A 56,133-nucleotide genomic window follows, 5' to 3' on the forward strand; every position below is an offset into this window, starting at 1 on the left:
GCCCTGAAGTCCCCGGCGAGGAATTCGTCCAGCTCCGCGGCGGGGACGCCGATGCGGGTGAGCCGGTAGAGGTTGACGAGCTTCTTGGCGGCGCGCGGAGTGGGTACGAGGGGCGCGAGCGAGGTCATGAACTCGATCTCGGCCGGACGGAGTTGAAGGATGTCAGGGCGCAGGTCCCGTACGTCGGGCACAGCGACGGAGGGCCGTCGCCCCGACTCGCCTTCGGCGTCCGCCCCGGGCGCTGCGAAACCGATCTCCGCCGTCCCCGCGTGGGCGGTCACGTCGGCCCCCTCCTGCGCGGGCGATTCAGCCGGCCCCAACAGTGACCGGAGATAACGGGAGGTCGCACCGTGTGTGGGCCGGGACACCAGGAACGGAATCTGGAAGATCTTGTCGAGATAGTCGAGGGGAGACCCGGCGGCGTCCTCGCCCGCCTGCCCTGCCGTCCCGAACAGTTCGCGGTAGTGCGCCCGCAATGCCGACAGCAGCCAGCGGGCGTCCACGGCGACGACCACGATGAACAACTCCAGGGCCAGCATCAGGTGTACGGCGGCGAGCACCTCGACCACCCGCTCGGGCGGGCAGCGGTCGAGATCGTCGATGTAGAGGATGATGCGCTGCAACGGCGGTGTCGCGGAGGCCGGTTCCCGCACCCGCTCCCGGAACTGCTGGTGCGCGTCGGCGAGATCGGCTTCCATCCGCTCCAGATCACGGCGGACCTGGCTGAGAAGACTGCGGTACGGCAGATACGCGGTGTCGCCGTCGGCGGATCGCTTCTTGAGGAACGCGGAGAGCCGTACCGCCGCGTCCACCTGGGCCAGTTGGTCGGTCAGGGCGGCAACCCGCTCGCCGGCCTCCCGCAGGTCCTGGTCGAGCCGGTCCGCGGCACCCTGGGCGACACCCTGCAGTCGCTTGTGCAGTGCCGCCGCCCGCTGCCACCAGGGCTGTACCACCGCACCCACCGCCAGAGCCAGGGGCAGCAGCGCGAGGAGCCGGTCACCGGCCCACAGCCACAGCGCCAGGGAGCCACCGAGCACGACGGCCCAGGCCACCAGAACCGCCTTGCTGCGCCACAGCGATCTCCACGAGGTGACCGCCTCGGTCGCCAGGAGCCGGAGCGTCCGCAGCGGAGAACCGAGGCCCCGCGTCCGGCCCACCGGCGCGTCCTGCTCCGCCGCGTCCTTGGCGGCCTGGAGCCGGTCGGCCTCGGCCTGCGCGAGTTCGAGCTGCGCGTGCAGGTCCTTGCTGCGTGCGGCGACGTCCGGTGACTCCTCCGGTTCGGGAGTCCGGGCGAGCTCATGGAGCAGATGGTCGACCAGACCGGTCCACAGATGCTCCTCGGCGTAGTGCCAGGCGTTGAACCGCACCTGGTGCACGTTCACAGCGAACGCCGACCTCAACTCGGGCTGCCGCCGGGCGCGTTCGGTGAGGCCGTTGACCCGGGCGTACATCTGGTCCATCGTGCTGGACTTGCCGACGCCCCACTCGCCGAGCAGGGCGATGGCGAGCGGCGGTTCAGTGCCGAGCGCCACGCACAGGGTCGCGAGCATGTCGACGTCACTCTCGTTGCCGAGCAGATCCACGACGCTGGAACGGTCACTGCCGAGAGCGGCGAGGGGGCGGGTGGTGTCGGCGGTACGGGACCAGTTCCTGGCGGGCGGACGAGCGCCCGGGGAGGACGCCGTCGTGCCGCGTTGCCGGCCGAGGTGGTACTCGTCGTGGAGGGTCCACAGCTGTCTCAGTCGTTCGGCGTCTTCAGCGAATCCGGTGTCCTGGAGAACCGACAGGGGGAGGATGAGCCCGCCGTTTCCCTCGGACCTTCTCGCCACCACGAGGGCGCACACACCTGCGCCAACAGGATCCACCACCGCGGCGCCGCTGATACCGACCGGAAGGTCATCGCCCGCGATCCGCCCGTTCAGGCCTTCCGTGCCCTGGTAGGCGAACGTGCCGCTCCACGGATCGCCAGGCTGCGTGCCTGGCCCCGCCGTGAAGCCGTACACCCAGAGGCGATCGCCGAGTTCCAGCTGGCGGTCGGAAAGCCGGACACATGGATGATCCACGAATGTCGTCAAGCGGATGAGGCACAGGTCGACACCACTGTCCCTCCAACGGCCAGATACCCATTCCACCTCTGCCCGGAAGACTCCGCCGGCGAAATGGACCTCAACGAACTCGTACGGCCCCGTCTTGTTCGTTACGACATGCAAGGCTGTCAGGACCAGTCCGGGAGCCACGAAGAATCCGCTCCCACTGCCTTGGGGCGTATGGATTTCGACCACCGCAGCCCGGACCAACCCATCGAGATCCAGCTCACTCTCCGCCAAGAAGTCCCCCAAGAGCCAAACAAAAGAGCCGTACGCACCCTGCCAGGTGCATACGGCTCCGGAAAACCCGTCGGCTCAGGCAGCCTTCGCCTTGGTGGCGTACATGTCCACGTACTCCTGCCCGGAAAGCCGCATGACCTCGGCCATCACGGAATCCGTCACCGCCCGCAGCACATACCGATCCCGGTCCATCCCGTCGTAACGCGAGAACTCCATCGCCTCGCCGAAACGGACCGTGACCCGCCCGGGGCGTGGCATCCCCGCACCCCCCGGCTGCAACTTGTCCGTGCCGATCATCGCGAACGGCACCACCGGCGCGCCGGTCATCATCGTGAGCCGTGCGATGCCGGTGCGGCCGCGGTAGAGGCGGCCGTCGGGGGAGCGCGTGCCCTCGGGGTAGATCCCGAAGACCTTGCCCTCCTCCAGCACGCGGCGCCCGGTCATCAGCGCCGCCACCCCGCCGTTCGCGCCGTCCCGGTCCACCGGGATCATGCCGACGCCGGTGAAGAACCAGGCCATCAGACGGCCCTTGAGGCCCTTGCCGGTGACGTACTCGTCCTTGCCGATGAAGAGGACCTGACGGTCGCAGACCAGCGGCAGGATCATCGAGTCGATGAAGGTGAGGTGGTTGCCGGCCAGGATGACCGGCCCCTCCGCCGGGATGTGCTCCACGCCCTCCACCTGTGGGCGGAACATCAGGCGCATGATCGGTCCGAGCACTGCCTTGATGAGCGCGAAGCGGGACAACGGGCCCTCCGGTGTCAAGGGTTTTGGTATGAGTCTGTGCAGGTGAGGACGATACTCCCGGTCTCCGGGGTCGTGCACATCGGGGACGCCGGGTTCACCGAGGTCTTACGCACTGTTGACGCGTGTTTACCTGCAGTGGCGCCGCGTCGTCCGCCCGTAACCGCGCCGGAACCATGTGAGGGATGTCGCACGTCCTCAGACCGCACGCCCTCAGACATTCGTTCCCATACGACATTCCGAGTCATCCGCGTGTTCCGACCGAGGTCTCCCTCGCGTCATGTACACGCACCTACGATCGGCCCGCATCGAAGAGCTCACGTCAGGGGAGGCGTTCATGGGAACGCAGGAGAACGAGCAGACAGGCACCACCGGGCGGCGGGCGCTCCTCGGCGCGGCGGTGCTGGGCGCGGGCGGAGCCGTCCTCGGCCTGTCGGGCACGGCGAGAGCCGCGGGGTCGGCCTCGTACGGCAGCGGCGGCCTCAAGAGCCTGCCCAAGCCGACGATCATCGGTCACCGCGGTGCCAGCGGTTACCGGCCGGAGCACACCTTCGGCTCCTACAACCTCGCCCTCGACCTGGGCGCCGACATCGTCGAGGCCGGCGACCTCGTCCCCACCAAGGACGGCCATCTGGTCTGCCGGCACGAGCCGGAGATCGGCGGTACGACGAACGTCGCCGACCACCCCGAGTTCGCCGACCGCAAGACCACCAAGGTCCTCGACGGCGTCTCCACCACCGGCTGGTTCACCGAGGACTTCACCCTGGCGGAGCTGAAGACGCTCCGCGCCGTCGAGCGCATCCCGGCCAACCGCCCGCACAACACCATCTACAACGGCCGCTGGGAGATCCCCACCTTCGAGGAAGTCCTCAAGTGGCAGGACGAGCAGACCCGCAAGCGCGGCAGGCAGGTCTGGATCTACCCCGAGACCAAGCACCCCACCTACTTCCGCAAGCTGGGCCTCGGCCTTGAGGAGCGGGTCGCCAAGCTGCTGCACAAGCACGGCAAGGACAAGCGGAACTCGCCGGTCATCCTGCAGTCCTTCGAGCCCAGCAGCATCCAGCGCCTGAACACCCTGGTCGACAACCCGCTGGTGGTGCTGCTGTCCGCCGCCAACACCCGCCCCTGGGACTTCGTCGAGGCGGGCGACACCCGCACCGTCGCCGACCTGATCACCCCGAAGGGCCTGAGGGAGATCGCCGGCTACGCGCAGGGCCTCGGCCCGACCCTCGACCTGATCATCACGAAGAAGGCGGACGGCAGCCTCGACCAGGAGACCACCCTCGTCTCCGACGCCCACAAGGTCGGTCTGATCCTGCACCCGTACACCATGCGCAACGAGAACCCCTTCCTGCCGCTGGAGTACCGCAAGGGCACCGACGCCGACGCGTACGGCGACCCCTTCGGCGCCTTCAAGAGGTACTTCGCCACCGGCATCGACGGTGTCTTCACCGACAACGCCGACACCGGTGTCCTCGCCCGCGAGGACTTCGTCAACGGCTGAGTGGGAAGCCCCGGTTGGGGTGAGAGTCGGCCGCCCGGGCAACCCGCCGCCCGGGCGGCCGCGTCGTGCCGCATATGACGTACGACCTCGTGGCCACCCTGCGACCGCTGCTCACCGCCGAAGCCTCCGCGGAGGCACATGCCTCCGGTGCCGAGCCCGGCGACCTGGAACAGGCGGTCTGGCTCCGCCTCCTGGAGCGCCTGGACACGGACGGCCCGCCCCTCGACCCGCCGGGCTGGCTGCGCCGGGCCGTCCGCTCCGAGGCCCGCCGCACCCGCCGTACCCACCGCCTCGAACGGCCGTACGGCATCGAGCCGGTCGACGACGCCGACCGCGGCCCCGAGCACCTCGCCCTCGCGGCCGCCCGCCGCCGGGCCCTGCGGGACGCGGTGCGCCGGCTGCCCGGCCGCTGCCCCCGGCTGATGGAGGCCCTGCTCTCCCCGAAAGACCTGACATACCGGGAAATCGCGGGGGAGTTGGGTATCTCACAGGGAAGTCTCGGCCCGGAACGTTCCAGATGCCTGGGATGTCTCCGTCGTTTGCTCGCACCGGAGGTTGCGGCCCGCGAAGTGCGGGGATAGGAGTGAGGGACGAAATGGCGATCAGGTGAGCGGGAGGCGTGCGCACATGGGCATGAGCGTGACCATCTCGGTGGCGACCGAGCAGGATGCGGAGCAGATCTTCAGGCTGCAGTACCTGTGCTTCCAGAGCGAGGCGGCGCTGTACGGCAACTACCGCATCGACCCGCTCGTCCAGAGTCTGGACTCGGTCCGTCAGGAGGTGGCCGCGGACTGCGTCTTCGTGGCACGGCTCGGCGAAGAAGTGGTCGGCTCGGTGCGCGGCCGGGTCACCGAGGACGGCTCGGCCGCCATCGGCAAGCTCTGCGTGCACCCCCGTCTGCAGGGCCACGGCATCGGCGCGCGCCTGCTGCGGGCGGCCGAGTCGGCGCTGGCGGAGGAGCGCGGCGCCAAGCGCTTCCGGCTGCACACCGGCCACCGCAGCGAGGGCAACCTGCGGCTGTACCGCCGGGTGGGCTACGAGACGGTCGGCACCTCCGAGGGCGCGGACGGCGTCCCGATGATCGTGCTGGAGAAGCCGGCCGAGGCGTACGTCGCTACCGCGTGACCGTGCGGTTCTTCCGCAGCCAGTACAGCGCGGACAGCGGCAGCAGTACGGGGATGAACACGTACCCCATGCCGTAGTCCGACCAGACCGTCGCGTCCGGGAAGGCCGACTTGTCGACCAGGGTCCAGGTGCCGACGATCAGCACACCCGCGAGTTCGGCGGCGCAGCAGACCTGTGCCGCCCTGCGGGCCCTCTCGCCGCCGCGGACCAGCGAGTACGTGATGAAGCCGTAGACGACACCGGCGACGGCCGACAGCGAGTAGGCGAGCGGCGCGCGGTCGAACTCGGTCGCGATCTGGTACACGGAGCGCGACACCGCGCCGACGACCATCACGCCGTAGAACCAGACGAGCAGCATGCCCGGCCCGCTGATGAGCCGCTTCGGCTTCTCTTCCACGTTCTCTTCCGCGTTCTTTTCCACGGTGGTCAACTCACCCTCCCCAGATGTCGTAGAGCCGCACTTCGAGGACGGCCAGCACCACACCGCCGGCGGCCACCGTCACCGAGCCCCACCGGGTCCGCTCCGCGAGCGACATGAAGCCCGCCGCCGGAACGCACGCGAAGGCGCCGATCAGATACGCCACGAAGATCGTCGTCCCCTGCTCCGGCTTCTCGCCCCGGGCCAGCTGCACGATCCCGATCACCAGCTGCACCACGGCCAGCAACGACACCACGGCCATCCCGATGAAGTGCCAGTCCTTCGTCGGCTGGTCCCGGTAGGCGGCCCAGCCGCACCAGGCGGCGAGCAGCAGCGCGGCGACACCGGTCGCCAGCGTCAGGGCAGTGAGCATGCGGTGACCTTATTACGGCCGAAATGGGCCGACGCCGTCGACCCCGTCGTACACCGTAGGGTCTGGACCATGACGATCCACGCACAAGCCCTTCTGTTCGACAACGACGGCACCCTCGTCTCCTCCCTCGCATCCGTCGACCGGTGCTGGACCCGGTGGGCGGGGGAGTACGGGATCACCGCCGAGCAGTTCGGGCGGGTCGCGCTGCACGGGCGGCCGGCCGCCGAGATAGCCGCCGACCTGCTGCCCGCCGAGGTCGTCGCCGAGGCCGTCGCGCGGATCGAGCTGCTGGAGGTGGAGGACGTGCCCAACGGGGGCGTGCACCTGCTGCCCGGCACCAAGGACTTCCTCGACTCCCTGCCCGCCGAGCGCTGGGCCGTCGTCACCTCCGCCACCCGACGCCTCGCCGAGGCCCGGCTCGACGCCGTCGGCATCCTGGCCAAGACGATGATCACCGCCGACGACATCACCCGCGGCAAGCCCGACCCCGAGCCCTACCTCCTCGCCGCCCGCCTGCTGGGCGTCGACCCGGCCCACTGCGTCGTCTTCGAGGACGCCCCCGCCGGGCTCGCGGCCGGCCGTGCCGCCGGGATGACCACCGTGGCGTTGACCACAACCCACCAGGCCCACGAGCTCGACGCCGACCTGGTGGTGAAGGACCTGTCGGCCCTGTCCGCACTGGTCACCGCCCAGGGAGTGGAGATCTCCGTCCGCGGCTGAGACCCGTCCGCCGCTGTCCACCATGCGGACAGCGGCGCTTTGTCAGGACCGTACGTCTGTTTTACTGATCGCATGACTACGACGAGCAGCCGCAGCTTTGCGACCGAGGCGACCCTGACGCCCGGTGCTCGTTGTATGTGTCGAATGTGCGCCTTCTAGAGGGCCCCCGCACCACCTCCTGAGCCTCGCGCCCCGAAGCGAGCCCTTGTGGCATGTCCGTACGCGCAATGCCGTACGTGAAGCGTTGCCCGCGCACGACACGACTTCCCTCCCGTACCAGGGCACACCCACGCCCTCGTACTCGACAGTGACGGAAACCCCTGTGATCACCACCACGGGCCTGACCAAGGTCTACCGCTCGCGCGGCCGTGAGGTCACCGCCCTCGACGGCGTCGACCTGCACGTCCGCGAAGGCGAGGTGTACGGCGTCATCGGCCAGTCCGGCGCCGGCAAGTCCTCGCTCATCCGCTGCGTCAATCTGCTGGAGCGCCCGACGTCCGGGACGGTCACCGTCGCCGGGCAGGACCTCACCGCCCTCGCCGGGCGCGGACCCCGGGCCGGCAAGGAGCTGCGGCAGGCGCGCAGCCGTATCGGCATGGTCTTCCAGCACTTCAACCTGCTCTCCTCGCGGACCGTCCAGGACAACGTCGAGCTGCCGCTGGAGATCCTCGGGAAGTCGGGCAAGGAGCGGTCGAGGAAGGCACTGGAGCTGCTGGACCTCGTGGGCCTCGCCGACAAGGCCAAGGCATACCCCGCCCAGCTCTCCGGCGGCCAGAAGCAGCGCGTCGGCATCGCCCGCGCGCTGGCCGGCGACCCCAAGGTGCTGCTCTCCGACGAGGCCACCAGCGCCCTCGACCCGGAGACCACCCGCTCGATCCTCCAGCTGCTGCGCGACCTGAACCGGCAGCTGGGCCTCACCGTCCTCCTCATCACCCACGAGATGGACGTCGTGAAGTCGATCTGCGACTCCGCCGCCCTGATGGAGAACGGCCGGATCGTGGAGTCCGGGACGGTCAGCGAACTGCTCGCCACCCCCGGCTCGCAGCTGGCCTCCGCGCTCTTCCCGGTCGCCGGCGAGGCCACCGGCGACGACCGCACCGTCGTCGACGTCACCTTCCACGGCGAGGCCGCCACCCAGCCCGTCATCTCCCAGCTCTCGCGCACCTACAACATCGACATCTCGATCCTCGGCGCCGCCATCGACACCGTCGGCGGCCTCCAGGTCGGCCGGATGCGCATCGAACTGCCCGGCCGCTACGAGGACAACGTGGTGCCGATCGGCTTCCTGCGCGAACAGGGCCTGCAGATCGACGTCGTGGGCCAGGAGCCCGTACTGCTCGTGGAGGGTGCCAAGTGAGCTGGTCGGAAATGTCGCCGCTGCTGTCCCAGGCGTGTTGGGACACCCTCTACATGGTCGGCTGGTCCACGCTCATCGCCGTCGTCGGAGGGCTCCCGCTCGGCATCCTGCTGGTCCTGACCGACCGGGGCGGACTGCTGCAGAACGTCGTCGCCAACAAGGTGCTCGGGCAGGTCGTGAACGTCGCCCGGTCGATGCCGTTCATCATCCTGATGGTCGCGCTGATGACCTTCACGCGCTGGATCACCGGTACGACCATCGGCCGCGAGGCGGCGATCGTGCCGCTCGCGATCGGGGCGATCCCCTTCTTCGCGCGCCTGGTCGAGACGTCCGTCCGCGAAGTGGACGGCGGGCTCGTCGAGGCCGTCCAGTCGATGGGCGGCAACACCTGGACGATCGTGCGCAAGGTCCTCGTACCGGAATCGCTGCCGTCCCTGATCGCCGGCACCACCACCACGATCGTCGCCCTCATCGGCTACTCCGCCATGGCCGGCACGGTCGGCGCGGGCGGCCTCGGCGACATCGCCATCCGCTACGGCTACCAGCGCTTCGAGACCGAGCTGATGTGGATCACCGTGGCGATCCTCGCCGTGGTCATCTCGCTCATCCAGTTCGCCGGCGACTTCGCGGCCCGCTCGCTGCACGGCCGCGGCGGACGCTCCGGACCGGCTCCGAAGCTGCGGCTGCTGAAAGCCAAGTAGCCCCTCACAGACTCCCCGCACCACCTGCCGCGGGGTCGCTGCACCCAAAAGGAAAGGCACTTTTCGTGCGTAACACCGCAAAGCTCACCACCGCCGTCCTCGCCGCCGGAGCCCTCACCTTCGGGCTGACCGCCTGCGGCTCGGGCTCCGAATCCACCGCCGGCTCCTCGGACTACAGCGGTCCGCTGGTCGTCGCCGCGAGCCCGACCCCGCACGCCGAGATCCTGGACTTCGTCAAGAAGAACCTGGCCAAGAAGGCCGGACTCGACCTGGAGGTCAAGGAGTTCCAGGACTACATCGTCCCGAACACCGCGACCGAGGACGGCTCGGTGGACGCCAACTACTTCCAGAACCAGCCGTACCTCGACGACTTCAACAAGAAGCGCGGCACCCACATCGTGCCCGTCGTCACGGTGCACCTGGAGCCGCTCGGCCTCTACTCCCACAAGGTCAAGAAGGCCGACGCGCTGAAGAGCGGTGCGACGATCGCCGTCCCGAACGACGCCGTGAACGAGGCACGCGCCCTCAAGCTGCTCGCCGCCAACGGACTCATCACCCTCAAGGACGGCGCGGGCAGCGAGGCGACCCCGCAGGACATCACCAAGAACCCCAAGAACCTCAAGTTCAAGGAGGTCGAGGCGGCCCAGACCGCGCGCTCCCTGGACGACGTGGACGCCGCCGTCGTCAACGGCAACTACGCCATCTCCGCCGGGATCAAGCCCGCCAAGGACGCCCTTGTCCTGGAGTCCGCGAAGAACAGCCCGTACGGCAACTTCCTCGCGGTCAAGAAGGGCAACGAGCAGGACCCGCGGGTCAAGAAGCTCGCGAAGCTCCTCACCTCGCCCGAGGTCAAGAAGTTCATCGAGGACAAGTACCAGGGCTCGGTCATCCCGTCCTTCTGATCTCCCGATTCACCGGCACGTATACGGCGTTTCGCCACGCACGGGGTCCACTCGCTCACCGCGGGTGGACCCCGTGGTGCGGTTCCGGCCTGCCATGCTGCATGCTGGGCAGTTCAGCAGGCCCTGAACATTTTCCAAAGGTTACGGAGCGGCGCATGGCTGGCACCTTCCCCAACATCTCCATCAGCACGGAGCGGTTGGTGCTGCGTCCCCTCGACGAGGACGACGTGCCCGCACTGGCCGAGATGATGAACGACGAACAGGTCGGGGCCTGGACGGCCGTGCCGCAGCCCTACTCGGAGGAACAGGCCCACGGCTGGATCACCCGGTACGCGCCCACCGAGCGGGAGGCCGGCCGCGGACTCGACTTCGCCGTCACCGAGTTCCTCACCCAGCGCCTGGTCGGCATCGTCCAGCTCGCCAAGACCAACTGGCGGGTGCGCTCCACCGAGATGTCGTACATCATCGCCCCCTGGGCGCGCGGCGAGGGCTATGCCTCCGAGGCCGCGCTCGCCACCGCCCAATGGCTGTTCACCGACCAGAAGTTCGAGCGCATCGAGCTGCGCACGGCCGCCGACAACACCGCCTCCCAGCAGGTCGCCCAGAAGATCGGCTGTATCAGCGAGGGCGTGCTGCGGGGCGCCTGCATAGCGCGCGTCCGGGCCGACGACGGCACCTGGAGCGACGTGCGCACCGACTACATCGTGTGGAGCCTGCTGCCCGAGGACCTCGACGGCGCGGGCGAGCAGCTCGCCGACACCGGTGGTTTCACCTCTTTCACCGACTGGAACTGAACCCTGGGGGCACGAGAGGGAGGGCACCGCCCGATCCACGGCACCCGACACCAGGTACCCTCACAGCCCGACCTGCGCAAACCCCCTGGAGACCGACGACGATGGCCGACCGTGTCACGGTGATCGGCTGGGACGGCTCGCCGCTGACCGCCGCGGCACGCTCCGCCCTGGGCGCCGCCACGCTGGTGGCCGGCGCCGCCCACCACCTGGCGCTCCCCGAGGTGCCCCCGGCCGCCGAGCGCATCCGCCTCGGCAGCGTCGCCCTCGCCGCCCGCCGGATCGCCGGCCACCGCGGCACCGCGGTGGTGCTCGCGGACGGCGACCCCGGGTTCTTCGGAGTCGTACGGACCCTGCGCGCACCCGAGTTCGGCCTTGAGGTCGAGGTCGTCCCCGCCGTGTCCTCCGTCGCCGCCGCCTTCGCCCGGGCCGGCATGCCCTGGGACGACGCAGAGGTGGTCGTCGCACATCGGCGCACCCTGCGACGCGCGGTGAATGTGTGCCGCGCCCACACCAAAGTCGCCGTCCTCACCTCACCCGGCGCCGGCCCCGCCGAACTCGGCCTGCTGATGGAGGGCGTCCACCGCACCTTCGTCATCTGCGAGGAACTCGGCACCGAACGCGAACAGGTCACCGTCGTCACCTCCGACAAGGCCGCCGACCACACCTGGCGCGACCCGAACGTCGTCATCGTCATCGGCGGCCCCGTCGCACCGGGCGTCGCCGGCGAGAGCGGCGGCTGGCTCGCAGGACGCGACCCGAGCACCGGACCCCGCGGCTGGACACAACCCGACGAGGTGTACGACGGCCCGCTCGGCGAGGGCGAGACGGATCTGCTGCGCGCCGCCCAACTCGCCCGGCTGGGGCCGCGCGTCGGAGACCTCGTGTGGGACATCGGCTGCGGCAGCGGCGCCTTCGCCGTCGAGGCCGCGCGCGCCGGCGCCGCCGTCATCGCCGTCGACCGCACCCTCGACTCCTGCGCCCGCACGGACGCCGCTGCCCGCCGCTTCGGGGTCCAGTTGCAGATCGTCCAGGGCGCCGCCCCGCACGTCCTGGAGAACCTCCCCGAACCCGACGTCGTGCGCGTCGGCGGCGGGGGAGCGGCCGTGGTCTCGGCCGTCGCCGACCGGCGCCCGCAGCGCATCGTCGCCCACGCCTCCACCCGCGACGAGGCCGAACTCGTCGGCCGCGACCTCACCGAGCACGGCTACCGCGTCGAGTGCGCCCTGCTCCAGTCCGTCGAACTCGACACCAGGGCCTGGACGGAGACGGAGCGGAGCGTCGCGTTCCTGCTCAGCGCCGTGCTCCCGGAGCGCACGTCGTGACCCCGCCCCCGTCCCAGTGATCCTGTTTTCTGCCGTCCCGGTGATCCGGTAGTCGTATCGCTCGCGGTAGGCTGGCCGATCGTTGCACCGCACCGGGTGGCCCGGCACTTCGTTCGCCAATGTCCGGAAAACACGCCCCTTTTGGGGTGGGTGTGGTACGGCAGAACCGGAGGACGCGCAACGTGGCGCAGTCCACAGCGGGCCGTCGCGGATCAAGCTGTCGTGACGGTCGAACGGCCGCGAGAATGCCACTGAATGGCTTTGTCGCCTTTTACGGACGGGTCGTTCGTGCCGCTGGGCACGCACGCTCGTTCTTCACTACGGGGGCGGTCAGTGCGCCGTTTCCGGTGGGCTGGTCGCAGAGGCACTAACCGATGGGCGAGGGGTACGCATGACGGACACCGGCCAGGTCCCGGGCGAGGGACTGCCGGAGAGCGCAGGCATGGTGGAACAGCCGGGCGTGACCGCGCACGGGGCGTACACCTACCTCTCCGAGACCACCGCCGAGGACGAAGACCTGTTGCTGCTGCCGGGCGCGCAGAGCCCCTGGGGCAACGAGGTCGCGCCGCCCGCGCCCGAGCCGGTCGTCGAGGCCGTCCACGAGCCCGGGCCGCACGAGACGGCGGGCCGCGACAGCGGTTCGGTCGACCTCGGCGGCGTCCGCCTCCCGAACCCGGCGCCGGCGCCGGCTCCGGTCACCCCGCGGCGCCCGCTCCACCTCGGCCCGCCCATCCCCGACGCCTCCGCGAGCCCGGTCCGCTCCCTGGCCGACCGCGGCCCCGCAGGAGCGCCGGTCCGCCACGCCGGCCCCCCGACGGTGGGCCCGGAGTACCTCGACACCTCCGCGCTGCACGACGCGGCCCCCCTGCCCGCGACCCCCTGGACGAGCCCCTCGGTGGCCCCGGAGGCCCCGGCTGCGGAAACGGTTGTCCCACCACAGGACCAGCACGCCGAGCCGGTGGGCGCGGCGCAGGCGGTCATGACGCGGATCACCGCGGAGGCGGGGGTGCCGGCGCGGGCTGCCGAGCCGGGGGCTGACGGTCAGGTCGACTTCGCTCATGCCGGGCATGTCGGCGACCTCGCACACGGTGGGCATGCCGGGCAGGGCGGTGAGGGTGCGTACGGTGGACAGGCGGCGGAGGCTGCCGGTTCGGCGGAGTACGGGTCGGAGAGCGGACAGGCGCCGCAGGAGGCTGTAGCCGTACAGGCGGCCGAGGCTGTCGTATCTGCGGACGGTGAAGTTCTGGAAGGTGTCGAGCCTGGGAGCGGGCCTGGGAGCGGCCTGGGTCCCGATGCCGTCGTAGCGGACAGCGCCCGACTCCCCGACGCCGCGGACGTTGCACCGGCCGACGCTGCCGTTGCAGCTCCGGCTGCCGAAGCGAACGTCTTCCCGCCGGCTCCGGATGCACCCCAGCCTCTCGCCGCAGGCGCGGCAGGCGTCGAAGTTGACGCGCCCGCCATTCCTGGCGAGGCCCCCGCCGTACCGGACGCGCCCCACCTGTCGGCTGACCCCACCCCGGCGGCCCCCCAACCCCTTGCCGCCGGGCACGCCCCCGACACCGCCGTAACCCCTACCGCTGACCAGCAAGGACTCGCGCCGGAATCCGGGCCAGCCGCCGCCGGTGATCAGCCGGAGCTTGCGCCGCAGTCCGTGGGTACGCCCGCTGTCGACGAGTCGGGGCTCGCGCCGGAGCCTGCCGTGGCGCCCGTCGGGGATCAACCGGAGCTTGCGTCGCAGGCTGTGGTCACCCCCGCCCGTGATCAGCCGGGATTCGCGCCGGAACCCGTGCTGGCCGCTGCCGGTGATCAGCCAGGACCTGCGCCGGATGCCGGGTCGGCCGCCGCCGGGGACCAGCCGGAGCTTGCGCCGCAGTTCGTAGGTACGCCCGCTGTCGACGAGTCGGGGCTCGCGCCGGAGCCTGCCGTGGCGCCCGCCGGGGGGCAGCCAGTGCTTGCGTCGGAGGCTGCCGTAACCCCCACCCCGGATCAGCCGGGCCTCGCGCCGGAAGCTGCCGTAACCCCCACCCCGGATGAGCCGGGCCTCGCGCCCGAAGCTGCCGTAACCCCCACCCCGGACCAGCCGGGCCTCGCGCCGCAAGTCGGCCCCCACGCGCCCGCGTCCGACGCCCCCGAGCAGCCCGTTGCCGTCCCGGCCGAAGCCCTCACCGAGGTCGCTCCCGAGATGCCCGAGGCAGCCCTCACCGACGCCCCCTCCGGGCCCACGGCCGAACCCGTCTCCGGCATCCCCGCCGACGCTCTCCCCGGCCTCCCCGCCGAGCCCCTTCCCGGGCTCTCCGCCGAGCCCCTTCCCGGGCTCTCCGCCGAACCCCTCGGCGAGACGCCCACGGCAGCCCCCGGCGAGACGTCCACGGCCCCCGGCGACGCTCCCGCGGAAACCCTCACCGAAGCCCCCGCCGAGATCCTTGCCGAAGCCGGCACCGACCCCACAACCCGCATCCCAGCTGCTGCCGAAGCCGGCGCTGCCCCCGCGGCCCCGGCCCCAGCTGTCGCCGAAGCCGACATCGATCCCGCGGCCCCCACCCCAGCAGCCGCCCCCACCCCCTCCCACCCCGAACCGCCCACCCCCGTCGGCCAGTTCGTCCCCGTGGAAGGCACCGTCCCCACCACCCCCCACCTCGCCCCGACCCCGCCGCACCCGCTCACCCTCCCCCCGGAGGAGGAGCCCGCGGCGGAGGGCGTCGTCACGGTTCCCGCGCCCAGGGACGCCGACACCGAACTCGTACAGCACGCGGAGGACCTGGACACCAGGGCCGCCGATCAGGAAGAGAGCACGGCCGCAGTGGAAGAAGTACGTCAGTCCACCGGCCCGGCCGCGCCCGCCTACGACGAGGCCGAGCGCGAGGCCGTCATGAAGGTCATGCGGGAGCGCCGGGACATCAGGAACGGCTTCCGCGGCGACCCCATCCCGCACGAGGTGCTGCTGCGCGTCCTGGAGGCGGCCCACACCGCCCCCTCCGTCGGCCACTCCCAGCCCTGGGACTTCGTCGTCATCCGCTCCGCCGACACCCGGCGCAGCATGCACGAACTGGCCATGCGCCAGCGGGACGCGTACGCGAAGTCGCTGCCCAAGGGCCGCGCCAAGCAGTTCAAGGAACTGAAGATCGAGGCCATCCTCGACACCCCGGTCAACATCGTCGTCACCGCCGACCCGACCCGCGGCGGCCGGCACACCCTCGGCCGCCACACCCAGCCGCAGATGGCGCCCTACTCCGCCGCCCTCGCCGTCGAGAACCTCTGGCTCGCCGCCCGCGCCGAAGGCCTCGGCGTCGGCTGGGTCAGCTTCTTCGACGAGCGGGAGATGGTGCGGGCGCTGGGCCTGCCGGAGCACCTTGAGGTCATCGCGTACCTGTGCGTGGGGTACGTCGACGAATTCCCGGAAGAGCCCGAGCTGATGCAGGCCGGCTGGTCCAAGCGCCGCCCGCTGTCATGGGTGGTCCACGAGGAGACGTACGGCCGTCGCGCGCTGCCCGGCGAGGACCCGCACGACCTGCTCGCCGAGACCGTCGCCCAGATCCGCCCGCTGGATGCCAAGGCGCTCGGCGAGGCCTGGGAGCGGCAGAAGCGGATGACCAAGCCGGCCGGCGCGCTCGGCATGCTGGAGATCATCTCCGCCCAGCTGTCCGGGCTCTCGCGCCAGTGCCCGCCGCCGATCCCGGAGCCCGCGGCCGTCGCGATCTTCGCCGGGGACCACGGGGTGCACGCCCAGGGGGTCACCCCGTGGCCGCAGGAGGTGACCGCCCAGATGGTCGCCAACTTCCTCGGCGGCGGCGCGGTCTGCAACGCCTTCGCCGGGCAGGTCGGCGCCGAGGTGTGCGTCGTGGACGTCGGCGTGGCCGCCGAGCTGCCGGCCACCCCGGGGCTGCTGCCCCGCAAGGTCCGTGCCGGTACGTCCGACATGACCACCGGGCCCGCGATGACCCGCGAGGAGGCCAAGCAGGCCATCGAGGTCGGCATCGAGACCGCCCGTGACCTGGTCGCGGCCGGCAACAAGGCGCTGCTGACCGGTGAGATGGGCATCGCCAACACCACCGCTTCGGCCGCCCTGATCTCCGTCTTCACGGACACTGACCCCGCCGAGGTCACCGGCCGCGGCACCGGCATCAACGACGAGACGCTCGCCCGCAAGACCGAGGTCGTCCGCCGTGCCATCGAGCTGCACCAGCCGGACCCGGCCGACCCCATCGGCGTACTCGCCGCGATCGGCGGCTTCGAGCACGCGGCGATCGTGGGCCTGCTGCTGGGCGGCGCCTCGCTGCGTACGCCGGTGATCCTGGACGGCGTCAGCGCCGGTGCCGCCGCGCTGGTGGCCCGGGCGATCGCCCCCGAGGTCCTCGCGGCCTGCATCGCGGGCCACCGCAGCGCCGAGCCCGGCCATGTGGCCGCGCTGAACAAGCTCGGCCTGCGCCCCCTGGTCGACCTCGACCTCAGGCTCGGCGAGGGCACGGGCGCGCTGCTCGCCCTGCCGCTGGTGCAGAGTACGGCCCGTGCCATGCACGAGGTCGCGACCTTCGACTCGGCGGGCGTCACCGAGAAGTGACCGCGGGCCGGGGTGGGGTACGCGCTCCTGCGTGCACCCCACCCCGGCCGTACTCTGAAGCCATCCTCAGCCATCCTCAGAACCCGAAGCCACCCGTAAAATCCGCACGTCAGGGCTGCTCCAGCGCCGTAGCGCCCATCGCATTGCCAGGACGAGGAGCCGCACCTCATGGCCGAACACCCCGCCTACCCCGTAGGACTCCGCCTCACCGGCCGCCGGGTCGTCATCCTCGGCGGCGGCCAGGTCGCCCAGCGCCGCCTCCCCGCGCTGATCGCGGCCGGCGCGGACATCCTTCTGGTGTCTCCCGAGGTGACCCCCTCCGTCGAGGCGATGGCGGACGCGGGGGAGATCGGCTGGGAGCGGCGCCGGTACGCCGACGGTGACCTGGCGGACGCCTGGTACGCGCTGATCGCCACCAGCGACGCCGAGGCCAACGCCGCCGCGTCCGCCGAGGCCGAGCGCCACCGCGTGTGGTGCGTGCGCTCCGACGACGCCGACGCGGCCACCGCCTGGACCCCGGCCACCGGGCACAGCGAGGGCGTCACGGTCGCCGTCCTCACCACCGACGCGCGCGGCCGCGACCCGCGGCACACCGCCGCCATCCGGGACGCGGTCGTCGAGGGCCTGCGCGACGGCACGCTCGTCGCCCCGCACCACCGCACCCGCACGCCCGGCGTCGCCTTGGTCGGCGGCGGCCCCGGCGACCCGGACCTGATCACCGTCCGCGGCCGCCGTCTGCTCGCCGAGGCCGACGTGGTCATCACCGACCACCTGGGCCCGCGCGACCTGCTCGCCGAACTCCCCGCCGGCGTCGAGGTGATCGACGCGGCCAAGCTGCCGTACGGGCGCTTCATGGCCCAGGAGGCCATCAACAACGCCCTGATCGAACACGCCAAGCAGGGCAAGTCCGTCGTACGGCTGAAGGGGGGCGACCCCTTCGTCTACGGCCGCGGGATGGAGGAGGTCAACGCGCTCGCCGAGGCCGGCATCCCGTGCACCGTCGTGCCCGGCATCTCCAGCTCGATCTCGGTGCCGGGCGCGGCCGGGATCCCCGTCACGCACCGGGGCGTCGCGCACGAGTTCACCGTGGTCAGCGGGCATGTCGCCCCCGACGACGAACGCTCCCTGGTCGACTGGCCCTCGCTCGCCAAGCTGACCGGCACGCTGGTCATCCTCATGGGCGTCGGCACGATCGGGAAGGTCGCCGAGACCCTCGTCGCGCACGGTAAGTCCCCCGACACCCCGGTCGCCGTGATCCAGGAGGGCACCACGGCCGCCCAGCGCCGGGTCGACGCGACCCTCGCCACGGTCGCCGAGACGGTCGTCGCCGAGGAGGTCAAGGCCCCGTCGGTCATCGTCATCGGCGAGGTCGTGACGGTCGGACCGAGCGCGTCCGCGTAACCGCGGGTAACCCAACCCGTTCCGAGCCGTTGGCACCACACCCAGGACAAGGCAGTATCACCCTGTGGCCGATCTCATCACCGTCGAGGATCCCGACGACCCCCGCCTGCGCGACTACACGGGCCTGACCGACGTCGAACTGCGCCGCAAGCGAGAGCCGGCCGAGGGCCTGTTCATCGCCGAGGGCGAGAAGGTCATCAGACGGGCCAAGGACGCCGGTTACGAGATGCGCTCGATGCTGCTGTCCGCCAAGTGGGTCGACGTCATGCGCGATGTGATCGACGAGCTCCCGGCCCCGGTGTACGCGGTCAGCCCGGAGCTCGCCGAGCAGGTCACCGGCTACCACGTGCACCGCGGCGCGCTCGCCTCCATGCAGCGCAAGCCCCTGCCCACGGCCGCCGAACTTCTCCAGACCGCCCGCCGGGTCGTCGTCATGGAGTCGGTCAACGACCACACCAACATCGGCGCGATCTTCCGCTCGGCGGCGGCGCTCGGCATGGACGCGGTCCTGCTGTCGCCCGACTGCGCCGACCCGCTGTACCGCCGTAGCGTCAAGGTCTCGATGGGCGCGGTCTTCTCCGTCCCGTACGCCCGGCTCGACACCTGGCCCAAGGGCCTGGAGTCGGTCCGCGAGGCGGGTTTCACGCTGCTCGCGCTCACCCCCGACGAGAAGGCGAGATCCCTCGACGAGGCCGCCCCGCACAAGATGGACCGCGTGGCGCTGATGCTCGGCGCCGAGGGCGACGGCCTGTCCACGCAGGCGCTGGTGGCCGCCGACGAGTGGGTACGCATCCCGATGTCCCACGGCGTCGACTCCCTCAACGTCGGCGCGGCGGCTGCGGTCGCCTTCTACGCGGTGGCCACGGGCCGCCCACAGGGCTGAGGCCTTGGCCCAGCGCGAGGCGATCGTCGCGGTACTGCGCCGGGGCGGCCGGGTCCTGGCCATCCGCCGCGGCCCGTCCGTCTCCCGCCCCGGCTACTGGCAACCGCTCAGCGGCAAGCTGGAACCGGGGGAGACCCAACAGGAGGCCCTGGTCAGAGAGGTCCAGGAGGAGGTCGGTCTCTCCGTCTCCCCGGGCGCCAAGGTCTGGGAATCGGAAACGGACGACGGCCGCTTCCGCCTCCACTGGTGGACAGCGGACGCGCACCAGGGAGAGATCGTCCCCGACCCGGTAGAGGTGGCGGAGACCCGCTGGGTGACCCCGGAGGAGTTCCTCGCCTTGACCCCACTCTTCGAGGGCGACCGAGAGTTCTTCGAGGACATCCTGCCGACCCTGTGACGCCCTACTGACCTGCGGCCGGCTTCCCTTCCGGTACCTGCGCCGCGGGACTCGGCCGTACGTGCTGCTGCTCATTCCGTACGACGCCCCGGTCGCCGCCGAGTCCACGCGACGGCCCCTGGCAGCCCTGGGCCGCGGCGATGCCGAGCGCCACCAGCAGCGTCACGACCACGAACACGAACAGGCGTTGCCGCAGGAGCCGTGGGTTGGCGGGGCGTCGGCCGGTGCCCGTGGCCCGGGGCGCCGGACGACCGGTGCCGCTGCGAGGTCCGGGCCGGCTGCCGCCGTTGGGGCGGGTGCCGTTCCGGGAGGTGGGCGTGGGCCGCGTCCCGGGACGTGAGGTCGGCGCCCCGGCACCCCGCGGCGCCGACGACCCCGTACCACCGCGGGACACGGGGCCTCCGGCCGCCGTACCACCGCGCGACGCACTCCCCGTGCCGCCGCCCCGCGAAGGAACCCCGCCACCGCGCACCGGAGCGGGCCCGCGGGACGACGACGGGGACGCCCCGCGCGGCGGCGGGGTCCCCTGCGGCCGACGCTGCTGCTCCGGGTAGGTGTCGGCGAGCCGCCCGGTGGGCCGGTCCGCCTCGTTCACCCGCGGCCCGGGCGGACGCATGTCGGCCGGCCCGTTCGCCTCGCGCGCGGCGATCTCCTTGAGCCGGAGCGACAGTTGGAGCGTGCTGGGCCGCTCGCCGGGGTCCTTCGCCAGACAGGCGCGGACGAGCGGAGCGAGCGCGTCCGGTACGCCGTGCAGCTGAGGCTCCTCGTGCACGACCCGGTACAGCATCACCTCGGAACTGCCGTGCCCGAAGGGCGAGTCGGCCATGGAGGCGTACGCCAGGGTCGCGCCGAGCGAGAACACGTCCGTGGCCGGCGTGACGGCGGCGCCGCGCACCTGCTCCGGCGCGAGGAAGCCGGGGGAGCCGACGGCCGTACCGACGTGCGTGAGGGTTGAGGCCCCAGTGGCCCAGGCGATGCCGAAGTCGATGATCCGCGGCCCCTTGGGGGACAGCAGGATGTTGGACGGCTTGAGATCCCGGTGCACGACCCCGGCCTCGTGCACGGCGACGAGCCCCTCGGACAGCGCGGCCCCCACGGCCGCGACGTCGGCCGCGCTCAGCGGCCCCTCGTCGGCGACCTTGTCGTGCAGGGAGGGCCCGGGCACGTACTGCGTGGCGAACCACGGACGGTCCGCGTCGAGATCCGCCGCGACCAGCCGGGCCGTGCACCCGCCCCTGATCCGCCGCGCGGCCGACACCTCGCGCGCGAACCGCGACCGGAACTCCTGATCCTCCGCCAGGTCGGGCCGGATGACCTTCAGCGCGACCCGCTGCCCCTTCTTGTCGGAGCCCAGGTAGACAACGCCCATCCCGCCCGCGCCGAGCCGTCTGTGAAGCCTGAACGAGCCGACGACGCGCGGGTCCTCGCGCCTCAGGCGCATCATCGCCATGTTCATCCCCGCTGCCCGGTCCGTGTGACGTGGCACAGCTTACGTTTACCCGGCCGCCCGCGCGCAGAGGCCGCGCCCTCTCGTCCAGATCGATTGTCAGTGCCGGGTGGGAGACTTGAAGGACGGTCAGGGAGCGCGCGAACAGGCGCACTTAGCCACCGCCCCGCTCCCAACCACCCGTCACAGAAGGGGGATTGAACACGTGAAGGGTGATCGCGTGGAGATAGTCGTGGACGCGGGCGACACGACCCGCACCTATGAGGTGGTGGCGAGCAGGGCGGGCCGCAGGGTGGAGACGGCGGTACGACGAGGTGTAGTGGAAGTGAGCGAAGTCACCCGGAGCGGCTCCGTGGTCCGTACCGCCCGGTTCATGGCCACACGGGTGCTGGCCCTGGTCGAGCAGCCGGTGCCGCGGGAGGACAGCTCAGAAAAGCCCGGACACTCCGGGCGTCCCCTCCGGGAAGACCCTGAGACCTAGGTCCACGTCTCCACCCAGGGGAGTACTCCCCACCTGCTGGCTCATCCTCCGGGAGGCCCGGCAATCGGTACGAGGGCATGACGTGCGACGAGCGCCGGACGCCTAGATTTGAGGTCAAGCGGCGGGTGCAGCACTCGTCCCCCGAGGTCAGACACCCGCCGCTGCCAACGACAACTGAACGGTCAGGAGAGGGACCATGGCTCTGACGGCACCGCGGACGCTGATCCGCACAAGCGAGCGCACAGAGCTCCGCCGCCGCACGGGCCGCCGCCACCCCCTGGTGGCGACGCTCATGGTCCTCCCCCTGGCGGCCCTGCTCTTCTTCGTCTTCGACGGCTGGGAGACAGTGGCCACACAGGCGTCGTCCGTGGGCGTGATGCTGGGGCGCTGAGCGGCGACCCCAGGCCCGGAAGAGCGGTCCGGGCGGGGACATCCACCCATGAAACCCCGTGGGGACGGGGGTGCGGCGGACGGCAAAAATGCCGGCGCAGCTGGGGAGCTGCGCCGGCATTGCTTTGCCCAAAGCCGCCCTCCGCACGCAAGGGGCGGCGCCTTCGCGACGCAGGCCGGCATTTTCGGCTCGTGAGGCGTTGGAGGCTGGTCCTGGCCATCCGCACCCCCCACCCCGGAGCGGGCGGCACCTCCTCAACACCGGCCGGCATCTCTCAGCCCGTCCGGCGTTTGAGGACGAGGCCCGTTCAGGGCCGACGGGGGTCCAGGGGGCGGAGCCCCCTGGGCGGGGTCGAAGGGGCGGCAGCCCCTGGGGATGGGACGGGTAGGGGCGGCGGGGGCGAGAAACTCCCGGGCCCCACAACCCCGCCGCACCTCCCCGCCGTACCCTCACGACCAGACCCCCCCGCCCGCAGGGAGCCCCGTGACCCCCACCCCCTTGCTCACCGACCTCACCGCCCGAGTCAAGGCCAAGGCCCACTCCCGCACCACTCCCTGCCCCTGCGCCACCCCCGGTTCACCCGCCCCCCGCACCACCCTCGCCGACCGCCCCGACGCCACGGTCGTCCGCCACGCGGACACGGTCGCCAAGGCCCACGCCCCCGGCACCCCCCTCACCGACCTCACCCTCCGCCTCGCCACGGCCACCCACCTCCCCGGCATCCTCCTGTCCCCACTCACCCCGATCCCGGTCGACCTGCACGGCCGCCAGGTGACCTTCTGGCCCTACGGCACCCCCGTCGACCCCGACGCCCCGGACGCCGCCCCCTGGGAAGCCGCCGGCACCCTCCTGGCCCACCTCCACCGAACACCCACCTCCACCCTCCCCTCCCTCTTCAGGCCCACCCTCAGCCCCGCCACCACCACACCCCCACCCACCACCACACCCCCACCCACCACCTCGCCTTCCCCCGCCCTACCCCCCATGCGCGGCCCCGCCAAAGCAGCCCAAGCCATCGCCCGCCTCACCGCCTCCGCCACCGCCGCCGACCACCCCGCCGCACAACCCGTCCTCCACGCCTGGCGCACCCTCCCCGCCTGGGCCCGAGCCGAGGCGCCCATGCCGGACACCAGCACCCTCTGCCACGGCGACCTGCACCTCGGCCAGCTCGTCCGGCATCCCGCCCCCGACGGCCCCTGGCTGCTCATCGACGTCGACGACCTCGGTACCGGCGTCCCCGCCTGGGACCTCGCCCGCCCCGCCGCCTGGTACGCCTGCGGACTCCTCCACCCCGACGAGTGGACCCGCTTCCTCACCGCCTACCGCGCCGCCGCCGGCCCGGCCGTCCCCGCCGACGGCGACCCCTGGCCCGCCCTGGACGTCCCGGCCCGCGCCCTCACCGTGCAGACCGCCGCCCGCGCGATCACCAAGGCCACGGCGGAGAACCGCGACCTCGACGAGATCGAGATGTCCATGATCGATGCATGTGCCCGAATGAGTTCCCTCCCACCGGAGTTGGCGCCGGATTTCCCGAAGTAGGGTGCAACCGACCGCAGCCGGGATGGAGTCTGTCCTGGCGGAACGCGAAGCAGGACCGACGGGCTAGGAGTTGAGCCGACGATGCAGTGTCCGAAGTGTCACGCGCCGATGCACACGTACAACCGCAACGGTGTCCAGATCGAGCAGTGCAGCGGCTGCCGCGGGATCTTCCTCGACTACGGCGAGCTGGAGGCGCTGACCCGCCTGGAGTCCCAGTGGCAGCAGCCCGGGCCGCCGCCCCCGGGCGTCCCGCAGGCCTACCCCGCCCCGCCCGCGCCCGCCTGGGGCGCCCCGCACGGCGGCGGCCACGGCGGTGGTCACTACGGCGGCCACCACGGCGGTCACCACCGCCACAAGAGCTTCGGCCACATGCTGTTCTCCAGCTGACGGCACACGACGAAGCCCCCGACCGTACGAGACGGCCGGGGGCTTCGGCTGGTGCGCGATACTGGGATTGAACCAGTGACCTCTTCCGTGTCAGGGAAGCGCTCTCCCGCTGAGCTAATCGCGCGGGAACCACGATCAAGATCGTGTGTACTGCGTGCGCGATACTGGGATTGAACCAGTGACCTCTTCCGTGTCAGGGAAGCGCTCTCCCGCTGAGCTAATCGCGCGGGTCGAAGCCTTGCGGCTCCAGTGGACGATACTGGGATTGAACCAGTGACCTCTTCCGTGTCAGGGAAGCGCTCTCCCGCTGAGCTAATCGTCCTTGGAGGTGGAGACGGGATTTGAACCCGTGTAGACGGCTTTGCAGGCCGTTGCCTCGCCTCTCGGCCACTCCACCAGGAGTGAGGGGTTCGGGATGATCCCCCTTGCTCTTCCGAGCGAACGACGAGGTTCGAACTCGCGACCTCAACCTTGGCAAGGTTGCGCTCTACCAACTGAGCTACGTTCGCCTGTCTTTCCGATCCGCTTGCGCGTCCCGGCGACGTGTTGAACTCTAGCGGATTCCGGGGCCAGTACAAAAACGCGTTTGCGCAGCGTGCTGCCCTGCGCCTGCTCACGGGCGTGGCCAGGGCGTCCGTGGGGACACGTCGAGGTCACCTTTCGGACACCCGCCATAGACTCGACCGCGTGCACGACCTCCCTCCCCTCGCCCGCTTCGGCACCCGCGTCGCCACCGGCCTCCTCGACGTCACCAGCGACCCCGCGGCCCTGGACTCCACCGGCTTCTGGGCCGTCGCCGCCGACTTCGAGGGCCGTCTGACCTGCGCCCGCTTCCGGGACGTACGGGAAGAACCCGTGCCCGCGCCGGTGCCGGGGAAGTGGCAGGGGCCCGCCGCCGGTGACTGGACGTCGTCCCTCGACCGCGCCGCGTACACGGACGGCGTGCGCCGGATCCGGGAGCACATCGCGGCCGGCGAGGTCTACCAGGCGAACCTCTGCCGGGTGCTCGCCGCCCCGGTGGCACCGGACGCCGACGTGGACGCCCTCACCGCGCTGCTCGCCCGCGGCAACCCGGCGCCGTACGCAGGAACGATCCGGCTGCCCGGGCACGGCGTCGAGCTCGCCACCGCCTCGCCCGAGCTGTTCCTGCGCCGTGCCGGACGGATCGTCGAGTCCGGGCCGATCAAGGGCACCGGGCGCACCGAGGCCGATCTGCTGGAGAAGGACTACGCCGAGAACGTGATGATCGTGGACCTGGTCCGCAACGACATCGGGCGCGTCTGCGCCACCGGCAGCGTCACCGTGCCCGACCTGTGCGCCGTCGAGAAGCACCCCGGGCTCGTCCACCTCGTCTCCACGGTCCGCGGCGAGTTGCGCGCCGGCGCCGGCTGGCCCGAGCTGCTCGACGCGGCCTTCCCGCCCGGCTCGGTCACCGGCGCGCCCAAGTCGAGCGCGCTGCGGATCATCGACGCCCTGGAGACGGCACCGCGCGGCCCGTACTGCGGCGGCATCGGCTGGGTCGACGCCGACCGCGGAACCGGCGAGCTGGCGGTCGGCATCCGTACGTTCTGGATCGACCGCGCGGCCGGGGAGCTCCGCTTCGGCACCGGCGCGGGCATCACCTGGGGCTCCGACCCCGAGGCGGAGTGGCGGGAGACCGAGCTGAAGGCGGCCCGACTGCTCGCGGTAGCGTCGGGCACGTACGAGTGGTGTGCGGAGGGACCGGCAGGGGGCTGTGCCGACCCGAGGACCGACCCTCGGACCCCCGGCCACCACGACGCCCCCGGCGCAGAGTTGCGAGGACCAGAACAGTGAAGCTTTGGCTCGACGGCGGGCTGCAGGACATCGAGTCCGCCCGCGTCTCCGTCTTCGACCACGGACTGACCGTGGGCGACGGCATCTTCGAGACGGTGAAGGCGACCGACGGGAAGCCGTTCGCGCTGACCCGGCACCTGGACCGGCTGACCCGCTCCGCGCGCGGCCTCGGCCTGCCCGACCCGGACCACGACGAGGTCCGCCGCGCCTGCGCCGCCGTCCTGGCGGCCAACCCGATGCCGCTCGGCCGGCTGCGCATCACCTACACCGGCGGCCACGGCCCCCTCGGCTCGGACCGCGGCGAGCACGGCCCGACCCTCGTGGTCGCGCTCGGCGAGACCACCCGCCGCCCCGACTCGACCGCCGTCATCACGGTCCCGTGGACCCGCAACGAACGCGGTGCCCTCACCGGCCTGAAGACCACCTCGTACGCCGAGAACGTCGTCGCTCTCGCCCGCGCCCACCAACACGGCGCCTCCGAGGCCCTGTTCGCCAACACGGTCGGGCAGCTCTGCGAGGGCACCGGCTCCAACGTCTTCGTCGTCCTCGACGGCGAGATCCACACCCCGCCGGTCGCCTCCGGCTGCCTCGCGGGCATCACGCGCGCGCTGACGGTCGAGTGGACCGGCGCCAAGGAGACCGATCTGCCGCTGGACGTCCTGGAGCGGGCGGACGAGGTCTTCCTCACCTCCACCCTGCGGGACGTCCAGGCGGTCCACCGCGTCGACGACCGCGAACTGCCGGGCGCGCCGGGACCGGTGACCGCGAAGGCGATGCGGATCTTCGGCGAGCGCTCCGGCGACGACCTGGATCCGTGAGAACCGGCCGATATTTGGCTGACACGGGCGGGCACGGCGGGTAGAACACCCCTGATGACGACGACCCTGCGGCCGACCGAGCCGCTCCAGCACAACACCGACGGGACGCAGTCGCGCCGCTACCAAGTGTGCGTGAACAGCCGTCCCGTGGGCGGGATACACCTCTCCACACACCCCGAGTACGGCCTGGGCGTGGCCCGTCTCGCCGAGCTGTACATCGAGGAGCCGGACCGCGGTCGGGGCCGCGGCACGGTGGCCGCGCTCGCCGCCGAGGAGGTCGTACGGGGCTGGGGCTGCCGGCGCATCGAGGTGTCCGTGCCCGGTGGCGCCGAGGCCGCCCTCCGGCTCGCCACGGCGCTCGGGTACGTCCGGCGCAGCCGCAACATGGCCAAGCGGCTGGACGGGCCCGCGCCCGCACTGCCGGCAGGGAGCGTCGCCCGGCCCATGACCGAGGCCGAGTTCGGGCCCTGGCTGAAGGAGGACGAGGCCCGCTTCGCGCGGAGTCTGATCGACCGCGGCGTGCCCGAGGCCGAGGCGCACGCCAAGGCGAAGCAGGAGCAGGAGCGGTGGCTGCCGCACGGTCTGGCGACCGAGGACACGCTGATCAGCGTCCTGGAGCACGAGGGCGAACGGGCCGGCACCCTGTGGCTGGGGCTGTGGCCCGAGATGGCGTACGTGCTCAACGTCGAGGTGGACGAGGGACACCGGGGGCGCGGCCACGGCCGTACGCTGATGCTCCTGGCGGAGGCCCAGGGCGTCGAGGGCGGCAAGGACCGCATCGGCCTGCACGTCTTCGCGGACAACACCCCCGCCGAACGGCTCTACGAGTCCCTCGGCTACGAGACCACCGACCACAACCTCTTCAAGGAACTGCTCTGAGGCTCAGGCCCCTTCGGCCAGCAGCCGGTCGGCGATCTCCTCGATCCGCTCCCGCAGCCCCTCCTGGCTCTTGCCGCCGTCGAGGCGCTCCCCGCCGATGACGTACGTCGGCGTCCCGGTCACGCCGATGGCCTTGCCCTCGGCCTGGTCGGCGTCGACGATCAGGATGTGCCGGCCGTCGATCAGGGCGGTGTCGAACTCGTCGGCGTCCAGCCCGAGTTCGCCGGCGACCTCGACCAGGAAGGGCTCTCCCTTACGGTCCAGCTCCTCGACCCGGCCGAGCACGGCCTCGACGTACTCCCAGCCCCTGCCCTGCTCGAAGGCCTCCTCGGCGGCCTGCGCGGCGGCGAAGGCGTGCTTGTGCTTCTCCAGCGGGAAGTGCCGCAGGCGCAGTTCCAGCCGGTCGCCGTAGCGGGCGCGCAGGGCGCCGAGGTCGGCCAGGGCGCTGCGGCAGTCGGGGCACTGGAGTTCGCACCAGACGTCGAGGACGGGCGCGGCGGCGGGCACGGGGGAGGAGTCGCTCATGCGGTCAGTGTCCCAGGTCGGGAGCGGGTGACCCAATCGGAGGTCACGGGGGCCGGACCGGCACACCGCCGCGACGACCCGCGCCCGCGACCCTGATCCACACCCAGGGGTGGGCACCGGGCCGGCACCTGCGGAGGAGCCGACCCGGAGATGTCCCTGATGTCCGCCCGAGGCATGGCCCGTCGGGGCCTGGGCGGTGCAGGATGGAAGGGACGAAAAGTGCCCTGCTCGGCGAGGACTGCCTAGGACTGCCTGGAGGACCGGATGATTGCCGAGACCGTCTGTTCCGCCGCCGCCGCGGCCGGCCTGGGCATCGCGGCGGTCACGGCGTACCGCAAGCGGTTCCTCGCGGCCGCCCGCCTGGCCGCCTACTCGCTGGTGCCGCTCGGCCTGGTGATGACCGGGACCGTGCAGTGGCTGGCGGACACCGCCTTCAGTCCGACGGCGTGGGCGGGCTTCGGCGTGCTCGGCGCGGCCTGGCTGCTGTTCTCCAGCACGCGCGCGGTGGAGCGCCGTCGCGGCGGCACCCGCAAGGAGCGCCGGGAGGCCAAGGCCGCGGCGCAACGCGGCGCGGTGGCCCCGACGGCGTCGGCGCCCTCGCTCGGCCCGGGCACCCGCCCGGCGGCCCGGCCCGCGACCGCGCCCCGCTCCGACTCCGCCGAGGACTTCAGCGACATCGAGGCCATCCTGAAGAAGCACGGCATATGACCGGCGCATGACGACTGAAACGACACAGTGGATCATCGCGCCGCACCGAAGTGATCACGACCCGAACCGGACATCACGGAATTCGGCGAACTCCCGCTCATTCCGGGCGTGTTGATCGCGCCAGGTGGCCCGTCTGCGCCATCATCGCCGCGAGATGCTGGACACGACACAAGGCGAAACCGCGCCGCCGAAGGACGAGCCGCGCGGGTGCCTCTTCGCCCTTTCCCAGCCACCGCTGATGATCTTCCTTGCGGTGATCGGGTGTCTGCTGCTCATGGCTGCGCTGCACGATCTGCTGCTGCTCTGAGCCGTACCCGTGATCCCCGGCGCCACCCGTCGGGGATCACGACGACGCCGCCCGGGCCGTGTCAGCCCGCGGCTTCCTTGCGCCGTGCCCGGTAGGCGGCCACATGTAGCCGGTTCCCGCAGGTACGGCTGTCGCAGTACCGGCGCGAGCGATTGCGGGACAGGTCGACGAAGGCGCGCCGGCAGTCCGGTGCCTCGCAGCGGCGCAGCCGCTCCTGCTCCCCGGCGACGACGAAGAAGGCCAGTGCCATCCCGCAGTCGGCCGCCAGATGGTCGGCGACGGAGGCGCCGGGCGCGAAGTAGTGCACATGCCAGTCGTAGCCGTCGTGGTCGGTGAGGCGGGGCGTGGTGCCCGCCGCGGCGACCAGTTCGTTGATCAGCCCGGCCGCGGTGCGGGCGTCGGGCGCCGCGAAGACCGAGGCGAACCGCCCGCGGATCTTCCGCACGGCCGACAGGTCGAATTCCGACAGCAGTCCGACATCGCTGACTTCGTGGTTTTCTACGAAATCCGTCAGAGCAGCGACGTCCGGCAGTCCGTCCGGCGTGGTGTCGTCCTCCGGCGCGGTGTTCACCAGATCCACCACGGTGTCGAGGGCGCACCGGGTGTCGTGGGTGATCAGCACGTTTCGCTCCCTGGCCTGTGGGTCGGGCGCAAGCCCGCCGATGCTGGCCGATGGTAATTGGTTTCGCCGGAGCAGGGGCCGATCACGCCGTCGGCGGGATCCGTCCCGGCGCGCGGTGGACGCGGACATGCCGACGCCGTCCCGGTGCGGGACGGCGTCGGCATGTTCCCTATGCGGTTGTACCGGCCCGAGCCGTCACCCCGAGTCGACGGCGCCGGGCGGCTTGTGGGGCCTCGCCCTCAGCTCTCCGCCAGGATGTGGGAGAGCTCCTGATCGAGGTCGAAATGCCGGTGTTCCGTACCGGGGGGCACGGCGGCGTCCGTCCGCTTCAGGAAGGACTCGAGGGCTCGCGCCGGGGCTTCCAGCAGGGCCTCGCCCTCCGGGGAGCTCAGGGCGATGCACACGACGCCCTGACCGTGGCTGCGCGACGGCCAGACACGGACGTCGCCGGTGCCGGTGGGCCGGTGCAGGCCTTCCGCGAGGAGGTCGCGGGCGAACACCCACTCGACGGTCTCCTCGGCTCCGGTGTGGAAGGTGGCGTGCACGGCGTAGGGGTCGGCCGTGTCGTACCGCAGGCCTGCGGGGACAGGCAGGGAGGACTCGCTCGACACAACGAGGCGCAGGTGCAGCTCGCAGCTGACCGTGGTGTTCATAAGCGCCAGGGCCTTTCGCTCAGTGTGCGCTCGGGGATTCGCACGTCGGCGAAATCGACATGCCACCTACGGTGCCGTTGTAAACCCCTCTGAGTGTTTTGCGTGTCTTTACGTAACTCTTCCGGCCGAGGGGCCCTTCGCACCCTACGGCCATTCCGGTGACTGGTTTCCGCTCAGTAAAGTAAGGTAAAGTTTGGCCGTATGAATACGGGGAGTAGCGGAACCGAGGGATCGTCGGGCGAGGCCGCCGTGGCGTCGGAAGAGGCGGAGCCGGACGAGGCCGGGAGCGAGCGGGGGCTCGGTTCCAGGGCGCCGGCGTTCATCAAGCGGCGTCGCGCACTGCATCTGAGCTGGCAGGTCGGTGTCTTCGTGGTCGGCCTCGCGGTCGTGGCCGCCGGCATCGTCATGCTGCCCCTGCCCGGACCGGGCTGGGTCGTGATCTTCGCCGGCATGGCGATCTGGGCCACCGAGTTCGTCTGGGCCCAGCTGGTGCTCCGCTGGACCAAGCGCAAGGTCACCGAGGCGGCGCAGAAGGCCCTCGACCCCAAGGTGCGGCGCCGCAACATCACGCTGACGGCGATCGGCCTGACGATCGTGGCCGTCCTGGTCGGCGTCTACCTCTGGAAGTTCGGCTTCGTGATGCCGTGGAAGATCGAGGACCAGTGATCCGCGCGGAGGGTGCGGAGGCACCCGCTGACATGGGGTAATGTTCTTCCTGCGCCCGGGCGATTAGCTCAGTGGGAGAGCGCTTCGTTCACACCGAAGAGGTCACTGGTTCGAACCCAGTATCGCCCACCCAAAGACGGCGGCCCATCTGCATCAGTGCAGGTGGGCCGCCGTCGTTTTGCGTGCAGGGCGCGGCCCCCCGCCGTCACCCCCGGTGGCCGGGGAAACCGTTCGACCACATCCCGCCGTCCCGTACCGGACACCCCGTCAGCTCCCCGGCGACGAGACCGGTTTCGGCCGCGCGCCGCTCGCGCCTGGCAGGCCGATTCCCGTTCGACCCGCCGACCGCACCCGCCTCACCTGCGGCTTCGCCGCCTCCGCCGTGCCGGTCCGCCTCCTGCCGCCGCCCGGCCTCTTTGTGAACCCACAAGAAATTCCTGTCCGAATCATTGACGCACCCCGAGGCCCTCCGTAACTTGTGCCAGCAAGCGCTTACTTGAAACGATTCATGCAGGCGGCGACGATGCCGGGAGGGCCCGACTGTGGGAACCAGCAGGAAAGTTGAGAGGCGTACGATCCTCAAGGCCGCCGGGGCCGGAGCGGCCACGCTGGGGCTGGCCGCGACGACCGGGTGCGGGGGGAACAGCGGCACGTCCGCCGACGGGACGGTGACGATCCGTTACTCGTGGTGGGGAGCCGACGAGCGGGCCAAGAAGATCAACCAGACCATCAAGCTCTTCGAGAAGAAGTATCCGAAGATCAAGGTGAAGACGGACTTCCAGGACTACGTCTCTTTCTGGGAGAAGTTCCAGACGCAGGCCTCGGGCGGAAATCCACCGGACGTTTTCCAAAACGCCGTCACATTCCTTAGGAAGTACGACAAGAGAAGCGTTCTGCTCGACCTCAGGTCGCAGATCGACGCCGGCAATCTCAGCCTCGACAACTTCCGGGCCGGCGTCACCAAGGTCGGCGAGGTCGACGGCAAGCAGCTCGGCGTCCCGGTCGGCTCCAACACCATGGCGCTGGTCATCGACAAGAAGGTCTTCCAGAAGGCCGGCGTGGAGCCCGCGGCGGGCTGGACCTGGGACGACTACTTCAAGGCCCTCAAGACCATCCACGACAAGACCAAGGTCCCGGGCGACACGGGCTACTTCAGCATCATGTACCTGTACGACCTGTACCTGCGGCAGAACGGAAAGGCCTTCTACACCAAGGACGGACTGGGCTTCGACAAGGCCGACCTGACGGAGTGGTGGCAGGACGGCTACAACCGGACGAAGGCCGGGATCATCACCGACCCCAAGATCGTCGCGCAGGACCGCCCCAAGTCCTCGCTCTCCGCCGGGCACGGGGCCTCCGAATTCACCTGGGACAACTTCACCGTCCGCTACTCCGCCGAGGGCGACAGCGAATACGGCCTCGCGCCGATCCCCACCATGGACGGCAAGCACACCGGCCAGTACCTCGCCTCGCTGATGCTGAGCGCCTCCGCTCGAACCTCGCACCCCAAGGAAGTCGCCCAGTTCATCGACTTCATGGTCCACGACCCCGAGGTCGGCAAGATCATGGGCTACGACCGCGGCATCCTCGCGAGCACCGAGCAGTACGACGCCTTCAAGCCGACGGACACGGTCAACAAGGAGATCGCACAGTACGAGACCGACACCGCCAAGGCCGGTGTCCTCGGCACGATCACCCCGCACCCCTCCGGCGCCGACACCATCGAGGCGGCCTTCCTGCGCATCGGCGGCGACCTGGGCCTGGGCAAGGTCAAGACCTCCGACGCGGTGAAGCAGTTCTTCGACGAGGCACAGGCCGCCTTCCAGGCCTGACCCGGACCGCACCGGAACCGATTGGGAAGCACCGTGACGCTCGTCAAGGACTCACCGACCGCCACCCGGAAGGTCCGCCCCGCCGCCCCCGCCGCCGTCAAGCGGCGGGGCCGCCGGGAGAACCTCGCCGGCTACCTCTTCATGTCCCCGTGGATCGCGGGCTTCCTGCTGCTGACCGCGGGCCCCATGGTCGCCTCGCTCTACTTCGCGTTCACCGACTACAACCTCTTCAACACCCCGAAGTGGGTCGGGCTCGACAACTTCACCAAGATGTTCGACGACCCGCGGTGGCAGAAGTCGGTCGAGGTGACGGCGAAGTACGTCATCATCGGCACGCCCCTGAAACTGCTGCTCGCCCTCGGCGTCGCCCTGCTGCTAGCTCAGAGCCGCCGCGGACAGGCCTTCTACCGGGCCGCGTTCTACGCCCCCTCGCTCATCGGCGCGAGCGTCTCGGTCGCCTTCGTCTGGCGGTCGATCTTCTCCGACAACGCCGTCGTGGACCGTACGCTGTCCGTCTTCGGCATCCACGCGGGCGGCTGGGTCGGCAACCCCGACTGGATCCTCTACTGCCTGGTCGCGCTCACCGTCTGGCAGTTCGGCGCACCCATGGTCATCTTCCTCGCCGGGCTCAAGCAGGTCCCGAGGGAGCTGTACGAGGCGGCCGAGATGGACGGGGCCGGGCCCTTCCGGCGCTTCTGGAACATCACCCTGCCGATGATCTCCCCGGTGCTCTTCTTCAACATCCTGCTGGAGACCATCCACTCCTTCCAGATCTTCGGCTCCGCCTACGTCGTCTCCAACACGTACTGCGGTCCGGCCGACGCCACGCTCGTCTACACCTGCTACCTCTACCAACAGGGCTTCAAGAACGCCCAGATGGGCTTCGCCTCCGCGATGGCCTGGATGCTGCTGCTCGCCGTGGCCCTGGTGACCGCCGTCCTGTTCTGGTCGCAGAAGAAGTGGGTGCACTACGAGAACGACACAGAGGACGCCCGATGAGCGCGACCACCACCAAACCCCTGTCCCTGAACCGCAAGCAGACCGGCTCGCTCGCCTGGCACATCGGCTCGCTGCTGGTGCTCGCCGTCGTCCTCTACCCGGTCCTGTGGGTGATCGGCGCGTCCTTCAAGCCCAGCAAGGACATCATCAACAGCCTCCAGCTGTTCCCGTCCCACCCCATCCTGGCGAACTTCAAGGGCCTCGCCGACGGCATCGCGGACATCTCCATCTGGACCTTCTTCCAGAACTCCCTCTTCTACGCCGGCGGCGCCGTCGTCGGCATCCTGATCTCCTGCTCCCTGACGGCGTACGCCTTCGCCAAGATCAGGTTCACCGGCCGCAACCTCCTCTTCTCCCTGATGATCGGCACGCTCCTGCTGCCGTACCACGTGCTGCTCATCCCGCAGTACGTGATGTTCCAGAAGCTGGAGCTGATCAACACCTACGTGCCGCTGCTGCTCGGCAAGTACCTGGCGACCGAGGCCTTCTTCGTCTTCCTCATGGTGCAGTTCATGCGGAACCTGCCGAGGGAACTCGACGAGGCCGCGCGCATCGACGGCTGCGGGCACTTCCGGATCTACTGGTCGATCGTGCTGCCGCTGTGCCGGCCCGCGCTCATCACCAGCGCCATCTTCACCTTCATCAACGCCTGGAACGACTTCATGGGCCCGCTGATCTACCTCAACGAGCCCGGCAAGTACACCGTCTCCCTCGGCATGATGATGTTCCGCGACTCCGACGGCGTCGCCGCCAACTACGGCGGCCTCATCGCGATGTCGCTGGTCGCGCTGCTGCCCGTGCTCCTCTTCTTCCTCGCCTTCCAGCGCTATCTGATCGACGGAATGGCGACCTCCGGACTGAAGGGCTGAGGCGGTCGTCATGGCCCAGGCGCGGTTGAAGGCACGTAAGCAGTCCGAGTCCGTCCTGGCGGAACGGTTCGCCGTGTTCGCCGAGTGCCTGCTCACCGGGGTGTGGATCGCGGTCGCGTCGGTGGGGGTGGTCACCTATCCGGCGGCCTTCGCCGCCGGCGCCCGCCATCTGCGGCGGCGGACGGCTCATCAGGGCGGCGGCTGGCGGGAGTTCGTGAGCGACTTCCGTACGGCCGTGCGCGGCGGGTGGGCCGTCGGGCTCGGCGGGTGGGCCGCGGTGGCGGTGGCTTGGGTGGACGTCCAGGCCGTGCGCGCCGGGATCCCCGGCGGGCCGCTGGTCGGGGCCGTCGGGCTGTTCGCGCTGATCGGGGTCGCCGTGGCGGGGCTGCGCGCGGCGGCGGTGTGGGCGCCGGGGGAGCGGTGGCGGGCGCTGCTCGCCGCCGCCGGGCGGCGGACCGTGCTGGACCCCGCCGGTTCCTTCTTGATCGTCGGCGGGCTGGCCCTGGTGGGGCTGTCCGCCTGGATTGTCGCGCCGTTGGCGGTTCCCGTGATGGGGGCCGTTGTGGCGGCTGCTGTTGCTGTGGAGGAGCGGCGGCGCCGGTGAGTGCCGCACCAGTGCTATGTGACATATCACTGTAACTCCCATCTGTCATGCCCCTGATCATCCGCACCCGCAAAGGAAAGGCCGACCCACATGTCCCCCATCCCCCGCAGGTCCCTCCTCAAGGCCGCCGCCGTCGCCGGGGCCGCCGCGCAGTTCAGCTGGGCGCTGGGTGCCAAGGATGCCCAGGCCGCCCCCAGAACCGAGGCCGCCGACGCCGATCCGGTGACCCTGGACTGGCTGGAGGAGGGCGGTCTGGGCGCCGCCCCCGGTTCGACCGTCGGCGTGCCCTGGCCGAAGGGCGCGTTCCAGCCCGACCAGGCCTTCGCGGTCACCGACGCCGACGGCAAGGCCGTACCCGTGCAGTCCTGGCCGATCGCCTACTGGCCGGACGGGTCCCTCAAGTGGTCCGCGCACGCGGTGAGTTCGGGCTCCGGCAAGCTCACGCTCGCCGCAGGCGAGTCGGCCGCCCCCGACCGGAAGGTCACCGTCGACAGGAGCGGCGGCACGATCGACGTGTCGACCGGTGTGATCACGGCGAAGATCGGCAAGAACGGCTCGACCGTCGTCAAGTCCGTGACCCGCGGCTCGACGGAGATCGCCAGGAACGGGCGGCTGGTCCTCATCCGCCAGCCGGAGATCGAGGACGAGGACCAGGGCACGGTGAAGACCGAGCGCTTCGACGGGGCGATCGGAGCGGTGACCGTCGAACAGGACGGCCCCGTACGGGCGGTGGTGCGCATCGACGGCAAGCACCGCAAGGGAGACCGGAGTTGGCTGCCGTTCTCGATCCGGCTGTACTTCTACGCGGGCGCCGACTCCTTCCGGATGGTGCACACCATCACGTACGACGGCACACAGGAACCGGGCAAGGCGAGCGGGGACTTCATCCGCGGGCTCGGCGTGCGCTTCGACGTGCCGATGCGGGACGAGTCGTACGACCGGCACATCCGCATCGGCGGCGAGGGCACCGGCCTGCTGCGGGAGGCCGTCAAGGGCATCACCGGTCTGCGCCGCGATCCGGGCGCGGCCGTACAGGCGGCGCAGTACGCCGGGCAGAAGCTGCCCGACCCGGCCACCTGGGACCAGCGGGTGACGACCCGCCTTCAGTACATCCCGGAGTGGGGCGACTACACGCTCTCCCAGCTCTCCGCCGACGGCTTCACGCTGCGCAAGAGGACCAGGAAGGGGTACGGCTGGATCGGCGCCGGCGGTGGCAAGCGGGCCTCCGGGTTCGGTTACGTCGGGGGCGCGAGCGGCGGATTCTCCTTCGGGCTCAGGGACTTCTGGGAGAAGTACCCGGCACAGCTCGACATCCGGGACGCGCACACGGACTCCGCCGAGGTCACCCTCTGGCTCTGGTCGCCCGAGGCGCAGCCCATGGACCTGCGCTTCTACCACGACGGCATGGGCCAGGACACGTACGCCGAGCAGCTCGAAGGCCTCAACATCACCTACGAGGACTACGAGCCGGAGTTCGGCACCCCGTACGGCATAGCCCGCACCTCCGAACTCCTCTTCTGGGCCAACGAGTCGACGCCGACGGCCGAGACGCTGGCTCAACAGGTGGAGGCCGTAAGGGTGTTGCCGCAGCTCGCCGCACCGCCCAGGCAGCTCATCAAGGCGAAGGTGTTCGGGCCGGGGCTGTACTCCGAGCCGGACCGCTCCACGCCGGCCAAGGCGAAGATCGAGGACCACCTCGACTTCCTCTTCACCTACTACAAGGACCAGGTGGAGCAACGCCGTTGGTACGGATTCTGGGACTACGGCGACATCATGCACACCTATGACACGGTGCGGCACGTGTGGCGGTACGACATCGGCGGCTACGCCTGGGACAACTCCGAGCTGTCGCCGGACCTCTGGCTGTGGTTCGCGTACCTCAGAAGCGGCCGCTCCGACATCTTCCGGTTCGCCGAGGCGATGACGCGGCACACCGGAGAGGTCGACGTCTACCACATCGGGCAGTGGGCGGGGCTCGGCACCCGGCACGGGGTGCAGCACTACGCCGACAGCGCCAAGCAGCAGCGCATCGCCAACACGACGTACCGGCGCTACTACTACTTCCTCACCGCGGACGAGCGGGTCGGCGACCTCATGCACGCCAACGTCGACTCCGACGAGACGTTCCTCGTCCTCGACCCGCAGCGCAAGGTGCGGACCGACCCGTACACACCGGACCGGCACGCCCTGTCGATCGGGTTCGGCACGGACTGGAGCGGGCTCGTGTCCGCCTGGCTGACCGAGTGGGAGCGCAAGGGGCCCAAGTGGGAGAAGGCGAAGGCGCGGGTGCTGTCGACGATGGAGGGCATCGCCGCGCAGCCCAACGGCTTTGTGCAGGGGAGCGGGCTGTACGACCTCGACACCGGGAAGTTCGCCGTCGCGACGACTCCGGTGGTCGGCGTCTCGCACCTGTCGGCCGTCTTCGGGCTCAATGAACTCTGCGCCGAGCTGATCGACCTGGTCGACATGCCGAAGTTCAACGAGGCGTACTTCGACTACTGCCGCTACTTCAACGCCACGAAGGCCGAGCAGAAGGCGCGGTACGGCTCGGACTTCGGGACGCTGCTGCTCTTCCAGGGGCACTCGCGGCTCGATGCGTACGCCGCCGTGCAGACGGGGGACGCGACCCTCGCCCAGCGGGCCTGGACGAAGTTCTACAGCTCGGACGGCTACATGGAGTCGTCGCCGTGGAAGACGGAGAAGGTGACCGGGCCGATGGCCCTGGTCGCGGGCAGCGAGGCGAGCTGGGTGTCCACGAACGACACGGCGCTGTACGGCCTCGCCGCGATCGAGAATCTGGCGTTGCTGGGCGACAAGATGCCGTAGCGCCGTGCGCGGGAGGACGTGGGGAGCCGCGGGTCGGCCGTGGCTGGTCGCGCAGTTCCCCGCGCCCCTGACGGGGCGCTTCAGTCCATCCCTCCCAGGACCTCCCGTACCCGGCGGACCTCCCGGATGCGGCGCTCGTACGTGGCGCCGAGGGTCAGCAGGACGAGGCCGGCCAGTGCGGGAGGCACCCAGCGGGGCAGTACGCCGGTCAACTGGACCAGATACGGGGCCAGTTCGTGCAGGGCGTCCAGGATCAGCACCGAGCCGCCGAGCACGAGCGGGGCCTGGAGGCGGTGGCGGACGCCTAGGAGGGTGATCAGCAGGGCGGCCGTGCCGAGCAGCAGGGGGCGGGCCCAGTAGGGGTCGTCCCAGGCCGCGGCGAGGCTCGGCAGCAGGGTGGCGGTGAGGCCGGGGGCGTACGCCGTCCAGGACGAGGTCCGCGGGGCGCGGTGCCTACGGAGGGCGCCGACCAGCAGCGCCGGCACGGTGACCGGGAGCGTGTAGGCCTCCGGGGTGCCGACGTCCCAGGCCGCCAGCCGTACCCAGGCGGCCAGGACGAAGAGGGCGGCGGCCGCGTAGCCGACGGCTCGGCGGTCTGGCCGTACGGCCACGGCGGCGGCGATCACTCCGCAGAGGGCCAGGACCAGCGCGAGCATCGGAGGGTCGGTGATCGCGAGCCCGACGGCGAGGAGCGCGGCGGTCGCGCCCGCCACCTCGACGGGCACGCGCGCGTGGGTGAGGCGGGGAGCCAGGAGGGCCGCGGTCACCGGGATCGTCAATACCAGCAGCGCCGTGAACCGCGGCGACCAGCCCGCCGCCGCGCCCGTCGCGCAGGCGAGTGCCGTGCCGTACACGAGCGCGGTGGGGGCTGAGACCGGGGCGAGGTGCGGTCGCAGGGACGCCGTGGCGAACAGGGCGGTGAGGACGGACAGCAGCGTGAGGGTGGCCGCCTCGGAGGGCAGCGCGAGGAAGGCGAGGACGACGGAGGTGGCGAGGGCGACGGCGGTCGCGAGCAGGGGGCGGGGGAGGAAGGCGGCGGCCGCGAGCGCTGCGGCGGTGGTGAGGGTCGGCAGCAACAGGGCCACCGGGTAGGGGAGTTGGAGGGTCGGGGCGACTGTCATGACGGTCGCCCAGATGAGGACCGTGGCTCCGGCCGTAGCCTGTCGGCGCCAGGCTTCGGAGCGGGCCAGGAGGAGGAGTACGGCGGCCACGACCGCCGGCGCGAGCAGCAGTTGCGCGGGGTGCGTCGGCCACGGCGTGTCCACGGTCACCGCGGCGCGGGCGTCCGTCGGCTCGCCGGACCACGCCCGCCCCGTCCACCCCAGCGGGCCCAGCAGCGCGACGCCGACCAGCGGCAGCGCACAGGCGACGGCGACCGCCTGGACTCCGGCGGAGGCCTGGACGAGGCCACGCCGGGCGATCGTGGGCAACGGCGTGCGCAGTGCTGCCAACAGGGCGACACCGCAGGCCAGATACCCCGGTACGGTCCAGCCGCCGGGCAGCGCCGCCCGGAGCAGGCCCCCGGCGGCGGCGACCAGGAGCAGCCCACCGACGACGGCGTCGACGCCTGCCGCGATGCTTCCGGCGGTGGCGTTCGGGGCCGTCTCCGTGTCCCGCACCGCCAGGCGTTCCCAACGCCAGGCCGCCCCCACCGCGATCACCGCCCCCAGAGTGAGGAGCGCCGCCGCACGGGCGGCGGCGCTCGGGCCGGCTGCGTCCCAGGTGAGCCAGCCGGCCGTCAGTGCGCCCCACGCGCCCGTGCCGTACGCGCCGAGGGCGGCGACCGACCGTACGGACCCGGCGGTGCTGTGGAGCGCCACAATCGTGTCGAACCCGGCCGTCAGGAGGAGCGCGGCCGAGATGCCGTGGGCGCCCGCGTCAGCGGCGATCGCCCAGAGAAGCAGGGGGAGTTGGGCCATGGCGAGCGCTGCGGGCAGCGGCAGGTGCAGCCGTCCGCTCGTCGCCCCGAGGGCGCGGTCGTACGCCGTCCAGGCGGCGGCCAGCGCTGCCGTGGCCGATGCCGCGTACGCCGTACCGTCCGCCGCCGCGAAGGCGGTCTCGTGCAGCGCGTACGCGTCCAGGGCCGTCAGCGCCAGGCCCAGCCCGGCCACCGACTCGGCGGTCGAGCGCAGCCCCCGGCGCAGCAGCGCCGCGGGGGCTGTCAGGACGGCGAGGGTGAGGGCGCCGAGCACGAGCGCCCGGCCGGTGATGCCCAGGTGCCCCCAGCTGACCAGCGTGAACACCATCGCGGCGATGGTGAGCAGGACACCCCCGAACAGGAGCAGCATGTTCTGCACCCGCGGCGCCGAGGCCTCCGGCCGGGACGGCTCCACAGGCCGTGGCGGCTCTGCGGGCGTCCGCGCGGCGGACTGCAGCGTCGAGACCAGCCAGGCTCGGCGCTTGAGCAGCTGGAGCCTCCGGGCGTCCAGCTGCCACAGCTCGGCGTCGAGGAGCCGCAACTCCTCCGCCGGGGGCGGCACATGCGTCATGACTCGGAGTGTGGTCCGGGTCACGTCGCACGACATGAGTGCGGGTACTCAGTAGGTACTCACTTCCCGGGCAGACTGCCCTCATGGACTGGACGCACTACCGCTTCCGCAGCCTCTGGGCGCTGTCCGCGTCGCCCGACACCGTGTACGAGGTGCTGGAGCGGGCCGAGGAGTACCCCCGGTGGTGGCCCCAGGTGCGGGAGGTCGTCCGGCTCGACGACTCCAGCGGGAACATCAGGATCCGCTCGGTCCTGCCGTACGACCTGCGGTTCACCGCGCGCGAGACGCGGCGCGACCGAGTGGCGGGCGTGCTGGAGATCGCCATGACCGGCGATGTCGAGGGGTGGGCCCGGTGGACGATCACGGCGCACGGGGACGGGGCCCTCGCCCGTTACGAACAGGTCGTCGACGTGCACAAGCCGCTGCTCAGGCGCCTGGCCGTACCGGGGCGGCCGGTGTTCCGGGCCAACCACCGGCTGATGATGCGGGCCGGACGGCGTGGACTGGCCCGGTACTTGGAAGCGGTTTGAAGGAAGCCCGCGGAGACCTGTATGGTTCAGTGCGTTCCCGGGCGATTAGCTCAGTGGGAGAGCGCTTCGTTCACACCGAAGAGGTCACTGGTTCGAACCCAGTATCGCCCACCGGGAAAGGCCGGTCCGCAGCAGCGGACCGGCCTTTGTCATGCGGCGGCCGGCAGGTCCGGCCGCAGCGGCCACTCGGTGTTCACGATCTCCGGTGTGCCGCTCTTGGTGAACCAGGCCTGCAGACCGCGCGCCTGGGCCGCGTGCCACGTCGTCTGCAGGGCGTGCAGCTCGGCGGGGGAGAGACGTTCGAGGCGGGCCGCGAAACGGCGCCCCAGCGCTCGTACGACGTCCAGCGCGGCCAGGGCGTCGGCCCCCGCGTCGTGCGCGCCCTCCAGCGTCACGCCGTAGTGGGCGCACAGGTCGGCCAGGGTGCGGCGGCCCTTGCGGTAGCGGTCGAGGTGCTTGTCCAGGACCCGGGGATCGAGCACCCGCAGCGCCGACCCCTCGAACCAGCGGTCCAGCGAGGAGGCGCGATGGCGGCGCAGCTCGCGGTCGAGCAGGGTCAGGTCGAAGGGCGCGTTCATCACGACCAACGGGCGTGCCATCGCCGCCTGTTCGGCCAGCTCCTCCGCTATCTCGTACATCACCGGCGCCGGCCAGCGGCCGTTGCGCTGCAGGTGTTCGTCCGTCAGCCCGTGCACCGCCGTCGCCCCTTCGGGGACCGGCACACCCGGGTTGACCAGCCAGCGGGTCACCCGGGGCCGGGTGCCCGGGGCGTCCTGGACGACGACGGCGGCCGACACTATCCGGTCGGTCTCGACGTCAACGCCCGTGGTCTCCGTGTCGAAAGCGGCCAGGGGTCCCTCGTACCAGCACGTCATGCCTACACAACTCCTCGTTCACCCACGGCAGCTGACGTCCCGTCTTCTGCCTGTTTGGTGATACCCGGGCTGTTTGCGCACTACGCCGGAAGGACACAACAGGAGTACGGGTCTTTGCAGTTCAGCGGCCCGACGCGGGGATTCACTTGGCTTGGAAGGCTGTTTGGTCATGGCGATAGCGCAGCCCGAGCGGGGCGGGCTGCTGCCCGAACGCACGGGCCCCCTTCGCGGCACACTCGCCACCACCGCCTGCATGGAGACACTGCAGGTGGGATATCTGCACGCCGTCGCCGCGGCGGCCGGCTGCTCGCTGTCGCAACCCTTTCCGGACAACGGCATCGACTGGCACGTCAGTCACGGCTCACCCGGGCACACCGTCGACGACGAGGTGACCATCAAGGTGCAGCTGAAGTGCACGTACCAGATCGCGCCCAACCCACCCGGACGCTTCTTCTCCTTCACGCTGGACAACGACCATCTGCGCAAGCTCGCGCGCACGCCCGTCTCGGTGCACAAGATCCTCGTCGTGATGATCGTCCCCCGGTCCCAGGACCAGTGGCTCAGAGCCGGGCACGACCGGCTCGACCTGCGCCACTGCTGCTACTGGGTCAACCTCGCCGGGCACCCGATCACCGGCCGGACCCGGACCACCGTACGGATACCGACCTCACGCATCTTCGACGACCGGGCGCTGTGCGAGATCATGACGCGGGTCGGTACGGGAGGCAGACCATGACGCACCGCCCCCTGGAGGAGCCACTGCGGCCGGTGCGGCCGCACCCCGACGACATCGCCGCCGCGGCCTGGCACCGGCCCCCCGAGCCCGACGAGGTCGACCCGGCCGTGCTGAGCGCCCTGCTGCACCGGCACGGCTGGCAGCGCCGCGGCGGCGCCGCCGGCCGCTACGGCCGCTGGACCCCACCGGGGCCCGGCGGCAGCGGCACGAGCCTGCTCGTACCGGAGAGTCGGGCCTTTCCCGACAGCGACGACCTGCTCGGCGAGGCGCTCGTCGCCCTGTCCCGCAGCGGCACGCCCTCCGCCCGCGAGGTGCTGGTCGGGCTCGCCGTGCCCAGCGACGAGATCCGCTGGTGGCGGGATGTGCCGACCGGCCCGGCCGACTCCGCGCCCTGGGTCGTCGAGGAGCAACTGCGCGCCGCCGCCCGCCAGATGCTGCTCGCGGGCGCGCTCGCCACGCGCGCGCGTGCGGGCTACTACGGCGCCCGGCACCGCCGCGCCGCCGCCGCGCAACTGGAGAACGTCCTGGTCGGCTCCGCGACCGGCGGCGACCGCCTGACCGCCTTCGTGCCCGTCGGCACGGGGCGCCCGCTCGCCGTACGCCTCCACCAGGCGCTGTACGCGGCCCGCGAGGCCATCGACTACCAGCGGGCCACCGGCGGCATGGACGCCTTCGACGGCGCCGTCGAGGCCGGCGTCAGCCGGGAGCTCACCGAGGCGCTGATCGCCCTCGTGCGCGGCACAGAGGGCGCCCGGATCGGCGTGCAGTGGGCGCCGGCCGCCGGGGTGCCCGAGGACTGCGCGGCCACCGCCGAACCCGTCGAGTTCTCGCCGGGCGACCTGCCCGTGCTGCGCGAGGCCGGCGCCCGCTATCTGCGCGACGAACCGTCCGTGCCCGTCCGGATCACCGGCACGGTGGTACGACTGCGCAGGTCGGGGACGCGCGGCGACGGCAGCGTACGGCTGCGGGTGATCGCCGGGGCCGAGATACCGCACGTGCGCATCACCCTGGACGAGGAGGACTACCGCATCGCCGGCCACGCCCACCTCGTGGGGCTGCCGGTGCGGGTGCACGGGCGGCTGGAGAGCCGGGGCGGCTTCCGGCGGCTGACCGGCGCCTCCGGGGTCGTACCGGTGCAGGTGGACGAGGCGGAGCGGGACCGGCTGATGAAGTCGCTGCACGAGAACCTGGACTTCTTCGAGGAGGCGTGCAGCGGGGACGACTGCGACTGAGCCCCGACTGTGGGTGACCGTTTCGCGGTCGGCGGGTCGGGGTCGGTACGATCCCCTATTGCGCGCGCTCCTGGTATGGCGCCGCACCCACCTTCAGTCAGGAGAGACCGGTGTCAGACGTCCGTGTGATCATCCAACGCGATTCCGAGCGGGAAGAGCGCGTGGTGACGACGGGCACTACGGCCGCCGAGCTCTTCGCCGGCGAGCGCTCGATCATCGCCGCCCGGGTGGCCGGTGAGCTCAAGGACCTCGCCTACTCGCCGGCCGAGGGCGAGGTCGTGGAGCCGGTGGAGATCACCTCCGAGGACGGGCTGGGCATCCTGCGCCACTCCACCGCGCACGTGATGGCCCAGGCCGTCCAGGAGATCTTCCCCGAGGCCAAGCTGGGCATCGGCCCGCCGGTCAAGGACGGCTTCTACTACGACTTCGACGTCGAGAAGCCGTTCACGCCCGAGGATCTCAAGGCCATCGAGAAGAAGATGCAGGAGATCCAGAAGCGGGGGCAGAAGTTCTCCCGCCGTGTGGTGACCGACGAGGCCGCCCGCGAGGAGCTCGCGAACGAGCCGTACAAGCTCGAACTGATCGGTCTCAAGGGCTCGGCGTCGCACGACGACGGCGCGGACGTGGAGGTCGGCGCCGGTGAGCTGACGATCTACGACAACTTGGACGCCAAGACCGGCGAGCTGTGCTGGAAGGACCTCTGCCGCGGCCCCCACCTGCCCTCGACTCGCCTGATCCCGGCGTTCAAGCTGATGCGCAACGCGGCCGCCTACTGGCGCGGCAGCGAGAAGAACCCGATGCTCCAGCGCATCTACGGCACCGCCTGGCCCTCCAAGGACGAGCTGAAGGCGTACCTCGGCTTCCTCGCCGAGGCCGAGAAGCGCGACCACCGCAAGCTGGGCAGCGAACTCGACCTGTTCTCGATCCCCGAGCAGATCGGCTCCGGCCTCGCCGTCTTCCACCCCAAGGGCGGCATCATCCGCCGGGTCATGGAGGACTACTCGCGCCGCCGGCACGAGGAGGAGGGCTACGAGTTCGTCTACACCCCGCACGCCACGAAGGGGAAGCTTTTCGAGACGTCCGGGCACCTGGACTGGTACGCCGACGGCATGTACCCGCCCATGCAGCTCGACGAGGGCGTGGACTACTACCTCAAGCCCATGAACTGCCCGATGCACAACCTGATCTTCGACGCGCGCGGCCGCTCCTACCGCGAACTGCCGCTGCGCCTCTTCGAGTTCGGGACCGTGTACCGGTACGAGAAGTCGGGCGTCGTGCACGGCCTCACCCGCGCCCGCGGCTTCACGCAGGACGACGCGCACATCTACTGCACCCGTGAGCAGATGTCGGAGGAGCTCGACAAGACGCTCACCTTCGTCCTCGGCCTGCTGCGCGACTACGGCCTGACCGACTTCTACCTGGAGCTGTCCACCAAGGACCCGGAGAAGTTCGTCGGCACCGACGAGGTCTGGGAGGAGGCCACGGAGACGCTGCGCCAGGTCGCCGAGAAGCAGGGCCTGCCGCTGGTCCCGGACCCGGGCGGCGCCGCCTTCTACGGCCCGAAGATCTCCGTCCAGACCAAGGACGCGATCGGCCGCACCTGGCAGATGTCGACGATCCAGCTCGACTTCAACCTGCCCGAGCGCTTCGACCTCGAGTACACCGGCCCCGACGGCTCCAAGCAGCGCCCGGTCATGATCCACCGCGCGCTGTTCGGCTCCATCGAGCGCTTCTTCGCCGTCCTCCTGGAGCACTACGCGGGCGCCTTCCCGGCGTGGCTGGCCCCGGTCCAGGCGGTCGGCATCCCGATCGGCGACGGGCACGTGGAGTTCCTGGAGAAGTTCGCCGCCGAGGCCAGGAAGAAGGGCCTGCGGGTCGAGGTGGACTCCTCCTCCGACCGCATGCAGAAGAAGATCCGCAACGCCCAGAAGCAGAAGGTGCCCTTCATGGTCATCGCGGGCGACGAGGACATGTCCAACAACTCGGTGTCCTTCCGCTACCGCGACGGCTCGCAGGAGAACGGCATCCCGTTCGACGAGGCCATCGCGAAGATCGTGAAGGTCGTCGAGGAGCGCGCGCAGGTCTGATCCGGTACGGATCCGAGGCCCCCGGGACGTCAGCTTCCCGGGGGCCTCTTGTCGTCCTCCCGCGCGAAGACCTGCAGCAGCCAGGAGGCGAAGGTGCCCGTCACCGCGCCGAGCAGGGCCAGGCCGATGGCCATCATCCCGACCGCGATCAGCCGGCCCAGCCCCGTCACCGGGGTGATGTCCCCGTACCCCACGGTCGTGAGGGTCGCGCAGGTCCACCACACGGCGTCCCCGAACGTCCGCATCGACGCGCCCGGTGCCCCGCGTTCCTGCTGGTAGACGGCGAGGGCACCGGCGAAGCCGAGCAGTACCGTCGCCAGCCCGGAGTACGCGATCACCCGCGCGTGCAGGGCGAGCCGCGGCCTGCCGTGCCGGCGCTGCACGGCCTCGTAGACCCGGACGATCCGCAGCGGCCGCAGCAGCGGCAGCAGCAGCACCACCGTGTCCAGCCAGTGCGTCCGCACGAAGCGCAGCCGCTGCCCGCTCAGCCGCCAGGACACCGCGTAGTCGACGGCGAAGAGCGCCCAGGAGGTCAGCAGTACCGCGAGGCACAGGTCCTGCCACGCGTCGTGCAGACCGGGGGCCAGGACCCGGACCGCGTACGAGGCGAGGAAGGCCAGCGACGCCAGCGCCAGCGGCAGCTCGGTGCGCTGCTGCCAGCGGGCCACTCGACTGTCATCGTCCACTGCCCCAGCTTCGCCCGGCCGGCTTTTCCCGCAACCCCGCCGACACGCCGCGAACGGGCGACGCCATATGCTGCACTTCATGACGAGTGAGCCGGAGCAGCAGTTGGGAGTGGGGATCCAGGACGCCTTCCAGCGTCTGTGGACGCCCCATCGGATGGCGTACATCCAGGGTGAGAACAAGCCGACCGGCCCCGGTGCCGACGACGGCTGCCCCTTCTGCTCGATCCCGGCCAAGTCCGACGAGGACGGGCTGGTCGTCCGCCGCGGCGAGCACGTCTACGGCGTGCTGAACCTCTACCCCTACAACGGCGGCCACCTCATGGTCGTGCCCTACCGCCACGTCGCCGACTACACGGACCTCACGGACGCGGAGACGATCGAGCTGGCGGCCCTCACCAAGCAGGCGATGACGGCCCTGCGCACCGCCTCCGGCGCCCACGGCTTCAACATCGGCATGAACCAGGGCACGGTCGCCGGCGCCGGCATCGCGGCCCACCTCCACCAGCACATCGTCCCTCGCTGGGGCGGCGACACGAACTTCATGCCGGTGGTGGGCCACACACGGGTGCTGCCACAGCTGCTGGCGGACACCAGGAAGATGCTGGCGGAGGCCTGGCCCAGCGAGTGACGTCCGCTCACGCGTCGTAGACGTCGGCCTTCCTGGGCGACGCGTCCTGGACGTTCGTCGACAGGAACGCCGACCTCGTGCCGAACTTCTCCGTGTCCACGCCGTTCTCCGCGAGCACCCGTATCGCCGCCGCGTGCACGACCCGCAGCACCGGCGTGGCCGCCCGCAGCGCGTCGTCCGCCATGAAGCGGTGCCGCCAGGGCTGATCCGCCCACGCGTGCCGCAGGCCGAACGGCTCGGGCAGGCCTATCGTGCCGCCGAGCCAGTTGAGCAGCGGCGGGTACCAGCTGATCGGCGCCCGCACGGCCAGCCGTACGACCTCGTCGGTGTTGACCAGGGGAAGGGCCACCTTCCGGGTCTCCCACGGCTTGAAGGACTTCTGGACCTCCTTCGTGGGCGCCTCCGGCTTGCTGGTGAACAGTGAGTTGACCGGACCCAGCGCATGCCCGGTGATCTCGATGCGCAGCGTCTGGTGCAGCACGGTCACCGTGATCATCATGGTGATGACCAGCTGCCCGTCCCACAGCGTCCACTGCACGCCCAGGTAGTGCCGGTCACCCGCCCCGAACTGCTGCTTGTTGCAGATGTCCTGTATCGCGTGCGACTTGACCTGGTACGCCTCCACGTCGGTGCCCTCGGGACGGGACACCGCCTTCGCGCCCTCCCCGATCGGCGTGACGATCCAGTGCCGTACCGAAGGGGTCGGGAAACCACCGGTGTTGATGGTGTTGCGCTCCAGCATGCGCAGGTCGTCGTGGATCGCCCGGATCACGTCCCAGCTGCGGAACGGGTGGATCTCCCGCGTCGGGTCGGCCGAGACCAGATCCTCCGCGAGCTGCCAGCTGCCCCAGCGCGTGCCCATGCCGAGGATGCCCTTGGGCCCGGCGTAGAACACGGAGTTCGACTGCTGCTCGGCGGCGAGCTTGGCCAGGGACTGGCGCAGCGCGTCCGCCTTGGTCTCACCGGGGCTGGTCGGCACCGCCTCGGGCACCTTGGCGCCGACGCTGCTGCCGGCCAGCAGGCTGTCCCAGCGCTCGCGCAGGTCCTTCGCCGTGCGCTCGCAGATCTGCTTGGCCCAGAACCAGCCGATGACCGGCATGACGACGCACGCACGCGCGTACCACGCCCAGAAGCCGGTGAACGGCATCTTGATCAGGAAGAGCACCGCGAGCGCGCCCACCGCCACCAGCAGGGTCGTCGCCAGTGCGCCGGCCCGCTTGTCCTCGCGCTTGGCGACGGTCGTACGGATCTGGAAGATCAGCAGCCAGACCAGGAGCCCGGGCAGGAACAGCAGCCCGCACAGCACCATGACGATCGAGAGCCGGTTGTCCCGGTCCTTGCGGATGTTGTTCGCCGCGAGCGCGTGCTCCACGACGACCTGCGGTTCGGCGCCGAAGGACTGGATCAGCGGCTTGCGGCCGGGCCCGATCATGCGGTCCGCGACCGCCCGGGAGTAGGCCTCGCCCAGGTTCGGCCGGAAGATCTTCGCCCAGGGGCGGCCCGGCTTGACCTCGGTCTGGTGCCACTCGTTGTCGGCCTTCTTTATGTCCGCGACCGGGTTGTCCCGGTAGGCGGCCGACGCCAGGGCGTACGTCGCCGTCTGCCCCTCGTCGCCGGTGCGGGGCACCTGCGGGCCGAAGATGTCCCCGTAGCCGCTCTCAACGGTCATTCCCGCCCCCGATCGCCGTCGGACGTCGCCTCTGCGGCTCTTCCCGACTTCCTTGCTCCGCACACCTGTTGATCAGGTCATCGCGGTGATCCCGTGACAACTTGATCACGTCATCAGAGTATCCGCAGCCACTGACATTCGTCGGCGGACGGCCGAAGCCGCCCGCCGACGTGGAATCCCAACTACGAGGCGTCGCGCGCCTCTTCACGGATCCTTTCGGCGATCTGCGTCGGCATCGGCTCGTGCCGCGCGTAACTGCGGTTGAAACGCGCGGTGCCGTGCGACAGGGAGCGCAGGTCCACGGCGTACCGCCCGATCTCGATCTCGGGCACCTCGGCCCGGATCAGGGTGCGGCCGCCGCTGGTCTGTTCCGTGCCCAGCACCCGGCCCCGCCGCCCGGACAGATCGCTCATCACGGCGCCCACGTAGTCGTCGCCGACCAGCACGGTCACCTCGGCCACCGGCTCCAGCAGGTGGATCTTGGCGTCGGCCGCCGCCTCCCGCAGTGCCAGCGCGCCCGCCGTCTGGAAGGCCGCGTCCGAGGAGTCCACGGAGTGCGCCTTGCCGTCGAGCAGGGTCACCCGCACGTCGATGAGCGCGTAACCGGCCGCAACTCCCTTGGCGGCCTGGGCCCGTACGCCCTTCTCGACCGAGGGGATGAACTGCCGCGGCACCGCGCCGCCGACCACCTTGTCCACGAACTCGATGCCCGAGCCGCCGGGCAGCGGCTCCACCTCGATCTCGCAGATGGCGTACTGCCCGTGCCCGCCGGACTGCTTCACATGCCGCCCGCGCCCGGCCGACTTCCCGGCGAAGGTCTCCCGCAGGGACACCTTGTGCGGTACGACGTCGACCTGGACGCCGTAGCGGCTGCGCAGCCGTTCCAGCGCCACGTCCGCGTGCGCCTCGCCCAGGCACCACAGCACCACCTGGTGGGTGTCCTGGTTCTGTTCGAGCCGCATGGTCGGGTCCTCGGCGACCAGCCGGGACAGCCCCATGGAGAGCTTGTCCTCGTCCGCCTTGCTGTGCGCCTGGATGGCGAGCGGCAGCAGCGGGTCGGGCATCTCCCACGGCTCCATCAGCAGCGGGTCGTCCTTGGCCGACAGGGTGTCCCCGGTCTCCGCGCGGACCAGCTTGGCCACGCACACCAGGTCGCCGGCGATGGCGTGCGTCACCGGGCGCTGCTGCTTGCCGAAGGGCGTGGACAGCGCGCCGACGCGTTCGTCGACGTCGTGGTCCTCGTGCCCGCGGTCGGACAGCCCGTGGCCCGAGACGTGCACCGTCTCGTCGGGGCGCAGGGTGCCCGAGAAGACGCGCACCAGCGAGACCCGGCCCACGTACGGGTCGGACGCCGTCTTCACGACCTCGGCGACCAGCGGACCGGACGTGTCGCAGGCCTTGATCTCGCGCGGCTTGCCGTCGATGGTCGTGACACCCGGCGTGGGGTGCTCGAACGGCGTCGGGAAGCCGCCCGTGATCAGCTCCAGCAGCTCGACCGTGCCGAGCCCCTGCCTGGCGCCCTCGGCCGCGGGGGCGGCGGCCAGGACCGGGAAGAAGACCCCGCGCGCCACGGCCCGCTCCAGGTCCTCCACGAGTGTCTTGAAGTCGATCTGCTCGCCGCCGAGGTAGCGGTCCATGAGGGTCTCGTCCTCGCTCTCCGAGATGATCCCCTCGATCAGCCGGTTGCGGGCCTCCTCGATCCCCGGCAGCTGGTCCTCGCCCGGCTCGGACTCCTTGCGCTCGCCGGAGGAGTAGTCGAACAGCTTCTGCGACAGCAGCCCGGTCAGCCCCGTCACGGGCGCGTGCCCGTCGGGGCCCTGCGGGCCGTGCAGCGGCAGGTAGAGCGGGAGCACGGCGTCGGGGTCGTCCCCGCCGAAGGCCTCCGCGCAGGTCCGGGTCATCTCCTCGAAGTCGGCGCGGGCCGCCTCCAGATGCGTGATCACGATCGCCCGCGGCATGCCCACCGCGGCGCACTCCTCCCACACCATGCGGGTCGAGCCGTCCACGCCGTCGGCGGCCGAGACGACGAAAAGGGCCGCGTCCGCCGCTCGCAGACCGGCCCTCAGCTCCCCGACGAAGTCGGCGTATCCGGGGGTGTCGAGAAGGTTGACCTTGATGCCGTCCCATTCCACCGGCACCAGGGAGAGCTGCACCGAGCGGTTCTGCCGGTGCTCGATCTCGTCGTAGTCCGAGACGGTGCCGCCGTCCTCCACACGGCCCGCCCGGTTCACCGCCCCCGCCGTCAGCGCGAGAGCTTCCACCAATGTCGTCTTGCCCGATCCGGAGTGGCCGACCAGCACCACATTCCGTACGGACGCGGGGTGGTCGGCCGCTGTAGCCCTGCCGGCGGCTCCGGGGTGTGCGCTTGCCTTGTCGCCCATGGCCTTGCCTCCCGTGCACGGTGAGGTCTCTGTGGGCGCGGGCATGCCGGGCCGCGTGCGGTGGCGGCTCCGATGACGCCCGCGGTCCTTCGAGCTTTCCACTCCCGTCACGGTGCGTCCATACGGGCGACGCGATCCCGCCGTTACCCGTATGCCGTGCGGTCGTGACATGGGCCCACGGGTGCCCGGACGTCGTACACACGCGCGCGTGGCTACGATGGGCCAGCCGGTGGCCAGCAGGGGCCGCGCGGCCACACCGACCGTCGGGAAGGCCATGCTGAACAAGTACGCGCGTGCATTCTTCACGCGTGTCCTCACACCGTTCGCCGCGTTTCTCATCCGCCGGGGCGTCAGCCCCGACACGGTCACGCTCCTGGGCACCGCCGGAGTGGTCGCGGGCGCACTGGTCTTCTACCCCATGGGTGAGTTCTTCTGGGGCACGGTCGTGATCACGCTGTTCGTGTTCTCCGACCTCGTCGACGGCAACATGGCCCGCCAGCTGGGCCGCTCCAGCCGCTGGGGCGCCTTCCTGGACTCCACCCTCGACCGGGTCGCCGACGGCGCGATCTTCGGCGGCTTCGCCCTCTGGTACGCCGGTGGCGGCGACGACATCGCACTGTGCGCGGTCTCCATCTTCTGCCTGGCCAGCGGCCAGGTGGTCTCGTACACCAAGGCCCGCGGCGAGTCGATCGGCCTTCCGGTCGCCGTCAACGGCCTGGTCGAGCGTGCCGAGCGCCTGGTGATCTCGCTGGTCGCGGCCGGTTTCGCGGGCCTGCACAAGTTCGGCGTGCCCGGCATCCAGTACCTGCTGCCCGTCGCCCTGTGGATCGTCGCCGTGGGCAGCCTGGTCACGCTGGTCCAGCGGGTGGTCACGGTCCGCCGGGAATCGGCCGAAGCCGAGGCAGCCGCGGCCGCCCAGGAGAGCGAGAATGCCTCCCAGGGGAGGGAGGCGGCGAAGTGAGTCTCCGCGATCAGCTCACGGACGGGCTGTACGGACTCGGCTGGAGCACGGTGAAGAAGCTCCCCGAGCCCGCCGCCGTGCGCCTCGGGCGGACCATCGCCGACCTCGCCTGGAAGCGCCGCGGCAAGGGCGTGCGGCGCCTGGAGAGCAACTACGCGCGCGTGCTGCCCGACGCGAGCCCGGAGCGGCTGGCCGAGCTCTCGCGCGCGGGAATGCGCTCGTACCTGCGCTACTGGATGGAGTCCTTCCGGCTGCCCGCCTGGAGCGCCGAGCGCATCAGGGGCGGCTTCGACCCCAAGGACGTGCACCACCTCACCGACGGGATCGCCTCCGACAAGGGCGTCATCCTCGCCCTGCCGCACATGGCCAACTGGGACCTGGCCGGCGCCTGGGTCACCACCGCGCTCGAAACCCCCTTCACCACGGTCGCCGAGCGCCTCAAGCCCGAGACGCTGTACGACCGTTTCGTCGCCTACCGCGAGGGCCTCGGCATGGAGGTCCTCCCGCACAGCGGTGGCACCGCCTTCGGCACCCTGGCCCGGCGGCTGCGCGACGGCGGCCTGGTCTGCCTGGTGGCCGAGCGCGACCTGTCGTCCTCGGGCGTCGAGGTGCGGTTCTTCGGCGAGGCCACCCGGATGCCGGCCGGCCCTGCCCTCCTCGCCCAGCAGACCGGCGCACTCCTGCTCCCGGTCACGCTCTGGTACGACGACTCGCCCGTCATGCAGGGACGAGTGCATCCCCCGATCGAGGTCCCCGAGACAGGCAACCGGGCCGAGAAGACGTCTGTCATGACACAGGCGCTGGCCGATGCCTTCGCCACGGGGATCGCCGACCATCCGGAGGACTGGCACATGCTCCAGCGCTTGTGGCTCAAGGACCTCGACCCCGGTAAGGGGCCCTCGTGAGGATCGGCATCGTCTGCCCGTATTCCTGGGACGTGCCGGGCGGCGTCCAGTTCCACATCCGCGACCTCGCCGAGTACTTCATCCGCCTGGGGCACGAGGTCTCCGTCCTCGCCCCGGCGGACGACGACACCCCGCTGCCGCCGTACGTCGTCTCGGCGGGGCGCGCGGTCCCGGTGCCGTACAACGGCTCGGTCGCCCGCCTCAACTTCGGCTTCCTGTCGGCGGCCAGGGTGCGCCGCTGGCTGCACGACGGCCGGTTCGACGTCGTCCACATCCACGAGCCGACCTCGCCCTCGCTCGGCCTGCTGACCTGCTGGGCGGCCTCCGGCCCGATCGTCGCCACCTTCCACACCTCCAACCCCCGCTCGCGCGCGATGATCGCCGCGTACTCGATCCTCCAGGCGGCCCTGGAGAAGATCAGCGCGCGGATCGCGGTGAGCGAGTACGCCCGCCGCACGCTCGTCGAACACCTCGGCGGCGACGCGGTGGTGATCCCGAACGGCGTGGACGTCGACTTCTTCGCCGAGGCCGAGCCCAAGCCCGAGTGGCAGGGCGACACCATCGGCTTCATCGGCCGCATCGACGAGCCCCGCAAGGGCCTGCCGGTCCTGATGAAGGCCCTCCCGCGGATCCTCGCCGAGCGCCCGCAGACGCGGCTGCTGGTGGCCGGCCGCGGCGACGAGGAGGAGGCGGTCGAGTCGCTGCCCGCCGAACTCCGTTCCCGCGTCGAGTTCCTGGGCATGGTCAGCGACGAGGACAAGGCCCGCTTCCTGCGCAGCGTCGACCTGTACGTCGCCCCCAACACCGGCGGCGAGAGCTTCGGCATCATCCTGGTCGAGGCGATGTCGGCGGGCGCCCCGGTGCTCGCCTCCGACCTGGACGCCTTCGCACAGGTCCTCGACCAGGGTGCGGCGGGCGAGCTGTTCGCCAACGAGGACCCCCAGGCGCTGGCCGCGGCGGCCGTACGGCTGCTCGGCGATCCGGAGCGGCGGGCCGAGCTGCGGGAGCGCGGGAGCGCGCACGTGCGGCGCTTCGACTGGTCGACCGTCGGCGCGGACATCCTGTCGGTGTACGAGACGGTGACGGACGGGATGGCGGCGGTGGCCGCCGCGGACGACGACGAGCGGGGGCAGGGGCTGCGGGCGCGGTTCGGGCTGGCGCGGGACTGACCCGACGCCTCGGCCGCCGGGGCATGATCCCGCCCGCTCCGGCGGCGCGTAATGTGTGCGCCCGTGACCCCAACCCTCATCTGGATCCTCGTCGTTCTGGTCGCGATCGGCCTGTATCTGAGCTGGACCGCGGGCCGTCTCGACCGCCTGCACGCCCGGATCGACGCCGCCCGCGCCGCCCTCGACGCCCAGCTGCTGCGACGCGCCTCCGTGGCCCAGGAACTGGCCACCTCCGGCGTCCTGGACCCGGCCGCGTCGATCGTCCTGTACGAGGCCGCGCACGCCGCCCGGCAGGCCGAGGAGGAGCAACGGGAGGTCGCCGAGAGCGAGTTGAGCCAGGCGCTGCGCGCGGTCTTCGGAGAGGCCCAGCAGGTGGAGGCCGTCCGGGAGGCGCCCGGGGGAGACGCGGCGGCCCACGAGCTCACCGAGGCCGTACGGCGGGTCCCGATGGCCCGGCGCTTCCACAACGACGCGGTCGGCGCGGCCCGCCGACTCCGCGAGCACCGCAAGGTCCGCTGGTTCCGGCTGGCCGGCCACGCCCCCTTCCCGATGGCCTTCGAGATGGACGACGAACCACCGACGGCCCTGGTCGAGCGGGCGGCCTAGGGCCTGTCCGGTGGATCGGGCCGGCTGCAAGAAACGGTGCTTCCTGGCCAAGCCGAGCGGGGTCTGGTGCGTGCAGCTGCAAGGCGGAGGAGGGAGTCGACGCGGTGGGGGCACCTCCCGGCCGAAGGCTGGGGGACGTCGGCGACCGACGACAACGCCGCTGGGGGTACCCCCTCTGGGGGAGCGCGTGCCAGACCCCGCGACGCCGGCCTGATCCGCCGGACAGGCCCTAGGGGCGGCCGCGTGAAAAGGATCCACCGGCTGCTCATTGGCCCTTGCCGTGGACTGGTCCACTCGCGTTTCCTCGGTGTTCGTAGAAATCCTCTTTCACTTCAGTGAGGTCACCCGTGTCCATCATCGACAACCAGGCCCCCGAGACCGGCACCGCCCGAGTGAAGCGCGGCATGGCCGAGCAGCTCAAGGGCGGCGTGATCATGGACGTCGTCACCCCGGAGCAGGCGAAGATCGCCGAGGACGCGGGCGCCGTCGCCGTCATGGCCCTGGAGCGGGTCCCGGCCGACATCCGCAAGGACGGCGGCGTGGCCCGGATGTCCGACCCGGACATGATCGAGGGCATCATCGACGCCGTCTCGATCCCGGTCATGGCCAAGTCCCGCATCGGCCACTTCGTCGAGGCCCAGGTGCTGCAGTCCCTCGGCGTCGACTACATCGACGAGTCCGAGGTCCTCACCCCGGCCGACGAGGTCAACCACTCCGACAAGTGGGCCTTCACAACCCCCTTCGTGTGCGGCGCCACCAACCTCGGTGAGGCCCTGCGCCGCATCGCCGAGGGCGCGGCCATGATCCGCTCCAAGGGCGAGGCCGGCACCGGCAACGTCGTCGAGGCCGTCCGCCACCTGCGCCAGATCAAGGGCGAGATCGCCAAGCTGCGGGGCTGCGACAACAACGAGATCTACGCCGCCGCCAAGGAGCTGCGCGCCCCGTTCGAGCTGGTCAAGGAGGTCGCCGAGCTCGGCAAGCTCCCGGTCGTGCTGTTCTCCGCCGGTGGCGTCGCCACCCCCGCCGACGCCGCGCTGATGCGCCAGCTCGGCGCCGAGGGCGTCTTCGTCGGCTCCGGCATCTTCAAGTCCGGCGACCCCGCCAAGCGCGCCGCCGCCATCGTCAAGGCGACCACCTTCTACGACGATCCCAAGATCATCGCGGACGCGTCCCGCAACCTCGGCGAGGCCATGGTCGGCATCAACTGCGACACCCTCCCCGAGGCCGAGCGTTACGCGAACCGAGGCTGGTGATGACCGATCCCGTGGTCGGAGTGCTCGCACTC

Annotated in this window: 52 protein-coding genes, 7 tRNA genes and 1 pseudogene (2 of these 60 only partly in view); 41 read left to right on the forward strand and 19 right to left on the reverse strand. The window is 71.1% G+C overall.

The features are described 5' to 3' along the window. The 3 genes and pseudogenes from MQP27_RS32630 to MQP27_RS32635 form a co-directional block, all read right to left on the reverse strand. Positions 1 to 1,832, reverse strand: the 5' portion of a protein-coding gene (locus MQP27_RS32630; protein WP_242770888.1) for a P-loop NTPase fold protein. Its footprint begins 286 nt before the window's first position; only the first 1,832 of its 2,118 coding nucleotides appear in the window; the start codon lies at positions 1,830 to 1,832; the stop codon falls past the left edge of the window. A gap of 36 nt (positions 1,833 to 1,868) precedes the next feature. Next, positions 1,869 to 2,282, reverse strand: a pseudogene (locus MQP27_RS51745) (S1 family peptidase); the annotation flags it as partial. Positions 2,283 to 2,402: 120 nt separating this feature from the next. Beyond that, positions 2,403 to 3,074 carry a lysophospholipid acyltransferase family protein gene (locus MQP27_RS32635; protein ID WP_242770889.1) on the reverse strand — a complete coding sequence of 224 codons (672 nt, stop codon included), beginning with the start codon at positions 3,072 to 3,074 and terminating at the stop codon, positions 2,403 to 2,405. 334 nt (positions 3,075 to 3,408) lie between these two features. Between MQP27_RS32635 and MQP27_RS32640 the strand changes: the two genes are divergently transcribed. The 3 genes from MQP27_RS32640 (at position 3,409) to MQP27_RS32650 (ending at position 5,700) form a co-directional block, all read left to right on the forward strand. Continuing rightward, positions 3,409 to 4,575 carry a glycerophosphodiester phosphodiesterase gene (locus MQP27_RS32640; RefSeq protein ID WP_242770891.1) on the forward strand — a complete coding sequence of 389 codons (1,167 nt, stop codon included), beginning with the start codon at positions 3,409 to 3,411 and terminating at the stop codon, positions 4,573 to 4,575. A gap of 74 nt (positions 4,576 to 4,649) precedes the next feature. Next, positions 4,650 to 5,156, forward strand: a complete 507-nt coding sequence (locus MQP27_RS32645) for an RNA polymerase sigma factor (protein WP_242770898.1) — start codon at positions 4,650 to 4,652, stop codon at positions 5,154 to 5,156. A gap of 46 nt (positions 5,157 to 5,202) precedes the next feature. Beyond that, a complete protein-coding gene (locus MQP27_RS32650) occupies positions 5,203 to 5,700 on the forward strand; it encodes a GNAT family N-acetyltransferase (protein ID WP_242770900.1) in 498 nt (165 codons plus the stop codon). Here MQP27_RS32650 and MQP27_RS32655 read toward each other — a convergent pair. Together MQP27_RS32655 and MQP27_RS32660 are read right to left on the reverse strand one after the other, a co-directional pair. Further along, the gene (locus tag MQP27_RS32655) at positions 5,690 to 6,058 is read right to left on the reverse strand and encodes a hypothetical protein (RefSeq protein WP_242771276.1); all 369 of its coding nucleotides are present in this window, start codon (positions 6,056 to 6,058) and stop codon (positions 5,690 to 5,692) included. The genes MQP27_RS32650 and MQP27_RS32655 overlap by 11 nt on opposite strands. Before the next feature lie 73 nt (positions 6,059 to 6,131). Next, a complete protein-coding gene (locus MQP27_RS32660; protein WP_242770902.1) occupies positions 6,132 to 6,491 on the reverse strand; it encodes a hypothetical protein in 360 nt (119 codons plus the stop codon). Between the two features lie 69 nt (positions 6,492 to 6,560). On the opposite strand from MQP27_RS32660, the gene MQP27_RS32665 reads away from it, so the two are divergent. The 10 genes from MQP27_RS32665 (at position 6,561) to MQP27_RS32710 (ending at position 19,526) form a co-directional block, all read left to right on the forward strand. Continuing rightward, positions 6,561 to 7,211: an HAD-IA family hydrolase gene (locus MQP27_RS32665; RefSeq protein ID WP_242770910.1), complete on the forward strand. Its 651-nt coding sequence runs from the start codon at positions 6,561 to 6,563 to the stop codon at positions 7,209 to 7,211. A gap of 322 nt (positions 7,212 to 7,533) precedes the next feature. Next, the gene (locus tag MQP27_RS32670) at positions 7,534 to 8,568 is read left to right on the forward strand and encodes a methionine ABC transporter ATP-binding protein (protein WP_242770912.1); all 1,035 of its coding nucleotides are present in this window, start codon (positions 7,534 to 7,536) and stop codon (positions 8,566 to 8,568) included. After that, positions 8,565 to 9,269, forward strand: coding sequence for a methionine ABC transporter permease (locus tag MQP27_RS32675; protein WP_242770914.1), 705 nt, complete (start codon positions 8,565 to 8,567; stop codon positions 9,267 to 9,269). Before MQP27_RS32670 ends, MQP27_RS32675 begins: the two co-directional genes overlap by 4 nt. 65 nt (positions 9,270 to 9,334) lie before the next feature. Then, on the forward strand, positions 9,335 to 10,171 hold the full coding sequence (locus MQP27_RS32680; RefSeq protein ID WP_242770916.1) for a MetQ/NlpA family ABC transporter substrate-binding protein: 837 nt from the start codon (positions 9,335 to 9,337) through the stop codon (positions 10,169 to 10,171). A gap of 155 nt (positions 10,172 to 10,326) precedes the next feature. Beyond that, entirely contained in the window at positions 10,327 to 10,965 is a 639-nt protein-coding gene (locus MQP27_RS32685) for a GNAT family N-acetyltransferase (protein WP_242770918.1), read from the forward strand. 101 nt (positions 10,966 to 11,066) lie between these two features. Then, a complete protein-coding gene (gene cbiE / locus MQP27_RS32690) occupies positions 11,067 to 12,287 on the forward strand; it encodes a precorrin-6y C5,15-methyltransferase (decarboxylating) subunit CbiE (protein WP_242770920.1) in 1,221 nt (406 codons plus the stop codon). 391 nt (positions 12,288 to 12,678) lie between these two features. Next, positions 12,679 to 16,845 carry a nicotinate-nucleotide--dimethylbenzimidazole phosphoribosyltransferase gene (gene cobT / locus MQP27_RS32695; RefSeq protein WP_242770922.1) on the forward strand — a complete coding sequence of 1,389 codons (4,167 nt, stop codon included), beginning with the start codon at positions 12,679 to 12,681 and terminating at the stop codon, positions 16,843 to 16,845. Between the two features lie 168 nt (positions 16,846 to 17,013). Further along, positions 17,014 to 18,246: a uroporphyrinogen-III C-methyltransferase gene (gene cobA, locus MQP27_RS32700; RefSeq protein WP_242770924.1), complete on the forward strand. Its 1,233-nt coding sequence runs from the start codon at positions 17,014 to 17,016 to the stop codon at positions 18,244 to 18,246. A gap of 64 nt (positions 18,247 to 18,310) precedes the next feature. Next, the gene (locus tag MQP27_RS32705) at positions 18,311 to 19,129 is read left to right on the forward strand and encodes a TrmH family RNA methyltransferase (protein WP_242770926.1); all 819 of its coding nucleotides are present in this window, start codon (positions 18,311 to 18,313) and stop codon (positions 19,127 to 19,129) included. A 4-nt stretch (positions 19,130 to 19,133) separates the two neighbouring features. Continuing rightward, positions 19,134 to 19,526 carry an NUDIX domain-containing protein gene (locus tag MQP27_RS32710; RefSeq protein WP_242770928.1) on the forward strand — a complete coding sequence of 131 codons (393 nt, stop codon included), beginning with the start codon at positions 19,134 to 19,136 and terminating at the stop codon, positions 19,524 to 19,526. Positions 19,527 to 19,530: 4 nt separating this feature from the next. On the opposite strand, the gene MQP27_RS32715 is transcribed toward MQP27_RS32710, so the two are convergent. Next, the gene (locus MQP27_RS32715; protein WP_242771279.1) at positions 19,531 to 20,982 is read right to left on the reverse strand and encodes a serine/threonine-protein kinase; all 1,452 of its coding nucleotides are present in this window, start codon (positions 20,980 to 20,982) and stop codon (positions 19,531 to 19,533) included. 196 nt (positions 20,983 to 21,178) lie between these two features. Between MQP27_RS32715 and MQP27_RS32720 the strand changes: the two genes are divergently transcribed. From MQP27_RS32720 to MQP27_RS32735, 4 genes are all read left to right on the forward strand, one after another. After that, the gene (locus MQP27_RS32720; RefSeq protein ID WP_242770930.1) at positions 21,179 to 21,454 is read left to right on the forward strand and encodes a DUF8836 family protein; all 276 of its coding nucleotides are present in this window, start codon (positions 21,179 to 21,181) and stop codon (positions 21,452 to 21,454) included. 196 nt (positions 21,455 to 21,650) lie between these two features. Beyond that, complete coding sequence (locus tag MQP27_RS32725; protein WP_242770932.1) at positions 21,651 to 21,845, forward strand: hypothetical protein; 195 nt, start codon at positions 21,651 to 21,653, stop codon at positions 21,843 to 21,845. Between the two features lie 483 nt (positions 21,846 to 22,328). Beyond that, a complete protein-coding gene (locus MQP27_RS32730) occupies positions 22,329 to 23,384 on the forward strand; it encodes an aminoglycoside phosphotransferase family protein (protein WP_242770934.1) in 1,056 nt (351 codons plus the stop codon). An 81-nt stretch (positions 23,385 to 23,465) separates the two neighbouring features. After that, on the forward strand, positions 23,466 to 23,771 hold the full coding sequence (locus tag MQP27_RS32735; RefSeq protein WP_242770936.1) for a TFIIB-type zinc ribbon-containing protein: 306 nt from the start codon (positions 23,466 to 23,468) through the stop codon (positions 23,769 to 23,771). A gap of 49 nt (positions 23,772 to 23,820) precedes the next feature. Here the strand turns inward: MQP27_RS32735 and MQP27_RS32740 are convergent. From MQP27_RS32740 to MQP27_RS32760, 5 genes are all read right to left on the reverse strand, one after another. Next, a tRNA-Val gene (locus tag MQP27_RS32740) sits at positions 23,821 to 23,895 on the reverse strand. Between the two features lie 31 nt (positions 23,896 to 23,926). Beyond that, positions 23,927 to 23,998, reverse strand: a tRNA-Val gene (locus MQP27_RS32745). Between the two features lie 23 nt (positions 23,999 to 24,021). After that, positions 24,022 to 24,093 (reverse strand) — tRNA-Val (locus tag MQP27_RS32750). Between the two features lies 1 nt (position 24,094). Next, a tRNA-Cys gene (locus tag MQP27_RS32755) sits at positions 24,095 to 24,168 on the reverse strand. 39 nt (positions 24,169 to 24,207) lie between these two features. After that, positions 24,208 to 24,280: transfer RNA gene (locus MQP27_RS32760), tRNA-Gly, on the reverse strand. A 178-nt stretch (positions 24,281 to 24,458) separates the two neighbouring features. On the opposite strand from MQP27_RS32760, the gene MQP27_RS32765 reads away from it, so the two are divergent. Genes MQP27_RS32765 through MQP27_RS32775 form a run of 3 tightly spaced genes read left to right on the forward strand, consistent with a single transcriptional unit; the run spans position 24,459 to position 27,283 of the window. After that, the gene (locus tag MQP27_RS32765; RefSeq protein ID WP_242770938.1) at positions 24,459 to 25,586 is read left to right on the forward strand and encodes a chorismate-binding protein; all 1,128 of its coding nucleotides are present in this window, start codon (positions 24,459 to 24,461) and stop codon (positions 25,584 to 25,586) included. Further along, complete coding sequence (locus MQP27_RS32770) at positions 25,583 to 26,404, forward strand: aminotransferase class IV (protein WP_242770940.1); 822 nt, start codon at positions 25,583 to 25,585, stop codon at positions 26,402 to 26,404. Before MQP27_RS32765 ends, MQP27_RS32770 begins: the two co-directional genes overlap by 4 nt. A 54-nt stretch (positions 26,405 to 26,458) precedes the next feature. Further along, positions 26,459 to 27,283, forward strand: a complete 825-nt coding sequence (locus MQP27_RS32775; protein WP_242770942.1) for a GNAT family N-acetyltransferase — start codon at positions 26,459 to 26,461, stop codon at positions 27,281 to 27,283. Positions 27,284 to 27,286: 3 nt separating this feature from the next. Here the strand turns inward: MQP27_RS32775 and MQP27_RS32780 are convergent, their stop codons facing one another. Continuing rightward, on the reverse strand, positions 27,287 to 27,808 hold the full coding sequence (locus MQP27_RS32780) for a DsbA family protein (protein WP_242770944.1): 522 nt from the start codon (positions 27,806 to 27,808) through the stop codon (positions 27,287 to 27,289). A 264-nt stretch (positions 27,809 to 28,072) separates the two neighbouring features. On the opposite strand from MQP27_RS32780, the gene MQP27_RS32785 reads away from it, so the two are divergent. Together MQP27_RS32785 and MQP27_RS32790 are read left to right on the forward strand one after the other, a co-directional pair. After that, positions 28,073 to 28,516 (forward strand): hypothetical protein, encoded by a 444-nt coding sequence (locus tag MQP27_RS32785; RefSeq protein ID WP_242770957.1) that lies wholly within the window; start codon positions 28,073 to 28,075, stop codon positions 28,514 to 28,516. 154 nt (positions 28,517 to 28,670) lie between these two features. Then, positions 28,671 to 28,823: a hypothetical protein gene (locus MQP27_RS32790; RefSeq protein WP_208784159.1), complete on the forward strand. Its 153-nt coding sequence runs from the start codon at positions 28,671 to 28,673 to the stop codon at positions 28,821 to 28,823. 61 nt (positions 28,824 to 28,884) lie between these two features. Here the strand turns inward: MQP27_RS32790 and MQP27_RS32795 are convergent, their stop codons facing one another. Continuing rightward, positions 28,885 to 29,445, reverse strand: coding sequence for a CGNR zinc finger domain-containing protein (locus tag MQP27_RS32795; RefSeq protein ID WP_242770960.1), 561 nt, complete (start codon positions 29,443 to 29,445; stop codon positions 28,885 to 28,887). A gap of 239 nt (positions 29,446 to 29,684) precedes the next feature. Then, positions 29,685 to 30,098 carry an SsgA family sporulation/cell division regulator gene (locus tag MQP27_RS32800; RefSeq protein WP_004002642.1) on the reverse strand — a complete coding sequence of 138 codons (414 nt, stop codon included), beginning with the start codon at positions 30,096 to 30,098 and terminating at the stop codon, positions 29,685 to 29,687. Positions 30,099 to 30,299: 201 nt separating this feature from the next. On the opposite strand from MQP27_RS32800, the gene MQP27_RS32805 reads away from it, so the two are divergent. The 7 genes from MQP27_RS32805 to MQP27_RS32835 all read left to right on the forward strand — a co-directional run bounded on the left by MQP27_RS32805 (position 30,300) and on the right by MQP27_RS32835 (position 37,894). Continuing rightward, complete coding sequence (locus tag MQP27_RS32805; RefSeq protein ID WP_242771001.1) at positions 30,300 to 30,764, forward strand: TIGR02611 family protein; 465 nt, start codon at positions 30,300 to 30,302, stop codon at positions 30,762 to 30,764. A gap of 57 nt (positions 30,765 to 30,821) precedes the next feature. Beyond that, a tRNA-Val gene (locus tag MQP27_RS32810) sits at positions 30,822 to 30,893 on the forward strand. 413 nt (positions 30,894 to 31,306) lie between these two features. Continuing rightward, positions 31,307 to 32,596, forward strand: a complete 1,290-nt coding sequence (locus MQP27_RS32815) for an ABC transporter substrate-binding protein (protein WP_242771004.1) — start codon at positions 31,307 to 31,309, stop codon at positions 32,594 to 32,596. A gap of 33 nt (positions 32,597 to 32,629) precedes the next feature. Next, positions 32,630 to 33,595: a carbohydrate ABC transporter permease gene (locus tag MQP27_RS32820; protein ID WP_242771019.1), complete on the forward strand. Its 966-nt coding sequence runs from the start codon at positions 32,630 to 32,632 to the stop codon at positions 33,593 to 33,595. Further along, positions 33,592 to 34,464, forward strand: coding sequence for a carbohydrate ABC transporter permease (locus MQP27_RS32825; RefSeq protein ID WP_242771022.1), 873 nt, complete (start codon positions 33,592 to 33,594; stop codon positions 34,462 to 34,464). Before MQP27_RS32820 ends, MQP27_RS32825 begins: the two co-directional genes overlap by 4 nt. Before the next feature lie 10 nt (positions 34,465 to 34,474). Continuing rightward, positions 34,475 to 35,068, forward strand: a complete 594-nt coding sequence (locus tag MQP27_RS32830; RefSeq protein WP_242771025.1) for a hypothetical protein — start codon at positions 34,475 to 34,477, stop codon at positions 35,066 to 35,068. A gap of 90 nt (positions 35,069 to 35,158) precedes the next feature. Then, positions 35,159 to 37,894, forward strand: a complete 2,736-nt coding sequence (locus MQP27_RS32835; RefSeq protein WP_242771028.1) for an exo-rhamnogalacturonan lyase family protein — start codon at positions 35,159 to 35,161, stop codon at positions 37,892 to 37,894. Between the two features lie 80 nt (positions 37,895 to 37,974). Here MQP27_RS32835 and MQP27_RS32840 read toward each other — a convergent pair whose 3' ends face one another. Then, positions 37,975 to 40,419: an SCO7613 C-terminal domain-containing membrane protein gene (locus MQP27_RS32840; protein ID WP_242771031.1), complete on the reverse strand. Its 2,445-nt coding sequence runs from the start codon at positions 40,417 to 40,419 to the stop codon at positions 37,975 to 37,977. Between the two features lie 47 nt (positions 40,420 to 40,466). Here MQP27_RS32840 and MQP27_RS32845 point away from each other — a divergent pair, with 47 nt between their 5' ends. Further along, positions 40,467 to 40,913 (forward strand): SRPBCC family protein, encoded by a 447-nt coding sequence (locus MQP27_RS32845; RefSeq protein WP_242771034.1) that lies wholly within the window; start codon positions 40,467 to 40,469, stop codon positions 40,911 to 40,913. Between the two features lie 39 nt (positions 40,914 to 40,952). Beyond that, a tRNA-Val gene (locus MQP27_RS32850) sits at positions 40,953 to 41,024 on the forward strand. A gap of 38 nt (positions 41,025 to 41,062) precedes the next feature. Here the strand turns inward: MQP27_RS32850 and MQP27_RS32855 are convergent. Further along, positions 41,063 to 41,788, reverse strand: a complete 726-nt coding sequence (locus MQP27_RS32855; protein ID WP_242771037.1) for a 3'-5' exonuclease — start codon at positions 41,786 to 41,788, stop codon at positions 41,063 to 41,065. A gap of 169 nt (positions 41,789 to 41,957) precedes the next feature. Here MQP27_RS32855 and MQP27_RS32860 point away from each other — a divergent pair, with 169 nt between their 5' ends. From MQP27_RS32860 to thrS, 3 genes are all read left to right on the forward strand, one after another. Then, on the forward strand, positions 41,958 to 42,524 hold the full coding sequence (locus MQP27_RS32860) for a DUF4365 domain-containing protein (protein WP_242771040.1): 567 nt from the start codon (positions 41,958 to 41,960) through the stop codon (positions 42,522 to 42,524). After that, on the forward strand, positions 42,521 to 43,756 hold the full coding sequence (locus MQP27_RS32865; protein ID WP_242771043.1) for a hypothetical protein: 1,236 nt from the start codon (positions 42,521 to 42,523) through the stop codon (positions 43,754 to 43,756). Before MQP27_RS32860 ends, MQP27_RS32865 begins: the two co-directional genes overlap by 4 nt. 110 nt (positions 43,757 to 43,866) lie before the next feature. After that, entirely contained in the window at positions 43,867 to 45,843 is a 1,977-nt protein-coding gene (thrS, locus tag MQP27_RS32870; protein ID WP_242771069.1) for a threonine--tRNA ligase, read from the forward strand. 29 nt (positions 45,844 to 45,872) lie between these two features. Here the strand turns inward: thrS and MQP27_RS32875 are convergent, their stop codons facing one another. Then, positions 45,873 to 46,529 (reverse strand): potassium channel family protein, encoded by a 657-nt coding sequence (locus MQP27_RS32875; protein ID WP_242771071.1) that lies wholly within the window; start codon positions 46,527 to 46,529, stop codon positions 45,873 to 45,875. A 67-nt stretch (positions 46,530 to 46,596) separates the two neighbouring features. On the opposite strand from MQP27_RS32875, the gene MQP27_RS32880 reads away from it, so the two are divergent. After that, complete coding sequence (locus tag MQP27_RS32880; RefSeq protein WP_242771073.1) at positions 46,597 to 47,157, forward strand: HIT family protein; 561 nt, start codon at positions 46,597 to 46,599, stop codon at positions 47,155 to 47,157. A gap of 7 nt (positions 47,158 to 47,164) precedes the next feature. On the opposite strand, the gene MQP27_RS32885 is transcribed toward MQP27_RS32880, so the two are convergent. Both MQP27_RS32885 and MQP27_RS32890 read right to left on the reverse strand, forming a co-directional pair. Then, positions 47,165 to 48,826, reverse strand: a complete 1,662-nt coding sequence (locus MQP27_RS32885) for an AbeC-like domain-containing protein (RefSeq protein WP_242771075.1) — start codon at positions 48,824 to 48,826, stop codon at positions 47,165 to 47,167. A gap of 182 nt (positions 48,827 to 49,008) precedes the next feature. Then, the gene (locus MQP27_RS32890; protein WP_242771077.1) at positions 49,009 to 51,207 is read right to left on the reverse strand and encodes an elongation factor G-like protein EF-G2; all 2,199 of its coding nucleotides are present in this window, start codon (positions 51,205 to 51,207) and stop codon (positions 49,009 to 49,011) included. Positions 51,208 to 51,424: 217 nt separating this feature from the next. On the opposite strand from MQP27_RS32890, the gene pgsA reads away from it, so the two are divergent. From pgsA to pdxT, 6 genes are all read left to right on the forward strand, one after another. Then, positions 51,425 to 52,168, forward strand: coding sequence for a phosphatidylinositol phosphate synthase (gene pgsA / locus MQP27_RS32895; protein ID WP_242771282.1), 744 nt, complete (start codon positions 51,425 to 51,427; stop codon positions 52,166 to 52,168). After that, positions 52,165 to 53,073 carry a phosphatidylinositol mannoside acyltransferase gene (locus MQP27_RS32900; RefSeq protein WP_242771079.1) on the forward strand — a complete coding sequence of 303 codons (909 nt, stop codon included), beginning with the start codon at positions 52,165 to 52,167 and terminating at the stop codon, positions 53,071 to 53,073. The genes pgsA and MQP27_RS32900 overlap by 4 nt, the downstream gene beginning before the upstream one ends. After that, positions 53,070 to 54,242 (forward strand): glycosyltransferase family 4 protein, encoded by a 1,173-nt coding sequence (locus MQP27_RS32905; protein WP_242771081.1) that lies wholly within the window; start codon positions 53,070 to 53,072, stop codon positions 54,240 to 54,242. Before MQP27_RS32900 ends, MQP27_RS32905 begins: the two co-directional genes overlap by 4 nt. Before the next feature lie 63 nt (positions 54,243 to 54,305). Beyond that, a complete protein-coding gene (locus MQP27_RS32910; protein WP_242771083.1) occupies positions 54,306 to 54,848 on the forward strand; it encodes a LemA family protein in 543 nt (180 codons plus the stop codon). A 347-nt stretch (positions 54,849 to 55,195) separates the two neighbouring features. Continuing rightward, positions 55,196 to 56,101 (forward strand): pyridoxal 5'-phosphate synthase lyase subunit PdxS, encoded by a 906-nt coding sequence (gene pdxS / locus MQP27_RS32915; protein WP_308290023.1) that lies wholly within the window; start codon positions 55,196 to 55,198, stop codon positions 56,099 to 56,101. After that, on the forward strand, positions 56,101 to 56,133 hold the beginning of the coding sequence (pdxT, locus tag MQP27_RS32920; protein WP_242771085.1) for a pyridoxal 5'-phosphate synthase glutaminase subunit PdxT. 570 nt of this gene lie beyond the right edge of the window; 33 of the gene's 603 nt are visible here — the first part of the coding sequence; it begins with the start codon at positions 56,101 to 56,103; its stop codon lies off the right edge, out of view. The genes pdxS and pdxT overlap by 1 nt, the downstream gene beginning before the upstream one ends.

The sequence above is a fragment of the Streptomyces cylindrosporus genome, from assembly GCF_022698165.1.
Lineage (GTDB): Bacteria > Actinomycetota > Actinomycetes > Streptomycetales > Streptomycetaceae > Streptomyces > Streptomyces cylindrosporus.

Excerpts from the sequence above, each read along its gene's own strand:
- MQP27_RS32640 (WP_242770891.1), top strand. The coding sequence starts at position 3,409 with ATGGGAACGCAGGAGAACGAGCAGACAGGCACCACCGGGCGGCGGGCG.
- MQP27_RS32645 (WP_242770898.1), top strand. The coding sequence starts at position 4,650 with ATGACGTACGACCTCGTGGCCACCCTGCGACCGCTGCTCACCGCCGAA.
- MQP27_RS32650 (WP_242770900.1), top strand. The coding sequence starts at position 5,203 with ATGGGCATGAGCGTGACCATCTCGGTGGCGACCGAGCAGGATGCGGAG.
- MQP27_RS32655 (WP_242771276.1), bottom strand. The coding sequence starts at position 6,058 with ATGCTGCTCGTCTGGTTCTACGGCGTGATGGTCGTCGGCGCGGTGTCG.
- MQP27_RS32660 (WP_242770902.1), bottom strand. The coding sequence starts at position 6,491 with ATGCTCACTGCCCTGACGCTGGCGACCGGTGTCGCCGCGCTGCTGCTC.
- MQP27_RS32665 (WP_242770910.1), top strand. The coding sequence starts at position 6,561 with ATGACGATCCACGCACAAGCCCTTCTGTTCGACAACGACGGCACCCTC.
- MQP27_RS32685 (WP_242770918.1), top strand. The coding sequence starts at position 10,327 with ATGGCTGGCACCTTCCCCAACATCTCCATCAGCACGGAGCGGTTGGTG.
- cbiE (WP_242770920.1), top strand. The coding sequence starts at position 11,067 with ATGGCCGACCGTGTCACGGTGATCGGCTGGGACGGCTCGCCGCTGACC.
- cobT (WP_242770922.1), top strand. The coding sequence starts at position 12,679 with ATGACGGACACCGGCCAGGTCCCGGGCGAGGGACTGCCGGAGAGCGCA.
- cobA (WP_242770924.1), top strand. The coding sequence starts at position 17,014 with ATGGCCGAACACCCCGCCTACCCCGTAGGACTCCGCCTCACCGGCCGC.
- MQP27_RS32715 (WP_242771279.1), bottom strand. The coding sequence starts at position 20,982 with ATGAACATGGCGATGATGCGCCTGAGGCGCGAGGACCCGCGCGTCGTC.
- MQP27_RS32725 (WP_242770932.1), top strand. The coding sequence starts at position 21,651 with ATGGCTCTGACGGCACCGCGGACGCTGATCCGCACAAGCGAGCGCACA.
- MQP27_RS32735 (WP_242770936.1), top strand. The coding sequence starts at position 23,466 with ATGCAGTGTCCGAAGTGTCACGCGCCGATGCACACGTACAACCGCAAC.
- MQP27_RS32775 (WP_242770942.1), top strand. The coding sequence starts at position 26,459 with ATGACGACGACCCTGCGGCCGACCGAGCCGCTCCAGCACAACACCGAC.
- MQP27_RS32780 (WP_242770944.1), bottom strand. The coding sequence starts at position 27,808 with ATGAGCGACTCCTCCCCCGTGCCCGCCGCCGCGCCCGTCCTCGACGTC.
- MQP27_RS32785 (WP_242770957.1), top strand. The coding sequence starts at position 28,073 with ATGATTGCCGAGACCGTCTGTTCCGCCGCCGCCGCGGCCGGCCTGGGC.
- MQP27_RS32790 (WP_208784159.1), top strand. The coding sequence starts at position 28,671 with ATGCTGGACACGACACAAGGCGAAACCGCGCCGCCGAAGGACGAGCCG.
- MQP27_RS32800 (WP_004002642.1), bottom strand. The coding sequence starts at position 30,098 with ATGAACACCACGGTCAGCTGCGAGCTGCACCTGCGCCTCGTTGTGTCG.
- MQP27_RS32805 (WP_242771001.1), top strand. The coding sequence starts at position 30,300 with ATGAATACGGGGAGTAGCGGAACCGAGGGATCGTCGGGCGAGGCCGCC.
- MQP27_RS32825 (WP_242771022.1), top strand. The coding sequence starts at position 33,592 with ATGAGCGCGACCACCACCAAACCCCTGTCCCTGAACCGCAAGCAGACC.
- MQP27_RS32830 (WP_242771025.1), top strand. The coding sequence starts at position 34,475 with ATGGCCCAGGCGCGGTTGAAGGCACGTAAGCAGTCCGAGTCCGTCCTG.
- MQP27_RS32835 (WP_242771028.1), top strand. The coding sequence starts at position 35,159 with ATGTCCCCCATCCCCCGCAGGTCCCTCCTCAAGGCCGCCGCCGTCGCC.
- MQP27_RS32840 (WP_242771031.1), bottom strand. The coding sequence starts at position 40,419 with ATGTCGTGCGACGTGACCCGGACCACACTCCGAGTCATGACGCATGTG.
- MQP27_RS32845 (WP_242771034.1), top strand. The coding sequence starts at position 40,467 with ATGGACTGGACGCACTACCGCTTCCGCAGCCTCTGGGCGCTGTCCGCG.
- MQP27_RS32855 (WP_242771037.1), bottom strand. The coding sequence starts at position 41,788 with ATGACGTGCTGGTACGAGGGACCCCTGGCCGCTTTCGACACGGAGACC.
- MQP27_RS32860 (WP_242771040.1), top strand. The coding sequence starts at position 41,958 with ATGGCGATAGCGCAGCCCGAGCGGGGCGGGCTGCTGCCCGAACGCACG.
- MQP27_RS32865 (WP_242771043.1), top strand. The coding sequence starts at position 42,521 with ATGACGCACCGCCCCCTGGAGGAGCCACTGCGGCCGGTGCGGCCGCAC.
- MQP27_RS32880 (WP_242771073.1), top strand. The coding sequence starts at position 46,597 with ATGCTGCACTTCATGACGAGTGAGCCGGAGCAGCAGTTGGGAGTGGGG.
- MQP27_RS32885 (WP_242771075.1), bottom strand. The coding sequence starts at position 48,826 with ATGACCGTTGAGAGCGGCTACGGGGACATCTTCGGCCCGCAGGTGCCC.
- MQP27_RS32890 (WP_242771077.1), bottom strand. The coding sequence starts at position 51,207 with ATGGGCGACAAGGCAAGCGCACACCCCGGAGCCGCCGGCAGGGCTACA.
- pgsA (WP_242771282.1), top strand. The coding sequence starts at position 51,425 with ATGGGCCAGCCGGTGGCCAGCAGGGGCCGCGCGGCCACACCGACCGTC.